The following is a 41848-nucleotide window of genomic DNA, read 5'->3' as shown; positions in this document are numbered from 1 at the left end:
TGACGGCAACGGCAGTGGCAGTCGGATTGGCGCGGTCGAGCGTCGTCACGAGGCCGCTGTGAAGGATCAGGTCGGGCGTCATCGAAGTATCTCCGGTCTGTTGGGCGCCGGCGGTGCGGGCCGACGGAAAGAGAGCGGGCAGCGCCAGCGACGAGGCGGCACCGAGGAACGAGCGTCTTGTCGGCATGATCAGACACTCTCGCGATCGTTAACTTTGCGAGCCGCTGTCTGTCCGCCCGGGAGGTGGCCGAACATGTGCGGCTTGACCTGGTTGATCCACGAGATTGCCGCCGTCTCGTTGCTCCACAGGGTCTTGGCAAAGGGGACGATCTGTTCGCCGAGCAGAATCCCAAGAAGGCCGACAAGGGCAATGACCGGGGGCGCTGGCGAACGGACATTGAGGAGGCTGTAGACGATTCCGACCAGAAGTCCGGCGCCGAGTGACATGAGGTAAAGTTTCATGCGGGTGATCCTCACCTGTTGAGGCTGCCGCCCTTACCGGTTCGACCCGGTCAGAGCGGCTGCCTACTGCATCACTTGACCGGGTTCGGGCCGATCCGCTTGCCGTGGGTGACGCGTTCGCCGGCCTTGTGGACCATGGTGTAGGCATAGTCGATGCCCATGCCATAGGCACCGGAGTGCTCCTTCACCAGCGAAGTGACGGCGTCGTAGGTTTCCTTGCGAGCCCAATCGCGCTGCCATTCGAGCAGGACCTGCTGCCAGGTGACCGGAATGACGCCAACCTGGACCATGCGGTCCATCGCATATTTGTGGGCGTCGGCCGAGGTGCCGCCCGACGCGTCGGCGACCATGTAGATTTCGTAGTCCGGAACATCATGGAGGGCTGAAAGCGCGAAGGTGGTGTTGCAGACCTCGGTCCAGAGCCCCGAGACGATGATCTTCTTGCGACCGTTGGCGGCGTTCTTCGCCAGGGCATCACGGACGTTCTGGTCATCCCAGGAGTTCATCGAAGTGCGCTCAAGGATGTCGTTTTCCGGGAACACGGCGAGCAGTTCAGGATAGGTGTGGCCGGAGAAGGACTCGGTTTCGACAGTGGTGATCGTCGTCGGGATGTTGAAGATCTTGGCAGCCCTTCCGAGGCCGACGACGTTGTTCTTCAGAGCCTGGCGATCGATCGACTGCACGCCGAAAGCCATCTGCGGCTGCTGGTCGATAAAGATAAGCTGGCTGTTTTGCGGGGTCAGAACTTCGAGCTTGGACATCTGGAATACTCCGTTTGGTGTCGCCGGCGTGCGACGGTTGAAATGAGAAGGGTTTCGGAGACGAGCCGGCTGGCGCGAGTAGCCGGCTCAAGGTTGTCGGTTGGTTAAGTCGTGCGTATCAGATTCGGCGGGTTCTAAGCGGCAAGCGGAACCAGCCCGGCCTCGATCTTGTTGCGGAAAGGCTCGTAACGGTTCGGAAGCTTCAACGCCTCGCCGAGATGGGCGGTGTCCTCGTCACGGTCGAAGCCGGGCTCGTTGGTTGCAATCTCGAACAAGATACCACCGGGTGTCCGGAAATAGATCGCCCAGAAATAGTCCCGGTCGATGACGGGGGTTACCTGGTAGCCGGTATCCATCAGGGCCTTGCGCACTTCGAGTTGCTTTTCCCGATTTTCGACCGCAAAAGCGATATGGTGGACCGAACCCGCCCCCTGACGGGCGAATGGCGTCTTCGGCAAGGCCGCCAGTTCAATGGTGTCTGCACCGTTGCCACCAGGAAGGATCAATCGCGTGACGTCTCCTTCCACTCCGGCAATCTCATAGCCCATAAAGCGCAGCAATTCCTCGGTCGCAGCAGTGTCGTGCAGATTGAAACGGGCGCCGGTAAAGCCGCGAATGGCGTTGTCCTCCGAGATACCCTCACCAAGCCATGGCGCCCGCCCGTCGATAGCCGTTTCGACCAAAGCGAGGCCATCGCCATCAGGGCCTGTGAAGCGCAAGCGCTCTGCGCCGAAGACCGTTTCAGCCTGCATGCCACCGACACCTTGAGCAACCAGGCGCTCCTTCCAGAAACTAAGCGTTCCTTTCGGGATAGAGAACTGGGTTTCGCCGACTTCGCCGACACCGGGCCGTCCGGTCATTATATGGGGAAAGGGAAAGTAGGTCATGACCGTTCCGGGCGTGCCCAACTCATCACCGTAATAGAGGTGGTAGACACTGGGCTCGTCGAAGTTGACCGTCTTCTTCACCCGGCGCAGGCCGAGCGTGTTGGTGAAAAACCTGTTGTTCTTTTGCGCGTCCGACGCCATCGAAGTGACGTGATGCAGTCCCTTGATATCCTTGATCATGGCCAGTGCCCTTTCCGTTGACGTTGTCCGTCGATAGACAAGGTTATAGCCGGGTTGATTGGCGCAAAGAATTGCAATATTTATCTCGAATGAATTGCAAAAATTGAAACAATGCGATGAACGACTACAAAGCCCTGAAGACCTTCCTTATGGCGGCTGAGAAGCGCAACTTCGCGCAGGTTGCACGCGAGCTTGATATGACGCCGGCCGCAGTTACGCGGGCGATCGCCGCGCTCGAAGACGATCTCGGCGTGCAGCTGTTTGTGCGGACAACGCGCCAGGTTTCGCTGACGACGGACGGCGCCGTCTTTGCCGCGCAAATCCAGCCGTCCCTAGAGGCGCTGGAAAGCGCCAGACGCGACGTAAGAAACGCTCATAAGGCGGACCAGGGTCGCTTGCGAATAAGCGCTCCGACTTGGCTCGGTAAAACCGTTCTACCGTCGATCCTGTCCGGCTTTCGAGAACTCTATCCAAAAATGTCGTTTGAAATCTCGCTCTCGGACGGCTTGGTCAACATCGTCGATGATGACTACGATCTCGCGATCCGCATCTCATCCCAGCCATCGGACAAGTTTACGATATGGCGCAAGATCCGGGCCGTGCCGAGAATTTTGGTGGCGGCGCCGGGCACCCGGTTCACCGAGATGGACCACCCGAGCGAGTTGACGCCGGACGACTGCCTTGCATACAGCGGCGAAAGCAGGCGGGAGACCTGGCACCTTTCTGATGGCGGATCGAGCACGACCATCACGGCCGGGAGGGCGTTCAGCGCCAACAGCGGCGAGGTGCTTGCCGACATGGCCGCCGATGGAGCGGGCGTTGCCATGCTTCCGGGATTTCATATCGCGGAGCGAGTCCGCAGCGGTCGCCTCGTCCATGTCCTTCAAGGCTGGTCGCCCCCGGAACTTTGGCTGACCCTATACTATCCGCCTTATCAAGCGCTGCCGCCCCGCATAGCGACCTTCTCGAAATTCTTCGAAGAACAGTTGCCGGCTCACATGATCATGCTTGATTGACGAGCGAAATGGATCCGGAGCTACAACCCGATGCGGCTGTTAGCGCCTGGCGTTCAGTCATTCTGACGCAGGGTTCGCGCGCGTCAGCACCGGCGCTTCGCCCGCAGGATGGCGTCGAACAGCAGCGCCTCGCCGATGCTGTCACTGAAGCGCTAGCACACGCCTCGGCCCGTCGGCGCCGCCGCAATGGCTGAACCGCCCCGTCACGGCAAAGCCGCCACCCTCTCGGGTGACGGCTTTGGTCACTGGAGTTTTCAGAGACTACTTCGCAGCCTCTTCGATCACGTCTGCGACGGCTTGGGGCTGCGACACCATCACAACGTGGGATGCACCCTCGATTACGACAGTGTGCTTGGAGCCCGCCCGTTCGGCCATGAAGCCGAGTGCCTTCGCTGGGATGTTCTTGTCGCCGTCCCCATAGATGAAATAGGAGGGCAGCGTCTTCCAGGCGGGCGAACCTGACTTTTCCGTCAAGGCAGCTTCGGTGATCGGGCGCTGCCCGGCGGCCATCAGTGCCGCATCCTCGATTGAAACATCGTGGGCGAACTGGTCGTGAAACTTCGCCTGGTCGATGGAAAGATCGACGCCGCCACCTATCAGCTTTACCGGGGCGGCGAGCGCTTGGCCAAGCGTGCCCCCGGGGAACTTACCGGCGAGATCGGCAGCTGCTTCTCCAGCTTCCGGAGCGAAGGCTGCAACGTAGACCAGCGACTTGACGTTGTCCTTGCCGTTTGCCGCGGTCGAGATCACCTGGCCTCCGTAGGAATGCCCAACGAGGACGACGGATCCTTTGATGCTCGAGATGATGTCTGAAACATAGGCCGCATCGCCTGCGACACTGCGCAGTGGATTGGCAGCGGCAACGACCGTGAACCCGTTTTTCTGAAGGATCTTCGTCACACCATTCCAGCTCGACGCATCGGCGAAAGCGCCATGAACGAGAACGACTGTGGGCTTTGCGGGCTGGGCAACAGCCCCGCCGGACAGGAGAGCGGCGATTAAGGCAACGGTCGCAGCGAGTTTAAACATGACGATATCCTTTGTGGCTTCGGTCCAATACAGGCTACGAGGGAATTTTTATCGCGCCCGATTAGTTTGTGCACAATCTATATTGCCTCAAAAGAAACATGTCAACCGCGCTAATAGATCGCGCGCGACTAATTTTTTTGCGCAACGAAGCCAGAGCGCTATTTTGCGTCGCAGATCGCCACTGCGAGGGTCCAGCCGCGCATTCTCATCCTTCAGCTGCTTCAGCTTTTCCAATCTCCGGCGGCAATATACCGGCGTATTTTTCTTCCAGCTGTAATGGGTCAACTGACTGCCTCCGGCACGCGATGGAGCATCTGCGGTAGCTTCAGTTTTTTATACGAATACGAATGAGGCGCGGATCGTGGCGCCTATCGAAATCACTACAAGTCTCATCCGGACTGATCCAACCGCGCCCACTTCTCGTAATCCAGGCTGACGAAAAACAACGGGAGCGAACGAACGAGCCATGTTCCGAACCGCAATAGCGATCGCAGCTGTGTGCGCAGCCGTACCGTCGGAGGCCGCTGCGGAGCAATACAGAGCAAACGAGATCAAGGGAGAGATCGTCGGCAGGCGCATCTTCCTTGAAGCTCCATTGGGTGGGGAATTCCCGCTAAACTATCGAAGAAGTGGCAGTGTCGACGGTGACGGCGAAGCTTTGGGCCTCGGCCGGTTCGTCAAACCCAAAGACACCGGCACTTGGTGGATACAGTCTGACCGTCTCTGCCAGCAGTTTCGCACCTGGTACGACGGTCGCCCGATGTGTTTCGAGCTCTACCGGGTCGAAGAGAAAAAGCTGAAGTGGATCCGGAACGACGGAAAGACCGGTATCGCCCGAATAGGTCCCGAGCTTTGATGTGGCAGCGAAAGGAGGCCGCGAATTGAAGCTTATGCCGCGCAATCGATTTGACGGAGGAAATGCATGCGCATCTTCAGCGTTTTTCTTACGGTCCTCGCCATGAACCTTGCATTGGTTGCGCCAGCGGCCGCCGGGTCCTTTTCGCTTGAAAGCTTCTTTACAGGCAGGTCGAGCGCCGAGGGAAGCTTTCAAAGCATCACCGGGGTTAAAAGGACATTCGAAGTCCAGTTGGTCGGAAAATGGGACGGCCGCACCCTGACGCTCAGGGAAGATTTCAGGTTCGATGACGGCAGTCGAGATCGCAAGACGTGGCGGTTCATAAAGGATGGACCCGGCAGATACAGGGGTACGCGCGAGGACGTGATTGGAGAGACGCAGGTGCGGATTAAAGATAATGTCGCGCGCTTCAGCTATCTGGTCTTCCTCGACTCAAAAAACCGCAAGAACAAAGTTCGCTTTCACGACACCATGACATTGAACAATGACGGTCGTGTCCTCAATACCGCCTATGTGACGAAATTCGGATTGCCGGTTGCCTGGACGCGTGTCGAATTCAGGAGACAGTGACTGATGTGGAAAGTGTCTAGCAGACGAGCATCCAGGTCACACCCTTCGACACTCATCCTCTATGCGCTTCCAGCGTTCCCATTGGCGGCGCTTGCGCTGCCGCTTTTCGTCATCGTTCCGACGTTTTACTCCGAAGTCATGGGACTACCGGTCGCGGCCGTCGGCGGTGCACTTTTTGCCATTCGTCTTCTTGATGCAGCGAGTGATCCGATATTCGGCTGGCTTGCCGACCGGTGGAATGGCGTTGGCGGTCGCCGGCGTGGCTTTTTTCTTGCGTCAATTCCGCTAACCGCGGTCGCCGCGTTCATGCTTTTTTGGCCGCCTGAAACAATCGGGCTCGGCTATCTGCTTATATGGGGTGGGCTTTTGTCACTTGGCTTTACCTGGTCCTCTCTGCCCTACACTGCCTGGGGGGCAGAACTTTCAACCGACTATGCCGAGCGAACACGCGTTGCAGCTTTCCGCGAAGGCGCGACGCTTATCGGGACTTTATCGGCCATCAGCCTCCCCTTCGCTGTTGGGACGGCTGGGGCAAATAACGCCGATGGGCTAAAGGCGGTAGCCGTTCTTGTCGCGGTCTTGCTTCCGCTCACAGGGCTTATGGCTTTCGTTTTCGTCCCCGAACCCGTCAATCGGTCGACGCGGGAGTTTGGCCTGATGCAAAGCCTGGTTTTCATGTCGAAGAACCGGCCGTTCCTGCGTCTCATCGCCGCTTTTCTTTTGAATGGATTTGCAAACGCAATCCCAGCGACTTTGTTTCTTTACTTTGTCTCAGGGCGGCTGGGAGCTGCGGAATGGCGCGGCCCGTTTCTCCTACTCTATTTCGCATGCGCAGTTCTTGGCGTACCGCTCGCAGTAAAGGCCGCAAGGCGCTGGAGCAAGCACAAGGCCTGGAGCGGCGCTATGCTGGTGACGTGCTCGATCTTTGCGGTATCAGGATTTCTCGGCGACGGAGACCTGGTCGCCTTTGGTGCCATATGCGTATGCACCGGTCTTCTGCTCGCCTTCGACCTTGTTTTGCCTCCATCCATGCAGGCAGACGTAATCGACAACGACACAGCAGTCTCAGGCTCTCAGCGTTCCGGCATGTATTTCGCGGCGTGGGCACTTGCCACGAAGCTCTCTCTGGCGACAGCAGTCGGGGTGACGTTTCCCTTGCTCAGTCTGATTGGCTTCGACCCGGCTCAAGATCGTTCGTCGCCCGACGCTCTCAAGGGTCTTTCGTTGCTTTACGCCTGGGCACCAATCGTCCCGAAGCTCGCAGCAATCGGGCTCATGTGGGGCTTTCCGATCGATCGTGTGGCCCAACGAGAGCTTATTGGCCGGACTTGACGGTATTGCGCTCGTCTACGGCTGCCAGGTTGATGACACGTTTTCCCCATCGCCCACTGAGGTAGGTTTCCATGACTATCGGTCGCGATTTAATCAACAATCACGCCTTCCACGAGACGGATCGTCGAAAGGTGGCGTGGGTTACCGGCGCAAGCTCCGGCATCGGGAAATCGCTTGCACTCCGTTTGGCACTTGACGGCTGGACCGTCGCCGTAAGCGCGCGCAACTCGGTGGAGCTCGATACTCTCGCACGATCGCTGGAGAAAAAGATCCATTCTTTTCCCCTCGATGTGACCGACCGCGAAGCAGCAGAAAACACCGTACGCGACATTGAAATGCGCCTGGGTCCGATTTCCCTTGCGGTCTTCGGCGCAGGAACGTACCGGCGCGATAGCCTGTCGACCTTCGACGCCGCGGCGATCGGAGAGATGGTCGGGCTCAACATCATGGGAACCGTGAACTGTTTGCAGGCGATCATGCCAGCGATGACGACGCGCCGGTCGGGACGGATTGCCGTCATGGCATCTGTGGCAGGCTACACCGGTCTTCCTGGTGCCGCGGGCTACGGCGCGACCAAAGCCGCCTTGATCAACATGTGCGAAGCCCTTTATCCCGAACTTGAACGGCAAGGCGTTCAGATGACAATTATCAATCCAGGATTTGTCGATACGCCCTTGACGCGTCAGAATGACTTTCCAATGCCTTTCCTGATCTCTTCGGAAAGTGCGGCGGAATACATCATGCGCGGGCTTGAGCGGGGGAAGTTCGAGATCGCATTCCCGTGGAGGATGAAAGTGGTCTTGAAGCTATTGAAGGCGCTTCCTCCAAGCCTGAGGTTCGCCTTGACGCGCCGCATGTTGCGTGAGGAGCAGACCTGACCTCCGTCACGTTGGTTCGAGCCGGAACTGGTAGACATCGATGGTCCCGTTGCGAAAGCCGGCGGCGCAGTAGTGAAGGTAGTAGCGCCACAAGCGCTTGAACCGTTCGTCGAATGCAGCGGATTCAATCTTGTGCCAACTTTTGAGGAAAGCACCTTCCCACAAGAGCAGGGTTTTCTCGTAGTCACGGCCGAAAGAAAATGCATCCCGCACCCGTAGGCCGGAAGTGACAGCCTCCTGCCTGAAGACTGCCGCAGAAGGCAGCATGCCACCGGGAAACACATAGGTTTGAATGAAATCGGCGTTTTGCCGATACCGCTCATACCGCCTCTCGTCGATCGTGATGACCTGGATCAGCGCTTGTCCGTCAGGAGCGAGGTTCGTGCGCAGCTTCTCAAAGTAAACCGGCCAATTCTCCTCTCCCACGGCTTCGAACATCTCTATTGAGACGATCTTGGTGAAACGTCCTTCACAATCCCTATAGTCTTGCAGCCGCACCTCGGCCAACGGAGACAATCCCTTGTTTGCCAGCCGAGCTCTCGCAAAGTCGGCCTGCTCCTTCGACAAAGTCAGCCCGGTAATGCTACACCCCGTGCGCGAGGCCGCGTACTCCATAAACCCGCCCCAGCCGCAACCGATCTCAAGAACATGATCTTGCGGACCGATTCGAAGCTCACTCAGGATCCTGTCGTACTTGGCTTGTTGGGCTTCACCGAGTGACTGCCCTTGCCGCTCAAAGATGGCGGCAGAGTACGTCATCGTCTCATCGAGCCATGCGCGGTAGAAATCGTTCCCGAGGTCGTAATGGAACGCGATATTTCGGCGGCTCCCGGCACGGGAGTTTCGTCTGAACAGATGCCGGAGGTAAGCGAGGCGGCTTATTAGCGGGCGAGAGGCGAGCGCTGGCTTGAGGGTCTCTTCGTTGGCAAGCGCCAAATCCATAAGCGTTCCCAGGTCTGGCGTCTCCCAGTCGCCATCAAGATAGGATCGAGCAAACCCGAGGCTGCCGCTCGTGAGCATACGCCAGACCGCTCTTGAGTTCGTAAAGACGATCGCTGCAGTCGGACCGGGGACGTCGCCTTTGACCAAATGGACTGCCCCACAGGGGAACTCCGCGCGCAACTGCCCGCGTTTGATACGGGCAAGCCAACCGCATACTATTCTTTGCCACAGCGGGCGGCCCGACGATATTGAAAATGCCGCACCCTGATCAAGCTCGCTCATGCCAAGGTGTCTTTCTGTTCGAAACGGGAGACAATCGTTGTGGCGACCCGCAGGTCCGCCGGTCGATGACGATGCACGGGCATGCCCTTTAGCCAGATCTTGAGCGCCTCCCAATGGATCGCACCCATTACTTTTACTGTCATCATGGGGTGTTTCAGGAAGGTTAGAAAAAGCCTCTTATCCGAGATCTCTTCCCTTTCTCCGGAAAATACAGCCGTGAGAAGTCGCCCGTCACAATCGTTTTCGGTTATGCCGACGAACACGGTTTCCCCCGGCGGCCTGAGTTTGAACTCATAGCGGCAATCCATGGGTACAAACGGAGAAACGTAAAGTTCTTTGACGCACGACTGCCGGATCGCTCCGCCCTCGTCGTCGCTCACCGGAATGACATAGGTATGGCGTTCGTGGAATGTGTTGCAGACCTCATAGAGAACGGCCCGGACTTGGCCATCGCTTGCCTCACAGTAAAAGACCGTCAAAGGGTTGAAAACGTAGCCGAGTATGCGGGGATAACATAGCACACGGATACGCATCTGCTTCACGTCCACCCCGGCCTCGGAAAGCTGGCGTTCGACCCAACTGCGTAGCGCGCCTACTTCACCATTCCCGTGATCGCTGTCGCGAAAACTGAACAGAGCAAAGCGATTATGGCCGAACAGGCGCAACTTGCTGTCCAGCGAAGCCAACTCGTCCAGATCGAGGAGCAGCGAAAAGACCCTGTAGGAAAGCCTATGCCGGCGGGGTCTAAACCGAACGTGGCACACCTGGCCGCTGTAAAGAGCCGACCTCGACATCATTGAGCCGCCGCGTAACCGATCTCGCAGGGGAGCCTGCCAGAATCGTCGCGGACCGTCCATGGACGCCGCTCGCCGGAGATGGCCTCGGCAACCGCAAGCCCGGACTGCAGTCCGTCTTCGTGAAATCCGCTGCCGAAGTAGGCCCCGCAAAACCAGACACCGCCGCGTCCTTGGAGATCCCAAAGCTCCTTTTGAGACGCCAACGCTCGCTGATCAAACAGAGGATGGTCATAATCGAATGTCGCGATCATCCGCTCACTGGCTATCTTTTGATGCGGGTTCAGCGTCACAAAAAGCGGCGTCGCCGGATCGATCCCTTGCAATCGGTTCATCCAGTAGGTCACACAAAGCTGGCGCTCACCACAATCATCCGACGCGCCAATGTAGTTCCAGCTCGACCACACGTTTCGCCGCCTGGGCATCAATGAGGTATCTGAGTGCAGAACCGCCTTATTGCTTGTGTAGCTGATCGCGGAAAACAGCTCTCTTTCACGTGCGTCAGGCTCGGCAAGCATCGCCAGCGCTAGATCGGCGTGAGTCGCGATGACCACATCCGTGAAAGTGTCACGATTGCCATCACGATCTGTTACGACCACCGTCCCCACCTCGCGGCGGATTTCCCGGACTGCCCTGCTTGTCCGAAGCTCGCCGCAATAGTCCGACATCAGCCTGCTGACATATTCTCGGCTTCCGCCGGTTACGGTTCGCCAACGAGGTCTGTCCGTCAATGCAAGCAAACCATGACTGTCGCAGAATCGAATGAAGGCATGCAGCGGATAATCACGCATGCGTTTGGTCGTTGTGGACCAGATCGCAGCGCCCATGGGAAGGAGATGATCGGTAACAAAGGCATTGCTGTAGCCATTCTCGTCGAGATACTCCCCCAGCGTCTTGCTAGCGAGATTTAGCCGATTAAGAGCTTTGGGAGCTTCTCGATAGAAGCGCAAAATGTCTGACAATATTCTCCAGAAGCGCGGACGAAGTGCGTTTAACGGTTGACCGAACAAGCCTGTCAATCCAGAGCCCGAGTATTCGAATGCCCCGCCATCCAAAGAAGCGGAGAACGACATATTGGAAGCTTGGGTCGGGACGTCAAGGTGGTCAAACAGCGCTACAAGGTTGGGATAGTTGCGATCGTTGTACACGATGAACCCGGTATCGACCGGAACCGGTCCAACAGCCGTCGGCGCGAGGACGGTGTTGGCATGACCGCCAGGTTTGTCGCCGGCTTCGTAAAGAACGACCTCTAAGCTTTTACCGAGTAGCCAAGCCGCGGACATTCCCGAGATACCGGCGCCAATCACAGCGACACGCCGTTGCCCGAATTCACCCCTCATACCCCGATCAAACCGCATGTTATCCCCTCAATCTGACGAACAATTACGAACGCACTACGAAAAAATCTCCCGATCGGATTGATCACCTTGAAAAATTTTGGACAACAATGATCCAAGAAGCAGAAGGCATCGTAATCGGTGCCATGGAGACAATTCTTGCGATTTCCGCTACCGCTGTTCCAGATATCCCATTTGTTCGATCTGGGCATGAGCCGCTGATCGACCTTGGGAGGCAGAAGAAGCGTGGACGCATGGTAGAGCCGGGCGGGGAACTGACTAAAGATGAAGCCTGCTCTCTGCTCGAGGCAGTCGGTCGCAAGCGAGATATTGAATCTTTCGAGGCGCTGTTTCGCTATTACGCTCCGCGCGTAAAGGCCTATATGGCGCGCCTTACGCGTGATCCAAACATCGCCGAGGAATTGATGCAGGAAGTGATGATCACCGTTTGGAACAAGGCAGGCCAGTTCGAAGCGACACGCGGTAACGCAGGTACGTGGATCTTCACGATTGCCCGCAACCTTCGTATTGACGCCTACCGCAAGAACCGGAGGCCGGATTTCGACGTCAATGACCCCGCATTTGTGGCAGACGATGCCAAAAGCGCGGAGAACGAGCTGGCGGAACGCCAGGATGCGACCCGGTTAAAGGACGCCATGAAGGACTTGCCTCAGGAACAGATCCAATTGCTGACGCTGTCGTTCTTCGACGATTGCTCTCACAGTGCGATTGCCACCAAGCTGAACCTGCCGCTCGGAACGGTGAAGTCGAGAATCCGACTTGCCTTTGCGAGGCTTCGGGCTGCGCTGGAGGACGGAAAATGAATATCCGTCATCATGTGAGCGACGAATTGCTGGTGGGATATGCATCCGGCACGCTTGAAGAGGGTTGGCGGCTTGCTGTTGCAACGCATCTTGCGTTGTGCCCCAACTGCCGGACAAGACTGACTTTGATGGAGAATACGGCCGGAGAGTTGCTCGAGAGCATGGAGCCAGTGCCAATAGAAATCTCGTCTTTCGATCGGTTGAAAGAGCGCCTACGAACCGCGGAATCTCACCCAAGCGTCTCGCCGAAGCAACCTGCGAGAGTAATGCAAGTCGTTTCGCCGCCAACCATCCCGGAACCGTTGCGATCCTATCTTGGAGGAGATCTGGCGGAGCTGAAATGGAAGTCTCTGGGACGTGGCGCCTATCACATTCCGATCAAGCTGGCCGATCGGTCGACAACGGCCCGTCTGCTTCGCATACCGGCCGGAAAACCCGTGCCGGAACACAGCCATGGAGGGCGCGAATTGACGCTCGTGCTCAGCGGAAGCTTCAATGACGGAGAACTCTTGTTCGCCCGCGGAGATATAGAGGAGGCAGACCCGAGCGTTGAACACCAGCCCCTGGCAACGCCTGAGCAAGATTGTATCTGTCTGGCGGTAACCGACGCGCCGCTCAGGTTCCGGAGCTGGTTTATGCGTTTGCTTCAACCTGTCCTTCGGATCTGATCGGAGGCGACGGATGACCTACGCGATATCCTACGTGGCGACAGCGATCGTCTTTCTCGGCTTGGACTTTTTGTGGCTGACCGGGTCGTCGAAATTCTATCGCAGCCGAATTGGAGAGCTTCTGCTCGAGCATCCAAATCTCATTGCCGCCGCTGCATTTTACGTCATTTATGTAACCGGTGTTTCATATTTTGCCGTCATACCTGCGCTCAGCTCCGGACGTTGGACGACAGCACTGGTATCGGGAGCTCTGCTCGGCCTTGTCGCTTTCGGCACCTACGACATGACAAATCTGGCAACGATCAAGGGGTGGTCGTTGGAGGTAAGCTTGGTGGACATGGTGTGGGGTGTCTTCATCACCACGGCGTCCGCTCTCGCCGGGTATTTTTCCGTTTCGGCCGTACAAAAGCTGATTTGACCCCAACTCGGAGATTGAAGCGGCCAGGGGCCGCTCAATTCGTGTGCCGCGAAGAAAGAAAGCTTTGAAGACGTTCGGAACTCGGATTGCTCAGAACGTCGCGTGGATCGCCCTGTTCCTCGATCACACCCTGGCTGAGAAAAATGACATGATTGCCAACGTCGCGGGCAAATGCCATTTCGTGGGTGACGACGATCATGGTCCTTCCCTCCTCGGCCAATCCCCGCATGACCCGAAGCACTTCGCCGACAAGCTCCGGATCAAGCGCCGAGGTCGGCTCGTCGAAAAGCATGATCTCCGGTTCCATCGCGAGCGCCCGGGCGATCGCAACTCGCTGCTGTTCTCCGCCCGAGAGAAATGCCGGAAAGGCATCGCGGCGGTGCGACACGCCAACCTTTGCCAAGTATGCGTCGGCTCGTTCAGCTGCCTCAGCGCGGCTTATCCCCTGTACGCGCATCGGCCCCAGCATCACGTTCTCCCTCGCCGTCATGTGGCTCCACAGGTTAAATTGCTGAAAGACCATTGATAACCGCGAGCGCATCGAAGCGAGCTTGTTGGGGTCATGTACCGTCAGGTCTCCGCTCGACGCCTTTCTCAGGTCAAGTTTTTCTCCCTGAAACCGATAGCTGCCCTCACACGGGTGCTCCAGGAAATTGAGGCATCGCAAGAACGTGCTTTTTCCCGAGCCGGACGCGCCGATCATGGAAATCACATCTCCGCGCCTCGCGCTGAGCGAGATGCCTTTTAGCACCTCAACGGAGCCGAACCTCTTTCGGATGTTGGTCACTTCGAGCATCGCTGTCATAGTCTGTCTCCGCGCCTTGGCGCTCAGGGGCTTAAAAGTGGACCGTTGCGGAACACATCGTTGCCGGCGATCTTGCCAAGGCGTTTACCGCGCTCGGCGATGCGGCTGTCAGCGCGTGCGTAGAACACGCCTGATGTCTGCGCCTTCACGGCCGTCACCGTTCCTGAAAGCGGGTCGATGATCTCAACTATCACATCACCAGCCCTTACATGATGGCCAAGGTCGAGTGCGTAGCTCACGACCCCCGCAGACGGTGAAATGACAGCTTCTGAACCTGCGAGCGGGGTGGGCTCGCACAGCTTCGCCGGCGCCTGCGCGGCCGAACCCTTGACGACCCCCAGATCGCGTAGGAACTCGACGATCGCCTCGGCGTCGCTCCGGGCGCGTCGCCGATCCACATCGCTACGACCGCGCAACTCAACGGTGGTCGAAGCGCAGCCAAGCGGGATGTTCGCGTCGGGCAGCGATCTTGCCAGGTCCAACCATGGGCGCACGAGGGCCTCGTCGAACGGATTGAGTCCTGAGATCTCAGCAAGCAGCACCGCTCGGGCGTGAAGACGCGTCGCAAGCGACGAGAATATCCGTGCGAAATGCGGTTGCGTGTAGAGATGAACCTCAGCCTCTCCATCACAATGGAGATCCAGCACATAATCGGCATCAATCGCAAGTTTCATGAGGCATTTTCGAACGTTGTCCGAGGGGGTGACGACGTGCCATTCCTCAACCAGGGCCATCAACTCGGCGCGGATGACGGCCGCGTTAGCGCTGGCGTCTGTGCCCAAGCGGTTGGAAAGCCGGGCGGACAGCTTGGGTCCGAAATCCGGATAATGCCGGTTGAAGTTCCGTCCGTCATAAAGATCGAAACGGCCTTCCTGCTGACCAAGGGAAAACTGAGACAGCCCGACCGGATTGGCAACCGGAACGACCCGAACGCAGCCGAAGATCGCGTCGGCCGCCTCAAGCTCCGCCAACGTCTCGCAAAGCGCATGCGCGACAATGATGCCGGGAGCCTCGTCGGCATGGAGACCACCTTGGATATAGACGAGTGGCGTGTCTGCGTGCCGCCCGAATTCGACACATTTCAAGCTATGCCGCGTGCCGGGTCCCTGACCTTCGATATCAAAGATTGTCTCTTTCATCATGCAACTTTCGGGTTGAGATGCTCGGCTGGCTTCTCTCTGGCGTTCGGAGCGTCCGAGCGGGAGAGATGCCGCAAAAAGTGCGTCTCGAGCCAGCGGAAAAAAGTGGTGAGACCGATGGTCAGACACAGATAAATTGCGGCGGCGACGCCGAAGGATTCCGCCAGCACGAGATAATTGGTGTAGACGTCGCGCGCGACCCGCATCACCTCGACAATCGTCACCGTGCTCGCAAGGGCGGTGGCATGCATCATCATTACCACCTCGTTGCCGTATTGCGGCAGTGCGCGACGCCAGGCCGATGGCCAGATCACGTACCTGAGAACCGCCGCGCGGCTCAGGCCGATCGAACGTGCCGCTTCGATTTCGCCTGGCGCCGTGGTTCGGATCGCGCCGGCGAATATCTCGGTCGTATAGGCGACAGTGTTGATCGTCAGCGCAAGCCACGCGCAAAACCACGGAGAGCGGAATAGCGGCCATATCGCGCTGCTGCGCACGAACTCGAACTGAGCCATTCCGTAGTAAATGACAAACAGCTGAACAAGAAGCGGCGTGCCGCGGATGACGTAGGTGAACAGCCATACCGCGCGAGAAAAATAGGGCGACCGCATTGAGCGCACGAGCGCCAGTGGCACCGAGACCGCAAAACCGCTGACGACGACGGTTGCCAACAGGATCAAAGTGTTTACCAGACCGCCCGCAAATGCCGGCAGGTTATCGGCAACGATTTCCCAGTCGATCATGCAGCACCTCCGCTGCGAACGCCGCGTGAAGAAAGCTTCTCAAGCGCTCCGAAGAGGAGAACCGAAAATGTGGTGACCGCGAGATAGATGAGGCCGATAAGCGCGTAGAAGGTAAATGGCTCCCGCGTCGCCGCAGACGCAAGCCCGGCCCGGTGGACCATATCGTCGAGCCCGATGATCGAAACCAGCGCTGTCGCTTTCAACATGACCAGCCACGTATTCGTCAGGCCGGGCACGGCATGCCGTATCATCTGCGGCAGCAGAATGTAGAAGGCCACCTGCCAGCGGGAAAGACCGTATGCAAAGCCAGCCTCGATTTGCCCCGCCGGCACGCTCAGGATCGCTCCCCTGAACGTCTCGGTCAGGTAAGCTCCGAATACAAAGCCGATTGTGCTAACGCCGGCTATGTAGGGATCGACATCGAGATAACCCCACCCATAGGTTTCGGAGATGGAATTGAGCAGGATCTGGCCGCCGTAAAAGACGACGAGCATAACAAGCAAATCCGGCAAAGCGCGCACCGTCGTCGTGTACGCGGCAGCCGACAATCTTGCCGCTTTCCCGCCGTAGACCTTTGCGGACGCGCCAATCAGGCCGATAACACAGGCGATCGCCAGTGAGACCGACGCCACGCTGAGGGTCACACGGAGCCCCCCCAGAATCATCGGTAGATAACCTTGGAACATGGAACAGCACCCCTTGCGACCGGCGCCGCCCAGGCGCCGATCGCGGGAAAAGAACTACTTCTTTGCCGATTGCGGCGTGACGTCGAAGTCGAAGTATTTGCCCGACATTTGCTTGTAAGTACCGTCGCTCATGATGGAAGACAGAGCGGCATTTACTTCCTCGCGCAGAGCGCCATCTGACTTACGCACAGCGATGCCGACGCCGCCGTCGGCGTCCTCGCCCAAGAAGAGGGTGTCGCCGACTTGCTCAAAGTCCTTTCCTTCGGGCTTCTTCAGGAAAGATTCGGCCGAAACCACCGACGATCCGAAGGCGATGTCGCCGCGACCCGCCGCCAGCTCCAGGTAGACGGCCGGCTCCTTGTCCACCGCCAAAACGGTGCTGTCAGGGTAGTTCTTGGCAACATACTCGGCACGCGGAGAGTTGCGCAGGACGATGATCGTCTTGCCCTTTAGCTCTTCCGGCGACCAGCTCTTGTAGTCACCCTTGCGCGCCACCCATCGCGACGGGACGTCATAGTAAGGGTTGGAAAAGTCGACGACCTTCTTGCGCTTTTCGTTGATCGTCATCGAAGCCACGATGATATCGAACTTCTTGGCATTAAGCGCCGGGATCATCCCGTCCCATTCTTGCTGCACCATCACGCAGTTCTTCTTCATCTTCGCACAGATCGCATTTGCGATGTCGATATCGAAGCCCGAGAGCGTTCCATCGGGCGCAACTACTGAGAAGGGCGGATAGTTTCCTTCCACGCCTATGCGAAGATCCTCCGCAAACGCAGTACCGGCGAGCATCGTTGTGGCAACGATTGACGCGAGAAATTTCATTCGCATGCGATTTCCTCCCAAAATCAGCTAAGCTGACTTCTCAATGGCAGGATATTTTCATAGAGTCAACAAATGAAAGAAAATTTTCAGACATCCCTCACCTGGAACGCAGAAGCCGATCGACGCTTCGCCACCTCTGCTTTAGGTCTCGAACTCAGCAGACTGCTGCGGGACGGATCGGCTTCGCAGCGGGCACTGTCCGGTTTTGTGCTCCGGGACCCGATGTTCGTGGCAACGCACGGCATCGAGGAACTCGCTTCCGCAACGGGAACTTCGGCTTCAAGCGTCAGCCGTTTTGTTCGAGACCTCGGATTGGCGGGCTTTTCGGAGTTTCGATCGTCCATCGCCGCTATGGTGAGCGAATTGATAGCGCCTGTCGCCAAGCTCGATGCCTCGATAAGAGACCTCGATAAGCGTAGCCAGGGTGTTGAACTCAGCATCGAGGTGACGGGCTCCAACATTGACGCGCTCAAGAGCCCGCAGACCGCCGAATACATACGCGTTGCTTGCGGTGACATAAGAGCGGCTCGAAGGGTATTCGTGATAGGCTTTGGCCTTTCTGCGCACCTCGCGGCAATGCTGGTCCTTTCGCTGCAACCTTATCGGGACGAAGTTATAAATGTCGCTCAATACGGAGGAACGGAGTCCGCTGCCGCGCGGGCGATGTCGATTGGAGAAGGCGACGTACTGGTTGCAATATCTTTTCCCAGGTATTCCAGGGATGTTGTCGAGATCGTCAGATTTGCGCGTGACAAAAAGGCGAAAATTGTCGCCATAACGGATTCTCCAGCCGCTCCGCTGGCTCAGTTCGCCGACCGATTGCTTCTCGCGCCATCCAGACACCCGGTTCTTTCGGCCACAAACGTCCCGGCCATGGCAATCATCGAAGCCCTGGCGTCCGACTTCATGCTGGCGGATCCTGACAATGTCAGGCGAGCAGAGCAGCTTGCAAAGGCTATTTCATCATACCTGACCGAAGGCGATTGACGAGCCCACCATCCCTTAAGGCCACGAAGGATCGAAGGGTAACCATCGGTGCTCTCGCTCATAGGTCAACGTGCCGAGGATCCACTCACGCGTCGTTGTCCTATCAAATACGCCCTCTCTCCCGTCGCGTCCGCTGGACAGGGCATATCCGTCGCCTGAGGAAACTTTTGGCGCTGCCAAGCGTGAGTCCTCTATAGGGGCCGAACTCTCTCTGCAGCGCCGAAAAACCTCCCCGGCCACGCTATGCGATAATCCAACGAGCCGTTCCCCTCGTAAACGCTCTTGGGTTTTCAAACGGTGTTCCCCCATGAAATGCTGTCGCAGACTGATCTTTATTTTTGGCGACCAAGAGCTTTCGGCAAACCGAAGACTTCAACACCCCTACGCCACCTGACGGCGCATGACGCAGGACCGGAGAAATGAGTATCGGCAAAGCGCCAGCGCTTTCCTGCAACGTCTGGACGAGGGTCTTGGTGTTTAGAGGAGGATTGAAAGATGCCGCTTACGTCACTTGCTAAAGGATACCGCGCCGTTGTTTTGGGAGCCAGCGGCGGCATCGGATCCGCAATCGCCGGCGAACTCCGGTCCGATCCCAATTGCCTGCAGCTTGTAGCGCTCTCGCGTAGGGACAATTCCTTCGATATCACAGACGAAGAGAGTGTCGCAGCAGTAGCAGCGGAGACTGTAGATGGGCTGCATCTTGTTTTTTGTGCGACCGGCGGACTTGTTGTCGACGGCGTGGGTCCTGAAAAATCACTCAAGCAAGTCGACCCAGATGTGATGATGCGGCAATTCGCGCTGAACGCGATTGGACCGGCACTCGTTCTCAAACACTTCGCGCCGAAGCTCGTCCGCAGCGACCGCGGCATAGTCGCCTTCCTGTCTGCCCGGGTCGGGTCGATCGGAGACAATCGCCTGGGGGGCTGGATTTCCTACCGAGCGTCGAAGGCTGCGCTCAACCAGATCGTCCGCACAGCTTCCGTAGAACTGACCCGCACCCATCCGCGCGCGGTGGTCGTCGCACTCCACCCAGGAACGGTCGCGACAAAAATGACGGCAGACTACTCCACTCCCCACCGCCGGTTGGATCCCAGTGAGAGCGCATGTGCAATGCTCCGGGTTATTGATCGGTTGACGCCGGAAAACTCCGGAGGCTTCTTCGCCTATGATGGCTTGCCCGTTGAGTGGTGAGCATTGTTAGGGGGCACAGCACTTAGATCTTTAGTCCACGGCGAAAACGTCCGGTATTTCAAGCATTGCCATCGTTTGACGGTGAACGGCGCAGGGACCGATGTTGCCAGTTTGCCGCCGACCTAGCCGGCGGCAAACGCATGTGGTCAACCACGATATATTTTACTACGCTTTCGGAAGCAGCACTTTGTCGATCACATGAATGACACCGTTTGACTGCTTGACGTCGGCGATCGTTACAGTGGCAATGCCACCCGTTTCGTCAGTGAGTGTGATCTTGTCGCCATCCATCTTTGCCGAAAGCGTGCAACCGCCCACGGTCTTGACTGAATGGTTCCCTCCGTCATCGGCAATCATCTTGCCGACTGCATCGGAAAGCGCATTGGCAGCCACGACATGACAAGTCAGCACTTTGGCGAGCTTTTCTTTGTTCTCGGGTTTCAGGAGTGTGTCGACAGTGCCGGCAGGCAAGGCATCGAAAGCTGCGTTCGTCGGCGCAAACACGGTGAACGGGCCATCACCGGACAGCGTATCCACGAGACCGGCGGCTTTCACTGCTGCAACGAGTGTCGTGTGGTCCTTCGAATTTGCTGCGTTTTCCACGATGTTTTTGCTTTCGGACATGGCCGCTCCACCGACCATGGGGTTGTCGGCATTAGCAGCGAAGGCTACGAGAGCGAAAATAGACGCGATCGCGGCGGTACGTCTTAGGGACCGTTTCATTCGTGCATTCCTCCTTGCTGGCCCGCACCATGCGGGCGTTCCCAACCGATGTTCGCCAGACGTTGTCCAGCACCATCAATACGCCGTCTTTACCAAACTGGATCACCGTCGCGTCCGATATGACCGACGCTGCGGAAAACCGACCCAATGTTGGACCGCTGCTTCAGTGAATGCGTGAGAACGGGATTGGGCTCGCCGGGCCGCGTAAGATCCCAACTTCAATTCGCTGATCCAATCAGCAAGGTCATACGTAAAGGAAGAAAAGTCAGCCGTCGGCTCGCGCTTCGAGGCAACCGCTCGCCAGCGCCGCCAGCGGATCTGGCAGTCCTCACCGAATGAGACAGGTCTGGTCAGCGTTGGCCACCGCATTAGGGGGTAGAAGAATGTTGCAACGAACTTCCACTGACAAAAGAAGATGGGTCCGTGCGCTGGCACTTGCGATTGTACCGGTCGCCGCGACATCCATGCTAGGACAATTGGCGACCTATCCAAACCTCGAACGCTGGTATTCAGCGCTAGAGAAGCCGAGTTTTAATCCTGCGAACTGGGTGTTTGCTCCGGTCTGGACAACGCTTTACATCCTCATGGCTTACGCTGCCTGGCGGCTCTTGATCCTCCCTGCCAGGACGCCGGGCAGGCTGACGGCACTGGCGCTATTTTACGTTCAGCTCGCCCTCAATGCGTTGTGGTCCTGGATGTTCTTCGCCATGCAAAGTCCGGTCGCCGGTCTGGTGAACATCATCGTGCAAATCGGGTTTATCCTCGCAACGATCGCGCAGGCCTGGCGCCTCGACAAGAAAGCGGCACTTTGCCTCTTGCCGCTGGCAGCGTGGGTCTCCTTTGCGGCCGTACTGAATTTCGCAATCTGGTTCCTCAATTGATGGCGTTGGCGCGAAGGCAATAGGTGTTCTCGCTTTGACGCATGCAACGCTCTGAACAGCTCAAATGTGCTCGGCCGCTAGCTCCATGAAGACATCTTTGGCTAAGATCGGGCGAGCCCGCGTCGCCCTTGCGTTGCCTCGTCATCGTGAACAGCTAGGCGCTCTGGACGGCGAGCAATTCGATCTTCTTTTCGAGACCTACGCGCTTGCCGCGATGAGGGTCGACGAACTTTTGAGGAAACAGTCTCCTGAGCAAGACCTTAGACGGTATCGCGAAATATGCCTGGACATCCAGGAAGACATCACCTTGCTGCTTGGACGTCTGCAAAGGCAATCCGAATGAATTTGGGGTGCCTTAGCCGTTATTCTTGCCGGTTCCCTGTAGCCAGCCGGCAAGCTCCCGGCGCACGACGTGTTCGAGCACGGCCATGCCTTCGGCGCTGTCGTTCAGACAGGGGATGTGGGTGAACTTCTCGCCGCCATTGTGATGGAAGCTTTCGGCCGCCTGCTCGGCAATCTCTTCCAACGTTTCCAGACAGTCGGAGACGAAGCCCGGGTTGAGGACGGCAATGCGCTTGACACCGTCCTGCGCAAGTTTTTCGACCGTCTTGTCGGTATCGGGCTGCAGCCATTCCTCAGGCCCGAAGCGCGACTGGAAGGTGACCTGCAGCTTCTCCTTCGACCAGCCGAGCTTTTCGCGCAAAAGCCGCGCGGTCTTCTGGCACTGGCAGTGGTAGGGATCGCCCTTGTCGAAATAGCTCTTCGGAATGCCGTGGAAGGAGGTCAGAACCACCTCCGGCTCCCAGTCGAGCGTCGCCAGGTGACGCTCGATCGAGGTTGCCAGAGCGTCGATGTAGACGGGATCGTCGTGGTAGGGCGGAACGGTGCGCAGTGCCGGCTGCCAGCGCATCTTCAGAAGCGCCTCGAAGGCCTTGTCATTAACGGTGGCGGTGGTGGCGGCGGCATATTGCGGATAGAGCGGGAAGACGAGAATGCGTTCACAGCCGGCCTTGTGCAGTGCGTCCATGCGCGAGGCGATCGACGGCTGGCCGTAGCGCATGCCCCAGTCGACGATGACGTTAGGCTGGTCGGCGAAGGACTTCGCCATCAGTTCGGACTGGTTGCGGGTGTAGGTCCGGAGGTAGCTTTCGTTCAAGTCCTTGTTCCAGATCGTCTCATAGGCCTTGCCGACCTTGCCGGGGCGGGTGTTGAGCACGATGCCGAACAGGATCGGGTACCAGAACAGTCGCGACCACTCGATCACCCGGCGGTCGGTCAGAAACTCCTTCAGGTAGCGGCGCATCGAGGTGTAGTCGGTGCCATCGGGCGTGCCGAGATTGACCAGCAGCACTCCAATGCCGCCGTGTTTAATATTGGGGTGACTGGCAGGTTTTTTGAGCATCACATCCTTCTTCATTTATCAACCCAATGAAATACGCATGGAATGCGGGATGGATCAGCGGCGACTGAAAATTCTGAAGCGACCAGGGAAAGCGTTCTTGATTGAAAGCTCCGATACTGGAAGCGGAACACAGCGACCGTTCATCTTTCGACATTCGCCTGCGGCTCCCCGCGAAACCTTGACGAACATAACGTGAACATCTAAAGTCGCGTCATGACACCTATGGCACTTGGAAAGAAGCTGGCGATCCTATCGGACGCAGCCAAGTACGACGCCTCATGCGCCTCGAGCGGTGGCGAGAAGCGAGATTCACGCAAAGGAGGAATAGGATCTTCCGGTGGGAGCGGTATTTGCCATGCCTACACGCCAGATGGGCGATGCATATCGCTATTAAAGATCCTGATGACGAACTTCTGCATCTTCGACTGTGCCTATTGCATCAATCGCGTCAGTTCCAATGTCGAGCGCGCGCGGTTTAGCGTCGAAGAAGTGGTATCATTGACGCTCGAGTTTTACCGACGCAACTACATTGAAGGCTTGTTTCTCTCCTCCGGTATCATCCGCTCGCCCTGACCAGACCATGGCCGACATGGTCCGCATTGCCCGAACGCTGAGAGAAGTCCACGAATTTAAAGGCTACATTCACCTCAAGACCATCCCCGACGCACAGGCTGAGCTCATTCGTGAGGCCGGCCTTTGGGCCGACCGGTTGTCAATAAATGTCGAACTTCCAAGGGATTCGAGCGTAAGGAAGTTCGCGCCGGAGAAGCGGCCGGAAACCATTCGTGCCGCCATGGCACAGGTTCGGCTGGAAGGTGAAGCCGCGCAAGACAAGACCCACACCGGCCGCAAGCCGCAACGCTTTGCCCCTGCCGGCCAGAGCACGCAGATGATTGTCGGCGCTGATGGCGCCGACGATACCGCCATCCTGTCCTGCGCAACCCGGCTTTATAGCGGTTACAAGCTGCGGCGCGTTTACTATTCGGCGTTCTCACCGATCCCGGACGCTTCCTCTGCGCTTCCCCTGGTTCAGCCACCGCTTGTTCGCGAGCACCGGCTCTATCAGGCCGACTGGCTTCTGCGATTTTATGGCTTTACGACCGACGAGATCGCGACCGGCACGCAAGGAGGCTTTCTGGATCTGGAGCTCGCCGAAGACGGCATGGGCGCTGCAGAACCGGCAATTCTTTCCGGTCGACGTCAACCTCGCCTCCCGCGATACGCTTCTGCGCGTGCCGGGATTTGGGACGCGCGTGGTCGACCGCATCATCACCGCGCGACGCAACCGCCGCCTCCGTGTCGAGGATCTCGCTCGAATGGGAGCGCTGACACGAAAGGCCCGCCCCTTCGTTGCCCTGCCCGGCTGGAGCCCCGGCGGTTTGACGGACAGCGGCGATCTGCGCGCGCGCCTGGCGCCCCCGCCAAAGCAACTTCAGCTTCTATGACTTACGGGGTCTCACTTCCGGACAAGGGAACTTTTGATGCCTGGCGAAATGCCGCCAGGCGCGCTATCAGCCACCGGATCGCCCCCGACCAAATTGACTGGAATAGCGCGGGCGGCCTATTCGACAGGGCCTTTCTCCCGGAGACTACAGGCGAGCACGCAGCACGCGTTCCTCAAGCCTTCATGACTTTGGCGCAGTCCGTGATCTGGCATTCAGCACCAGAACGCTTGGCGCTCCTTTATCGCGCGCTTTGGCGCCTCGACAGGCGCGAGGGCGAGCCGCTCTCGCCCGCCGATCCGCTCGGTCGCAAACTGTCGCTTATGCGGAAATCCGTCGCACGGGACATTCACAAGATGCATGCATTCGTTCGCTTCCGCGAAATCTCAGCAGAGGGTCCGCGTCGACGCTTTGCCGCCTGGTTTGAGCCGACGCACAATACGCTGGAGCCGGGAAGCGCTTTCTTTGCCCGCCGGTTCGGCGACATGGATTGGATGATTGCGACGCCGCGCTTGACCGCCCTTTTTGTTGACGGCGCGTTGACCTTTGATCAGGGTGGCACGAAACCAGACCTGCCGGAGGATGCGGCCGAGAAACTTTGGGCAGCCTATTTCGTCAACATCTTCAATCCGGCCCGCATCAAGCTCGACGCCATGCAGTCGGAGATGCCGAAGAAATACTGGCACAACCTGCCGGAAACGCGCCTGATCCCCGAGATGCTCGCCGCAGCGGAAGCACGGGTGCAAAAGATGCACGAGGCGGGCATCTCCGCGCCGCGAACGGGCGCAGCCCCGGTGTCCGAGCGCTATCGGGCCTCAATGCCGCAGCCGCCCGAGCAAATTGACACCCTGGAGGAGGCATCGAAGGCCGCGGCACAATGTCGGCGTTGCGACCTTTGCGAATCCGCGACGCAGACCGTCTGGGGTGAAGGTGCCGCTGACGCGCAGCTCATGATCGTCGGCGAACAGCCTGGCGACCGGGAAGATATCGAGGGCCGCCCGTTTACGGGGCCGGCCGGGCAGTTGCTTCGGGCATTGCTTTCAGACGCCGGTATAGACGCAAGGACGCTGTGGCTGACGAACGCCGTCAAGCATTTCAAGTTCAGCCCACGTGGCAAGCGGCGTCTGCACCGCAATCCGGACCGCGGCGAAATTGCTCATTGTCGCTGGTGGCTGGGACTGGAACTGACCCTTGTCAAACCGAAGTTGACGGTGGCGCTTGGCGCCTCCGCGGCCTTCGCCCTCACAGGCGACAACCGTCCAATGGCGGAGCGGCGGGGGGAGATTGAAACCGGTCTTCACGGCGGCCCCGTCCTCGTGACATGGCATCCTTCCTATATTCTGCGTGCAGGCGACCCAGCAGCCGCCACGATCGCCCGAGATGATTTGGCGCGTGACCTGGCCAAGGCCATGGCAGTTATCTATGAAAGAGGAGTGGAGCAACTCAACCAGAGATCGTGCTGAGTTACCGAATATGCACCCTCCGGCCGTACGAGGGGATGGCGAGAGTGAAAGAGAGGCACGTACTGCTTGGTCGCTTGCCAGCCTACCCTACTCTTGAGGATCTATCGGCCGGAGCTTCCATGATGCCCAGGTGCTTGGTGACCAGGACTGAAAGGCGTCCGATCGAGGGGTGGAGTTTCTTGCATTGGATTAGAAGCCTTCTAATATGTACTCAGCTTTTAGGGACTGGGGCATGGCGAGAAGTCTGACGGTTACGGTGTCCAGAGCCGCGACGTTTGTCATTGCGGCAATGTTTGCGGCGCTTGTCGTGCTACTGAGCCTGTGGTTATACGAGAGCTACCATGCCGCGATACGGCGGACCGAAGAGCGCGCAATTGCCGCCTCGAAAATCGTATCCACGAACGCCTCATGGATAAACGCGCTCTCGGCACAAACACTTCAACGAATTGATGACGCTCTTGGACCGACGCTGGGCATTGCCACGGATGACGTCAAGAACATCAACGAGGCGGTTTCTAATCTTCCGGGTCAAGTTCAGGCCTACGTCGTCGACCGGAATGGCCGGACACTTCTGTCCACCGATCCCGATATAAAGCCCATCGACATAAGGGACCGCGAATACTTCGCCGCCGTCGAAAAGGGAGCGAAAACTTTCGTTTCCGGTCTCCTGGTCAGCAGACTCAACAATCAGCAGATATTCGTGTTTAGCCGGCGCCTGGAACGGAACGGCGTGTTCGTCGGCGCTGCAATGGTGTCGTTCCAAGGGAGCGACCTGCTGAAGGATGTTTGGGAGGCCGTCTCTCTCGGCACGAATTCGACTATCAGCATGATCCGCAAGGACGGAGAACTCGTCGCACGCTACCCCGCCCCCGGCGGTCCGTTGAACATGAGCAAGTACGTATTGTTTACAGACTATCTTCCCTCCTCGCCCAACGGGACTTACGAGGCAATATCTCCAGCGGACGGCGAGCACCGTATGGTCGCCTATCGGGTTGTTGAGGGAACGGACATCGTTGCGCTCGCGTCGGCTGACTACCGTGTCGGGCTGGTCCCCTTCCGCAATGACGTCTTCATCGCGATCGCCGTTATGGCACTTGCTGCCGCTTCATCGCTTGCCGCAGGAGGATGGGTCAGGCACCTCGTTAAGCGCGATGTGAAGAAATCCGCCCAACTTGAGGCCGCACTTGAGGACAATCGCCTTCTGCTGCGCGAAATCCATCATCGGGTCAAAAACAACTTTCAGGCTGTGCAGGGCGTCATCCGCATGCAGCTACTGCCGCCCGAGGCACAGAAGTCGCTCTTTGACCGGATCGGCGCCATGATCGCGGTCCATGAGCAAATATATGATCGCGACCAGTTCAACGCCCTGTCCGCCCGTGATCTTATCCCGTCGATCGTGGACAAACTCGTCAGCGCCTATTCTGACAACGTATCCGTACGGTACGATATCGGTGAGTTTGACCTGACACCCGAACAGGCCACGGCCGTCGCGCTCCTGGTGAACGAGGTCGTGACAAACAGTCTTAAATACGCGTTTCCGGACGGCCGCCCAGGGAAGCTCGAAATAGCGTTCCACAAAGTGTCTTCGCGCCGCTCCCTGCTTACCATCTGCGACAACGGCGTGGGCTTCGACACATCGACTGTGCGCAAAGGCATGGGCAGCCGTATCATTCGCGGGGTCGTAAGTCAGTTGCGCGGTTCATTCGAATACAAGTCAACAGAAGGCACGCACTTTATCGCGCAAGTCGAGCTCGGTCTAACAGACTGAGGAGCAACCTCGTTAAGACTGTTTGCGTGACCTCATAAGATGCCGTGTGCGCCCCCATTTCGGAAAACCTTGAAAACACAAAACGCGCGGATAGATACCTATCATCTGCAATCCGTTGTTTGGGTGGCCCGCAACAGCCGACCTGGATGAGCAAAATGGCCGACGAAAACCACCTTCGTGACGCCCGTGATGCGGGCGACCGCCTCTTAGCTTCACACCCATCTGAAGATCCATTCGCGGCTGCGTTCAAGGCCACACGCATGCCGATGCTAATTACCGATCCAAGGCAGGACGATAATCCCATCATCTTCGCGAACCGAGCCTTCACCGAGTTGACGGGCTACAGTCAGAATGAGTTGGTCGGCCGGAACTGTCGCATTCTCCAAGGGCCGGACACGGACAAAGCGGCGATCGCTAAGATCAGGGATGCCATTTCAGAAGCGCGCGATGTCTCGGTCGACATCCTCAATTACCGTAAGGACGGCGGCAGCTTCTGGAACGCGCTGTTTGTCAGCCCCGTCCGCGATCAGGGCGGCGCAGTGATCTACTTCTTCGCGTCGCAACTCGACTTCACGAGCACCAAAAGCAAAGAAGCCGAGCTGGCCAAGGCGCGCCAGCTTGCGGAAGAGGAAGTCTCAAGTCGCACTGCGGAGCTCATGGAAGCGCTGCGCGTGAAAACTGCCCTTGTCCACGAGGTCGATCACAGGGTTAAAAACAACCTTCTGACAATCGCCTCGATCATCAGATTGCAAATGCGGATGACCAGCAACGCTACGGTCGCACAGACACTTAAATCAATACTCGACCGCGTCGAGGCTCTGAGTGCCGCGCAAAGGAAGCTTCTCAATGATAACCGCGTTGGTCAGTTCGATGTGGCCGATTTCGGTCGAGACCTGATTACCGAAATCGTGGGTTCTCTGAAAAGGCCAGACATCATCTTAACTACGGACCTTCATTCTGTGACAGTCTCGGCGTCGAAAGCTTCGGCCCTCGCCCTTATCGTTAACGAACTCGTTGGTGATGCAGTCCGACGCGGCCTCAGTGATGGCGGGGGCGAAATACACCTCGAAATCCGAAGGCTCAACGGACACTTGCTCATACGAGTCCTGGACACGGTCACACCCGTCGAGGTCGACAAAGAACAAGAGTCCTTCAGCCGCGCCATGCTTGACGCCTCGATCAGGCAGCTAAGGGCAACGAGCGAGCGAGAGGTTTCCGGTCACCGCACGGAAGTTCGTGTAACGCTGCCGGTAGGAGATTAGGAAGGGCCGATATTTGCGAACCCTTATTGTCGAAGACGAAATGCTCCTGGCCCTGGAACTTGAACATGAGGTCGAGTCCAGCGGTTACAGGGTTATCGGCCTGGCAAGCGACGCGAGCGAAGCGATTGCGCTCGTCGAGCGAGAACAACCAGAGTTCGCTTTCGTCGATATCCACCTGCGCGATGGTCCGACTGGTATTGATATCGGTCGATACTTGGCCTCGAGGGGCATCCCCTTCGTTTTTGTCTCAGGCAACCTTAAACGAATTCCGGCGGACTTCGCGGGTGCACTCGGCGCTATCGAGAAACCTTACTCGGCCAACGGCCTACAAAACGCTCTGTCGTATCTGCGGGCGGTGTTATCTGGAGAGGATCTGCCACCACCTCCCTCAAGCCTCACAATCTTTCAATAAAGCATCTCCGGAGTAGCACCGGCGCCGTCGATTATCTCACACCACTTGCTCTGATCGCATGCCTGTGCCCATCTCAAGTGCCAAGCAGCTGATGTGTTTCGGCGACAGCGCCGCTCGCCCGCTCAGACCCTTACTGCACCGCCGGAACGTTCTGCCGGCCGAACTGGCTCTTATGCAGTCTTATCCGAGCCGCGGAACGGGGGCCCGCGCTTCGCTTGGACGCAGTCTGGTACGAGCCGCGAACGTCAGGCCAGCTTGAACGCGCCACTCGCCTTGCAGATGCTTACGGGGCGAGACATTCCTCGCATATGCCACAACCGTCGACGTCCATACGTGAGGCTGGGAACTGCTTTTGACAACACTGACACGTCAAAGTGCTCCGCGCGTCCCGCTTTACGGGCGCAGGCGGGATGATTTCGATCACGCGATCGGTAGGGAGTTTTCGTGCCATCTGGTCCATCTCGAGGCTCCATGTCGAGGGTGGAATCTGAGATAGGAAGTGCTGAGGCTTGTACAAGATAATCCTCTCAAAGAGTCTTCGCTGACGCTTTCATCGGTCGTCCCTCGCTGAAAGGCCGATGGCTTCGACAACAAATCGCTTGTCTACCACCCGGCCGCTTCCGTTGCTCGGTCCGTCGAACCATCCATCGCGGCAGATTCAGCATGGTTCATTTCATCAAATGTCACGCGGTCAGATCAATTGAGAGAGTACATTTTGGACGGCCACACAGCTGGTCACGGAAGCGAGCCCGGGAGGTATACAGATCCGCTCTGGGGCGTGACGTCTTGTTCCCCATCGCAAGCACCACGTCCGGATGATTACCGTATTGCAGTTCAGCAACGAGGACCTTCTGATGTGCCCACAACTCCCGCATCTCGCGGACGTCGGTCGACGTTCCGAGCCACTCGACGATCCAGCCAGTTTCATTTCGAACCGGCGCGGCTCGGGAACCAGCGGTACTCGTCGAACCGTGCACGACAGATGGGTGGCTCAAACTCAAGAGGTCCCTTGCTTGGGACTGACCTATCGATCAAGCAGAGCCGTCAATCGATGTGAGACGGGTGCAGCCACCACTCTCGCCGGCCCTCTCTGCTCGAACGATCTGTCGCTTGCTGAGGGCTGGAACCAGTTATTCCCCAACGCGGTTTGACAAGCGGCGACGGATACAGCTCTGCTCTGCAACCGAAGTCGCCCCGTCCAGCTGCTGTAGGGGCGAGGTAAGGGATCGTGCAGAGGTGCCCACAAGCCACTGCGCTCGTACGAGGGTTCTGACTGGTTTCGGAGGTTGATTTCTCGTCTCCTACCCGGTCGCGCCGGCGACCGGGTCGATGACCCTCGTCTCTCACATGCCACTCCTGCGGCTAAAGCAATCTGGCGCACGAGCGGCCTCGATAAGTGGGGAGTCGGGCGCTTCGGGTTGCCCGGATTATCACATTCTAAATTGGGGAATGGTGGCCACCAGCATCGGGTTTGGCGCCGAACGGCCGCTCGGCATCTGCCGACATTCCAGCGTCTCGGCAGGCCTCCACGAACGCTTCGCGGGCGATGGCAACCGGCGTCATTCGGTTAAGCGCCCGACGACATGTTTGAACCGCCCTATTGTGCTTGCGGCCTCTATAGATAGTCCATTCGCCCTCCAGGAAATCGAGAACGTCGTTGACAGACGCAAATACCTGCCGCGTGCCGTCCTTCATCTGAACCGAGATGGGTGCCATGAGCAGTAGTTCGGGATTAAGCATGGTGATCTCCCTTCGCCTTGATGCCATACAAAGACTTTTCAACGGCCGTGCCAGGCACGGTGCCGATCTCAAAAGCCGGCGGCGCAGATGGGATGCTCGCATCCATCGCTGGCGCTAGAAGATGGTGCCTTTCGGCGAAGGCGACGAAAAGGCCGCGCACAGTCTCTGCTTCAACCTCTCCCCGTAATGCAGCCAGACAGGCCTTGATCGCCACCGAATGCACCGCATCCCCCGACGGGGCTGGCCAATCGACGAGGAGACGATAAGCGTCCATCACGGAGCGGATTTCACCGGGGAAACCAAGGCCAACAAGGATGCTAACAGGCCGCTCGAACATATCGGGTTTCATCGTGCTCTCCTTTCCAACCCGGAATGCCGATGGGCGCCTTGAAACCGGCGCCCAATTTACGTCAGCTACGCGGCATTCGATGCTTCGATTTGCATCTGAGCTTTTGACTGCTCAACCGCCGCAGCTGTTTCGATCGCGATTTTGCGTGGCTTCATCTCCTCCGGGATTTCCCGCACGAGATCGATCTCTAGAAGACCGTTGTTCAGATCCGCGCCCATCACTCGGACGTGGTCGGCAAGCTCGAACCGATGCTCGAACGGTCGGCCGGCGATCCCGCGATGCAGATAGGCTTCGGAAGAGGTCTCCGGCTTCTTGCCGACGACCGTCAAAAGATTGGTTTGAAACGTGATATCGAGATCGTCGCGAGCAAAGCCGGCCACCGCAATCGAGATCCGGTAGCTATCGTCACCGGTCTTGGCAATGTCGTAGGGAGGCCAATCACTGATCGAACGAGCGCGCTGCGCGTTTTCGAGCAAATTGAAGAGCCGGTCGAACCCGACAGTCGAACGGAACAGTGGTGCGTAGTCGTAAGTTGTTGCCATAACCATATCCTCCTTGAGCAACATGGGTACGGAAGCGCCGAAAGACGACGCTTCCAGCAAGGCCAGCCCTACACGAGCGGCTGGCGGAAAGCGATTTGGTTAGGATGGACCGCAGTTTCAAGGGCCCATAATAAAAAAAATCGCGTGCGCTTTTCGACGTTTTTGAACGACTCAAAACCCCAACAGAGGGCTCAGTTCAGTCGGAACTCGCCATCCACGCGTCGCCATTCATTCGGGCCGATCAGATGGTGATGCGTATAGCGAACGGAATGCAGCGGACCGTCAAGATTGGCTTGCCAGAAATCGAGGAATTTCTGCATCTCAGGAAACTCGGGAGCAAGATCATAATCCTGCCAGATATAGGTCTGCAGAACGGATTCGAAATCGGGAATGCGGTAAAGGATATGCGCGGTGGTCAGTCCGTAGCCGTTTATTTGACGCTCGAAATCCGATGAATATCGCATGTTTCATCTCCGTTGCCTCAACAAGCGCCAAGGTGGCGCAATTGTTCGCGGTCATCAACGAAATTCTAAACGGCAAGGAGGCTTTGTTGTTCCTTTACAGCATGTTAGCAGCCGCACGATGCGAGTGCTGATTTTTTTGATTTCACCCCTTGAATTCGAAAAATTGTGAAACCAGATGATTTGCGCAAGACGCTCATTCGAGGTTTTGCACCCGTCCGGACTGTCCGGTCCGGTGATGGGGGAACAACGTCAATAGTGTTTGTCCATTGGAGGAAAACATGTCTTTCCGACCGCTGCATGATCGCATTCTCGTCCGCCGGGTTGACTCAGAAGAGAAAACCAGGGGCGGCATCATCATTCCTGATACGGCAAAGGAGAAACCCCAGGAGGGAGAAGTCGTTTCCGTCGGACCTGGCGCACGCAATGAAGCGGGCCAAGTCCAGGCGCTCGACGTCAAGGCAGGCGACCGTATTCTGTTCGGCAAGTGGTCAGGAACCGAGATCAAGATCAATGGGGAAGACCTGCTGATCATGAAAGAAAGCGACGTCCTGGGTGTCCTCGAGGCCCAAGTCGAGCGCAAGCAGGCAGCTTGAGCCAACCACACCATAAATCCATCAGTCAAATAGCTGCCTATTGAGGAGTTAAGGAAATGGCTGCGAAAGAAGTCAAGTTTCATACCGATGCCCGTGAACGCATGCTGCGTGGGGTCGATGTTCTTGCCAATGCCGTCAAGGTGACGCTCGGCCCAAAGGGGCGCAATGTCGTTATCGACAAGTCTTTTGGCGCCCCTCGCATCACCAAGGACGGTGTCTCGGTCGCCAAGGAAATCGAGCTGGAAGACAAGTTCGAGAATATGGGCGCGCAGATGCTGCGCGAAGTCGCCTCCAAAACCAACGATCTCGCCGGTGACGGGACGACTACGGCCACTGTGCTTGCGCAAGCGATCGTCAAGGAAGGCGCGAAGGCCGTTGCTTCGGGCATGAATCCTATGGATCTGAAGCGGGGCATCGACCTTGCGGTTGACGCGATCGTGAGGGAACTCAAGACAAACGCCCGCAAGATCTCCAATAATTCGGAGATCGCCCAGGTCGGCACCATCTCGGCCAACGGCGACGAGGAGATCGGCCGCTACCTGGCTGAGGCGATGCAGAAGGTGGGCAATGAAGGTGTCATCACCGTCGAGGAGGCCAAGACTGCAGAGACTGAACTCGAAGTCGTTGAGGGCATGCAGTTCGACCGCGGCTATCTCAGCCCGTATTTCGTAACCAATGCGGACAAGATGCGGACCGAGTTTGACGATCCCTACATCCTGATCCACGAAAAGAAGCTTTCCAACCTTCAGGCCATGCTGCCCGTTCTCGAAGCGGTGGTGCAATCCAGCAAGCCGCTGCTCATCATCGCTGAAGATGTGGAGGGCGAAGCGCTAGCGACGCTGGTCGTCAACAAGTTGCGCGGCGGCTTGAAGATTGCAGCGGTCAAAGCTCCGGGCTTCGGCGATCGCCGCAAAGCCATGCTTGAAGATATCGCCGTTCTCACCGGCGGCACGGTTGTCTCCGACGACGTCGGTATCAAGCTCGAGAACGTCACCCTCGACATGCTCGGTCGGGCAAAGAAAGTTGCGATCGAGAAGGAGAACACAACGATCATCGACGGCGTTGGCGCCAAAGCTGATATCGACGGCCGTGTCGCACAGATCCGCGCCCAGATCGAAGAAACCACGTCCGACTACGATCGCGAGAAGCTCCAGGAGCGTCTGGCCAAACTCGCCGGCGGTGTTGCTGTCATTCGAGTGGGCGGGTCGACTGAGGTAGAGGTGAAGGAAAAGAAAGACCGCGTGGACGATGCGCTGCATGCCACCCGAGCGGCCGTTGAGGAAGGTATTCTTCCGGGCGGCGGTGTCGCGTTGCTGAGGGCCGTCAAGGCGCTCGACGATCTGCCTTCGGCCAATCGAGACCAAAAGGTTGGGATCGAGATCGTTCGGCGTGCGGTCGAGGCCCCGGTTCGCCAGATCGCTGAGAATGCTGGCGCAGAAGGCTCAATCATCGTCGGCAAGCTGCGCGAGGAGACCGACTTCTCCTACGGCTGGAACGCCCAGACCGGTGAATACGGTGATCTTTACACCCAGGGCGTGATCGACCCGGCCAAGGTCGTGCGCACAGCGCTCCAGGATGCTGCCTCGGTCGCTGGCCTCCTGGTAACTACCGAGGCGATGATTGCAGAAAAGCCGAAGAAGGACGCCGCGCCAGCACTACCGGCCGGCCCTGGCATGGACTTCTAAAGCGATGGTTCAGGCCCGTTCTCACGGGAGCGGGCCTGACGACTCCACCGATCGGCCCCGCCGGCTGGTCCACAGGTTGGTGGTGCCGCAGCTATTAAGTGAGGTAGAAATGCAAATGAAGATGTTTGACCGGCCACTTTACCTGCGTGAAAGGAAGGATCTAATCCTCGAAATCACAAACCTGGACGATGCGATCGATTTCCTTGAGGAGTGGTCCAAAGGAGACCGTGACATCATTCACGACGCAACCCTGAAGACGTGCTACCTCGCCCACGACGGACATAAGCCCCTTCAGGTGGCGCGAGACGCACTGCGCGCCTTCGCGAAGAAGAAGGGTATACTCGTGAAAACTCCCGCGGTTGCGCCGTGGATGATCAAAGCAAAGTCCGGCGGCGGGCGACTCTCGCCGTAAACCAACCTTCCCGCGAGAGGCTGCGATTGCAGCCTCTCCCCCCAGATCCTTACGCTCGCCCGTATCGGCGAAGTATGCGGGCGAGCAAGCAGTGGCAGCCGGCAATTCCACTGCTTAGGGAACGAGCGCGGGATGCACTCCAGGCGCATTGTCCCCCGCTTCAAAGGGACGGCGTGCTTGCCCCGACGACGTTACGACTTATCCTTTCTCAGCGCGAGCATCGTTATCACTTCCGCCTGCAAATCCAGGCAGATCTGACGATACTCATGTGTCAAGTGCTCACTCCTCGTCATCTCTCGCTCGAGCTTTTCAAGTGTCGTCGATGCCAATGCGTAGGCCTCGAAAAGCTCACAGACGCGTTCGTTCATCGCGCCCCGCAACTGCTCGCGATGGCGTGGCAGTACCATGGCCAGCCGAGCCCGCCCCAGTTCTAACAAGCTCATGCGCCTTCCAATCTCGCCCGGCCCGCATTTGCCAACGGCGCGAGGGTCGGGACCGCAAGGGATTGCTCCCCACAAGCCTTCATATCTCGCGCTGTTCGCGACGTCCGGCAAACATCATTGCTTGTTACGCGCGGAAGAGAAAGTACGTAACAGTTAACACTTGCGATGGCAGCCATAACCCGGCCGTCGACGAACAAAGCGTGGCTGTTGCTTCGATCTTGGCGCGAAAGGGAGGCATCGGATCGTGAAGACTGGCGCTGGCGCCGTGGATGAAGACGATCGGCGGGAGATCGGCCTTGCTACCGGGCTTCACGTGTACTGTTCAGCCTGACGCCTCAGACATGGATGCGAACCGCCCGCTCTCCGGGCCATTGATCGCGCCGGGCCTGAAATGGACGCTGATCGGCCCGAAATTCATGGCTATCGAGCGGACGCTGATCGTTCACCGGAATATAGTGGATTTACGCATCAGATACGTCGGCGACAAGCAGCCGGCTCCGTTCTTGAAACGAGATCGAAGGTTTTTTAGTCGCCGCACGCCCTGATTGGCGAGACGCCCCCTCCGGGGGCTAGCCCAAAGCGGCAAACCACCGTCGTTCCCGGTGAGTAAGTCGCCGTGCCTTTCAAATCGACGCTTGTCTCACCGCCGGAAAAAGTGATTTCAGGTGCACCGAAGCTATAGAACCCACCTTCGACGAGTTCCACCGAATGAACGATCCGGGACAGGCCGCGTTCATTTGGCACCAGTTTCCGTTCCGCCACGACGCGTGACGAAAACTTGGTTGACAACTGCGACACGGTAGCTCCCCTCGCCCAGGCGTTCCTCTTTCCAGGGCCCGCCTTCCACGACCGCCACGACGCCGGGGCTGACCAGCACCTCCTGGGCAACGGCCTCATTTGCTGTGAAGAGTGCAAGACACCCGCAAAGAATGCGGAGCTTGCGGTTTCGTTTTAGCTTGCGCTCGTGCATTCCCTTCTGGCCACCAAGACTTAAAGCCTGCCCAGCGAATTTCAAGAATCTGTCGTCGCAGCGATGCTTCCCTTGATGAAAGAGAGAAATGTGCTTTTTCAATTCCGTGTTTGTGAAGCGCCTATGAAACACCGGAAAAAGCCGCAGGCGATGGTCGGGGTTAGACATCTCGGGCGCCCGCGGGCAAATAGAAGATCGTCGACGCCATGCTGATCGAATATGCGCAACCTGCTCGGCCGGTGACGGGCCGACTATGCGGCCGCCATCCAGGCGCTGCTCGATGAAAAGTTCGCGTTCCGATGATTGCGATAGCCGATCGCGGTGTGGATGGTGTCATACTGGCGCTCAGGCCTTCACAGTCGCGAATGCTGCGCTAGTGGACGGTCGTGGGCCATGGGACGTCCACGTACCGACCAATGGACCGAAGGTAGGCGACGATCTCCTTGGCTCTTTCCTGCGATAAGGTGTCTCGCGATCTCTGCGGCTGCGCAATCGCGCGACAGGCCGCGCTGCCGCAATATCCCCTGGAAGATCTAGTTCATTTCCTGGGGAGGAAGGTTGGGCGACATCTCTGTGATCTCTGCAGCTGGAGAGCCGAGCGCCTTCCGTGGCCGGGCCATACCAGCTAGGTCGAATTATTGCTTGGGTGCGACGGAAGATCAGATTTCGGGGTGGGGCGGTCAAAAAGATGGCCCCGAAAGGTCATGACGGGGCCGAGGACAGAGTGTACGGAGGCCCTCGTTTAGAAGGGATAACTCGGGCCTCAGGCTCTGAACGGTCATAGGCGGCGACTGTTTCCGCGCTTTCATGAAGATCCTACGAATTGCGCGGCTTGGGGAAGCCTCATTTATGCGGGTATTACCACGAAGCTATCAGACTTGAATGTGCCGTCTTGTGTACTCTCCGACCTCTTAGGACGTGGAAATGAAACGGCCATAAGGAATGGCCCCGTCGGGAAGCGACGAGGCCATGGGCACTTATCGGGCTTCACTTCCGGAGGGATTGTGAAGGTGTCACCCTGATCGGCGAAAGGGCTCCACAAAGCCAGAACCGCCGATACTCCAAATGGGTTCCCGGTCCTCCCCGAAAAAAGATGGCCCCAAAAAGGCGCAGTGTGCTTTGTCTTGGGCCAGGAGGATGGAAACACGCTGGGCGCGGGTTGTTAGCTGGGACACCAGAGGTTCCTTCGGCGAAAGCCCGCCCCAGGGTCTCCCAAGGGCGGTAATGAAGCGAGAGTTGCCGGCTAGAAGTCAAAATAGACTGTCACGCCTTGCCGCCGCTGATAGTAGTCTCGATGGCCGTATCGGTAATGGTCACGATAGCCGTAATACCGGGAATAGCGGGGGTAGCACCTGTCGTAGTAGCCGCAGTGACGATGGGCGTACTTCCGTTTCCAGTGGCGATCCGCATGCTCATGACGATGTTTCCGGTGCTTTACCTGTTCGACATCGCCGGTCTGCACTTGTTCCGGTTTCGGCAGGTAAATAGGCGCGGCGTTTAGCGGTAGCGCGAAAGATGCCGTCAGGACGACGGCGCCAAGGGTGGATATTATCAGTTTCATTCGACGCATCCTTTCTAGCCTTAGCTTGGCTCCTCAAGCCTGAACGTCAGCTGAACCGTCCTGGCTCGACGCTTGCGGAGCTGCGCTCGGTGAGATCTTTGGCGGCAGGGGGCTTCTGATACCGCTTGTGCTTAACCGGCAATTGGCGGAGCGATTAGGATTCGGCAATGCAACCCGGACCTTTGCGCGACCACGTCGGACCTAAGTCCGAGGCGTAGCCGATCAAAGAAAACGGCCCCCGTGCTCGGGGAGAGCGGGGCCCGGAGGAAGGGCATAATGCCACTCGGCTGGAATCCGGGGACTATTGATCGTAGGCGGCCAGTAGACGCACAGGGCTGGCGGAGGGTCCTCTGCCTTCCATTATTGTAGATACTTGTAATTGCGCGTCGCGAGCAGACCTGCTCAATATCAGAGTATGGGCAGGAAACTTTCAGACTTGGCATTGAGAAATCCAAAGCTTCTCGCTGAACTCGAGCGGCGAGGGTACGAGTCCGTAGACGACATGAAGCACGTTCCCACGACAGACGCGTTGCGGATGAAGGGAATGGGCGCAAAATCGTGGCAGAAGATCTGTGACGCATTGGGCAGAGACCCAGCCCAGCCGTGAGGTTCGAGAGCCATTTTCCGTGATCATTGGTGCAACTTTTTTCATGGTAGTCCCCTAAGGAAGAGTCGCGATCTGGGGTCACCAAAAGGCCTCGCCGTATGCGCGCAACGACGCCAGCTGGCTTCACTAAACCCGGGCGCGCTTTCAATCCCCGGGATACAGCACTGTTGATGGGCGTCAACGTCGGCGTGCCGCGTCGACTCGGGCAAGCCTATGTCTCGGCCCATCGGCCAGAGCCGAGCCGGGTGTCCAAAACTGGTTAACCCCGAGTGAGACTGCCCGCCTACTGCTGATGCGGCGTTCCAAAGTCGTTCGCCGATCGCTACGAACCGTCAAGCTGCAGAGTGCTCGGCTTCATCATTCCTGATCTCGGTCACGTCCTAAAGATGGAAACTACTTTCCGAGCCCAGCAAGTCCGGGAGCTGGGCCGGAGATGCTACAGGGCCATATGACGGGTGAGAATAAGCCCGCTTCGGCAACTCTATAGAGGAGATGATGGACTGCGGGCGCCCAGTCGCGGAGGTCTTCGCAGTTACACTTAATTTGAGATTCTCAGCCCACGGAATCTCGAATTAAATGCCAACCAAGGAAACAGCCACATTCTTACGTTAGTGCCAAACGATAAGCAGCATCAGCTTGGAGCAAGGATGCAGGCAGGAAATGCTCAGGTCGCATGATGGCGCGTTCTTGGAGAGTCTCTCAGCCGCTTTGCCGAAAGAAGCGCGTAGTTCGACGAGTGATCGTTTCTCATTAACCACCTCGCTTTCGCCACTCTTAACCGACCCGTGATATCTACTCGTCGTTCTATAGCAGGTTCAAGCATGTCCAGGCATTCACAGTGGTTGTTTAAATGGCTGATCCCGGCGGGCATATCGGCTTTAATAGGTCTAGTGTTGGTGAGTACGCTGCACTGGGCGGCATCCAAGACCGATGAAGTTGCGAGGGAACGGCAGCAGGATCTGATCTCCTTGATAGTGTCTCAGTTGCAAGCGAAGATCGCACACGATCAAGAGAGCGCAACTGTTTGGGACGACGCTGTAGTCAAGGTCGCCGAAGGTGATGTTTCCTGGCTTCAGGCCAATCTCGGCGAATGGATGAACACCTACTTCGGCCATGACGCCGCAATCGTGCTTACGTCAAACGATGAACCGGTTTACGAGTTTATCGTCCCGTCCAAATCCACGTCGTTGCACGCTGATCTGCGCACCAGCTACATGCCACTCGTCGAGCGGCTTCGAGCGCGGCTTCGCGCGGGCGATCGCGAAGGTATTTCTGGCCGCGTTCTTTCCATTGGCGAGAGCGATTTAAAAATCGTTGGCTCGCGGCCGGCGGTGGTCAGCGTAAAGCCGATTGTCTCCGATACCGGTGAGATCACCCAGCCGGCGGGCAAGGAAAGCCTGCACGTTGCTGTACGGTTTTTGGACACGGACTTTCAGCGATCAATCGCGGCGGAATACCAATTTGCAAACATCCGGTTCACGCCCGAGGATCATGTCGAAGCAGGTCAATCGCACATCGTCTTGAAGTCCGACACGGGGGAGGTCGTCGGATACCTCAGGTGGAATCAGTTTACGCCGGGCCTTAATGTTCTGAACGCGACGCTCCCGACGATTGGATTGGCGGTGGTGGCAATCTTCCTCACCACATGCGCAGCTGGACATTTGCTTTGCCGGCGCTCTGTGCGGCTTGCGTCAAGTCGGGCGCAGCTTCAGCATCTCGCGATGCACGACACACTGACCGGATTGGCCAACAGAGGCTACTTCGAACGCGAAGTTGCAGCACGTCTAAGGGGTGCTTTTTCCAGTAAAGATTGTGGCGTGCTGTTTCTCGACCTCGACCGGTTCAAGGCGGTCAACGACACCTATGGCCACCCGACCGGCGACAAGCTCATCCGCATCGCAGCCGAGCGTATGAGGAACCTCTTGCCGGACGCGCTCGTCGGACGGATAGGTGGCGACGAATTCACTGTACTTCTGGAAGGTCGCGACCGGAACGCGATTGAATCGATCGCAAAGGAGCTGGTCGGTTGTATGCGTGAACCATTCGACATCGAGGGTCTCAATATATCGATCGGCGCGAGTGTTGGTGCGGCAGTTGGAAATGCGCAAATGGACGCAATTGAGCTGACGCGGCAAGCGGATATCGCGCTCTATCACGCGAAATCTGCGGGGCGGAACACTTATGCTGTGTTTGGCGCTCATATGGACGAACTTCTTAGAACCCGGAGAAAGCTAGAGGTAGATCTACGCGCGGCAGTCGAAACTCCGATACAGATTGAAACCGTCTATCAACCTGTTTTCAGCGCCGATGGAGGTACCGTGCGTTCCATAGAGGCTTTGTCTCGCTGGCGCCATCCGCAAATGGGTCTGGTCGCACCCGACGTCTTCATTCCGCTCGCGGAAGAAATCGGGGTGATACATCAAATTGGGGCGATCGTACTTGAGAACGCTTGTCGTCTGGGCGCCAGTTGCAAAGCGGTCGGCGTGGCCATAAACGCCTCAGCGGTTGAGTTGGATTCGTCCGGCTACTGCTTAAGAGTATTGACAATGCTTTCGAAGTGGGGCGTCGCGCCTGCTCGCCTCGAAATCGAGATTACAGAAACCGCAGCAATCAAAGGCGAAGAGCAGACGGATCGAAACATTGCGATGCTCAGGGCTGCAGGGGTTCGTTTCGCGATCGATGATTTCGGGACCGGGCACTCGTCGTTCGCGCGCATTCAAAAGATGGCGGTCGATAGGATTAAGATCGACAAGTCCTTCGTGCAAGCCATTCATCATGACCGAAGCCGCGCGCTGGTGGAGGCGATGATCGCCATGGCTCGGGCTCAAGGTCTCAGCACTACGGCCGAGGGGGTCGAAACCGTAGATCAACTCAACGCTCTCAAGGTTCTTGGCTGCGACAACGTCCAGGGCTTCCTCATGTCGAAACCGATACCTCCAGACGAGTTGATCTCCCTGCTTGAGAGCGGCAGCGTTGAGGAAAGCGCTAGGTTTCGCACGTGACGATCCGTGCCGGATTGCATGGATGCTTCAAAAGCGGCCAGGAAAGCTTTCGGATTGCCGTCCACAATTGAATGGGGAAATATAGCGATCCGGCGGAGGTTGCTATAGTGGTCGAGGCATTCCTGCCGCAATTCTCGAACCACATGCAGGCTTGAACATCCTGCACGATGGCGATTTCAGCCGAGCGTATTGAGAATGATACCAACGTCTTGTGGCCGCGCGCACGCCAGTCAACGTCGGCGAAGCTGCCCGACGACCCGATCGCCCAATCGGTTTCTGTCGCCCTCAAACAAGCACGGCCAGGTGAGAGGTGCAGCTTTCATGTGACAGCACCGTTATCAAGATGATAAGCGTCAATTCGCTTTCAATTGGGAATGCGGAAGAGATGATGCTCACTGGTCGGGCCGGCTTCATGCGCACCATTTCGGATTGCGTGCTCCACAGAAATTCGTCACCCGTCAAAGCGTACGGATTTGCCGCCACCGCGGTCTTGATTGCCTTTGTCCTTCGCTATT

42 protein-coding genes and 2 pseudogenes are annotated in these 41848 nt (G+C 57.7%); 22 read left to right on the top strand and 22 right to left on the bottom strand.

What is annotated here, in order from left to right; genetic code table 11:
* From IB262_RS34350 to IB262_RS34335, 4 genes are all read right to left on the bottom strand, one after another.
* Positions 1-187 (bottom strand): hypothetical protein (locus tag IB262_RS34350; protein WP_143556300.1); only part of this gene is annotated, 187 nt, incomplete at its 3' end.
* A 2-nt stretch (positions 188-189) separates the two neighbouring features.
* Entirely contained in the window at positions 190-462 is a 273-nt protein-coding gene (locus tag IB262_RS34345; protein ID WP_060520944.1) for a XapX domain-containing protein, read from the bottom strand.
* A 71-nt stretch (positions 463-533) separates the two neighbouring features.
* The gene (locus IB262_RS34340; RefSeq protein ID WP_060520945.1) at positions 534-1223 is read right to left on the bottom strand and encodes a hydrolase; all 690 of its coding nucleotides are present in this window, start codon (positions 1221-1223) and stop codon (positions 534-536) included.
* 134 nt (positions 1224-1357) lie between these two features.
* Positions 1358-2290 carry a VOC family protein gene (locus IB262_RS34335; RefSeq protein WP_034802231.1) on the bottom strand — a complete coding sequence of 311 codons (933 nt, stop codon included), beginning with the start codon at positions 2288-2290 and terminating at the stop codon, positions 1358-1360.
* A gap of 116 nt (positions 2291-2406) precedes the next feature.
* Between IB262_RS34335 and IB262_RS34330 the strand changes: the two genes are divergently transcribed.
* A complete protein-coding gene (locus IB262_RS34330) occupies positions 2407-3306 on the top strand; it encodes a LysR family transcriptional regulator (RefSeq protein ID WP_034802228.1) in 900 nt (299 codons plus the stop codon).
* Positions 3307-3567: 261 nt separating this feature from the next.
* Here the strand turns inward: IB262_RS34330 and IB262_RS34325 are convergent, their stop codons facing one another.
* Positions 3568-4335: an alpha/beta hydrolase gene (locus IB262_RS34325; protein WP_090429265.1), complete on the bottom strand. Its 768-nt coding sequence runs from the start codon at positions 4333-4335 to the stop codon at positions 3568-3570.
* Between the two features lie 466 nt (positions 4336-4801).
* Here IB262_RS34325 and IB262_RS34320 point away from each other — a divergent pair, with 466 nt between their 5' ends.
* The 4 genes from IB262_RS34320 (at position 4802) to IB262_RS34305 (ending at position 7971) form a co-directional block, all read left to right on the top strand.
* Complete coding sequence (locus IB262_RS34320; RefSeq protein ID WP_060520946.1) at positions 4802-5191, top strand: hypothetical protein; 390 nt, start codon at positions 4802-4804, stop codon at positions 5189-5191.
* A 66-nt stretch (positions 5192-5257) separates the two neighbouring features.
* Positions 5258-5761 (top strand): DUF3833 family protein, encoded by a 504-nt coding sequence (locus tag IB262_RS34315; RefSeq protein WP_034802220.1) that lies wholly within the window; start codon positions 5258-5260, stop codon positions 5759-5761.
* Positions 5762-5764: 3 nt separating this feature from the next.
* Complete coding sequence (locus IB262_RS34310; protein WP_192494503.1) at positions 5765-7093, top strand: MFS transporter; 1329 nt, start codon at positions 5765-5767, stop codon at positions 7091-7093.
* Positions 7094-7164: 71 nt separating this feature from the next.
* Positions 7165-7971, top strand: coding sequence for an SDR family NAD(P)-dependent oxidoreductase (locus IB262_RS34305; protein WP_192494502.1), 807 nt, complete (start codon positions 7165-7167; stop codon positions 7969-7971).
* A gap of 6 nt (positions 7972-7977) precedes the next feature.
* On the opposite strand, the gene IB262_RS34300 is transcribed toward IB262_RS34305, so the two are convergent.
* From IB262_RS34300 to IB262_RS34290, 3 genes are read right to left on the bottom strand one after another with little or no spacing between them, the layout of a single operon-like run.
* On the bottom strand, positions 7978-9195 hold the full coding sequence (locus tag IB262_RS34300) for a cyclopropane-fatty-acyl-phospholipid synthase family protein (RefSeq protein ID WP_192494501.1): 1218 nt from the start codon (positions 9193-9195) through the stop codon (positions 7978-7980).
* A complete protein-coding gene (locus IB262_RS34295; protein WP_348646953.1) occupies positions 9192-9989 on the bottom strand; it encodes a DUF1365 family protein in 798 nt (265 codons plus the stop codon). Before IB262_RS34295 ends, IB262_RS34300 begins: the two co-directional genes overlap by 4 nt.
* Positions 9989-11347 (bottom strand): FAD-dependent oxidoreductase, encoded by a 1359-nt coding sequence (locus IB262_RS34290; RefSeq protein WP_192494499.1) that lies wholly within the window; start codon positions 11345-11347, stop codon positions 9989-9991. Before IB262_RS34290 ends, IB262_RS34295 begins: the two co-directional genes overlap by 1 nt.
* Before the next feature lie 89 nt (positions 11348-11436).
* Between IB262_RS34290 and IB262_RS34285 the strand changes: the two genes are divergently transcribed.
* Genes IB262_RS34285 through IB262_RS34275 form a run of 3 tightly spaced genes read left to right on the top strand, consistent with a single transcriptional unit; the run spans position 11437 to position 13236 of the window.
* Entirely contained in the window at positions 11437-12150 is a 714-nt protein-coding gene (locus IB262_RS34285) for a sigma-70 family RNA polymerase sigma factor (protein ID WP_309139286.1), read from the top strand.
* Positions 12147-12818 (top strand): ChrR family anti-sigma-E factor, encoded by a 672-nt coding sequence (locus IB262_RS34280; protein WP_034802209.1) that lies wholly within the window; start codon positions 12147-12149, stop codon positions 12816-12818. The genes IB262_RS34285 and IB262_RS34280 overlap by 4 nt, the downstream gene beginning before the upstream one ends.
* Before the next feature lie 13 nt (positions 12819-12831).
* Positions 12832-13236, top strand: a complete 405-nt coding sequence (locus IB262_RS34275; RefSeq protein WP_034802206.1) for a DUF2177 family protein — start codon at positions 12832-12834, stop codon at positions 13234-13236.
* A gap of 34 nt (positions 13237-13270) precedes the next feature.
* On the opposite strand, the gene IB262_RS34270 is transcribed toward IB262_RS34275, so the two are convergent.
* The 5 genes from IB262_RS34270 to IB262_RS34250 form a co-directional block, all read right to left on the bottom strand.
* Positions 13271-14032: an ATP-binding cassette domain-containing protein gene (locus IB262_RS34270; protein ID WP_162728949.1), complete on the bottom strand. Its 762-nt coding sequence runs from the start codon at positions 14030-14032 to the stop codon at positions 13271-13273.
* A gap of 32 nt (positions 14033-14064) precedes the next feature.
* A complete protein-coding gene (locus IB262_RS34265) occupies positions 14065-15183 on the bottom strand; it encodes a M14 family metallopeptidase (RefSeq protein WP_192439590.1) in 1119 nt (372 codons plus the stop codon).
* Positions 15180-15923 carry an ABC transporter permease gene (locus IB262_RS34260; protein ID WP_192494498.1) on the bottom strand — a complete coding sequence of 248 codons (744 nt, stop codon included), beginning with the start codon at positions 15921-15923 and terminating at the stop codon, positions 15180-15182. Before IB262_RS34260 ends, IB262_RS34265 begins: the two co-directional genes overlap by 4 nt.
* Complete coding sequence (locus IB262_RS34255) at positions 15920-16588, bottom strand: ABC transporter permease subunit (protein WP_246802826.1); 669 nt, start codon at positions 16586-16588, stop codon at positions 15920-15922. The genes IB262_RS34260 and IB262_RS34255 overlap by 4 nt, the downstream gene beginning before the upstream one ends.
* Before the next feature lie 75 nt (positions 16589-16663).
* Entirely contained in the window at positions 16664-17440 is a 777-nt protein-coding gene (locus IB262_RS34250; protein ID WP_112984517.1) for a transporter substrate-binding domain-containing protein, read from the bottom strand.
* A gap of 66 nt (positions 17441-17506) precedes the next feature.
* On the opposite strand from IB262_RS34250, the gene IB262_RS34245 reads away from it, so the two are divergent.
* On the top strand, positions 17507-18421 hold the full coding sequence (locus IB262_RS34245) for a MurR/RpiR family transcriptional regulator (RefSeq protein ID WP_060520958.1): 915 nt from the start codon (positions 17507-17509) through the stop codon (positions 18419-18421).
* A 495-nt stretch (positions 18422-18916) separates the two neighbouring features.
* Positions 18917-19612, top strand: a complete 696-nt coding sequence (locus IB262_RS34240; RefSeq protein ID WP_192494497.1) for an SDR family oxidoreductase — start codon at positions 18917-18919, stop codon at positions 19610-19612.
* A gap of 165 nt (positions 19613-19777) precedes the next feature.
* Here IB262_RS34240 and IB262_RS34235 read toward each other — a convergent pair whose 3' ends face one another.
* Complete coding sequence (locus IB262_RS34235; RefSeq protein WP_034802194.1) at positions 19778-20335, bottom strand: fasciclin domain-containing protein; 558 nt, start codon at positions 20333-20335, stop codon at positions 19778-19780.
* Between the two features lie 383 nt (positions 20336-20718).
* Between IB262_RS34235 and IB262_RS34230 the strand changes: the two genes are divergently transcribed.
* Together IB262_RS34230 and IB262_RS34225 are read left to right on the top strand one after the other, a co-directional pair.
* Complete coding sequence (locus IB262_RS34230) at positions 20719-21216, top strand: TspO/MBR family protein (RefSeq protein WP_192445837.1); 498 nt, start codon at positions 20719-20721, stop codon at positions 21214-21216.
* A gap of 85 nt (positions 21217-21301) precedes the next feature.
* Entirely contained in the window at positions 21302-21559 is a 258-nt protein-coding gene (locus IB262_RS34225) for a hypothetical protein (RefSeq protein WP_192494496.1), read from the top strand.
* Between the two features lie 12 nt (positions 21560-21571).
* On the opposite strand, the gene hemH is transcribed toward IB262_RS34225, so the two are convergent.
* Positions 21572-22618, bottom strand: coding sequence for a ferrochelatase (gene hemH, locus IB262_RS34220; RefSeq protein WP_192494495.1), 1047 nt, complete (start codon positions 22616-22618; stop codon positions 21572-21574).
* A 222-nt stretch (positions 22619-22840) separates the two neighbouring features.
* Between hemH and IB262_RS34215 the strand changes: the two are divergent.
* From IB262_RS34215 to IB262_RS34195, 5 genes and pseudogenes are all read left to right on the top strand, one after another.
* A pseudogene (locus IB262_RS34215) lies at positions 22841-24063 on the top strand (putative DNA modification/repair radical SAM protein).
* On the top strand, positions 24060-25523 hold the full coding sequence (locus IB262_RS34210; RefSeq protein ID WP_192494494.1) for a UdgX family uracil-DNA binding protein: 1464 nt from the start codon (positions 24060-24062) through the stop codon (positions 25521-25523). The pseudogene IB262_RS34215 and the gene IB262_RS34210 overlap by 4 nt, the downstream one beginning before the upstream one ends.
* A 232-nt stretch (positions 25524-25755) precedes the next feature.
* Positions 25756-27291, top strand: coding sequence for a cache domain-containing protein (locus IB262_RS34205; RefSeq protein WP_162727192.1), 1536 nt, complete (start codon positions 25756-25758; stop codon positions 27289-27291).
* 155 nt (positions 27292-27446) lie between these two features.
* Entirely contained in the window at positions 27447-28553 is a 1107-nt protein-coding gene (locus IB262_RS34200) for a PAS domain-containing protein (protein WP_113293077.1), read from the top strand.
* 13 nt (positions 28554-28566) lie between these two features.
* Positions 28567-28965, top strand: a complete 399-nt coding sequence (locus IB262_RS34195; protein WP_060583902.1) for a response regulator — start codon at positions 28567-28569, stop codon at positions 28963-28965.
* A 1437-nt stretch (positions 28966-30402) separates the two neighbouring features.
* Here the strand turns inward: IB262_RS34195 and IB262_RS34190 are convergent.
* The 4 genes and pseudogenes from IB262_RS34190 to IB262_RS34175 all read right to left on the bottom strand — a co-directional run bounded on the left by IB262_RS34190 (position 30403) and on the right by IB262_RS34175 (position 32060).
* Complete coding sequence (locus IB262_RS34190) at positions 30403-30705, bottom strand: DUF982 domain-containing protein (protein ID WP_060609042.1); 303 nt, start codon at positions 30703-30705, stop codon at positions 30403-30405.
* 109 nt (positions 30706-30814) lie between these two features.
* A pseudogene (locus tag IB262_RS34185) lies at positions 30815-31054 on the bottom strand (DUF982 domain-containing protein); the annotation flags it as partial.
* A 65-nt stretch (positions 31055-31119) separates the two neighbouring features.
* Positions 31120-31596 carry an Hsp20 family protein gene (locus IB262_RS34180; protein WP_192494504.1) on the bottom strand — a complete coding sequence of 159 codons (477 nt, stop codon included), beginning with the start codon at positions 31594-31596 and terminating at the stop codon, positions 31120-31122.
* A 191-nt stretch (positions 31597-31787) separates the two neighbouring features.
* Positions 31788-32060, bottom strand: a complete 273-nt coding sequence (locus tag IB262_RS34175) for an usg protein (RefSeq protein ID WP_034799997.1) — start codon at positions 32058-32060, stop codon at positions 31788-31790.
* 278 nt (positions 32061-32338) lie between these two features.
* Between IB262_RS34175 and IB262_RS34170 the strand changes: the two genes are divergently transcribed.
* The 3 genes from IB262_RS34170 to IB262_RS34160 all read left to right on the top strand — a co-directional run bounded on the left by IB262_RS34170 (position 32339) and on the right by IB262_RS34160 (position 34750).
* A complete protein-coding gene (locus IB262_RS34170) occupies positions 32339-32653 on the top strand; it encodes a co-chaperone GroES (protein WP_034799999.1) in 315 nt (104 codons plus the stop codon).
* A 56-nt stretch (positions 32654-32709) separates the two neighbouring features.
* On the top strand, positions 32710-34338 hold the full coding sequence (gene groL / locus IB262_RS34165) for a chaperonin GroEL (RefSeq protein ID WP_192494493.1): 1629 nt from the start codon (positions 32710-32712) through the stop codon (positions 34336-34338).
* Positions 34339-34447: 109 nt separating this feature from the next.
* Entirely contained in the window at positions 34448-34750 is a 303-nt protein-coding gene (locus IB262_RS34160; RefSeq protein WP_034800001.1) for a DUF982 domain-containing protein, read from the top strand.
* 191 nt (positions 34751-34941) lie between these two features.
* On the opposite strand, the gene IB262_RS34155 is transcribed toward IB262_RS34160, so the two are convergent.
* Positions 34942-35193, bottom strand: coding sequence for a hypothetical protein (locus IB262_RS34155; RefSeq protein ID WP_110819905.1), 252 nt, complete (start codon positions 35191-35193; stop codon positions 34942-34944).
* A gap of 269 nt (positions 35194-35462) precedes the next feature.
* On the opposite strand from IB262_RS34155, the gene IB262_RS34150 reads away from it, so the two are divergent.
* A complete protein-coding gene (locus IB262_RS34150; protein ID WP_146243060.1) occupies positions 35463-35738 on the top strand; it encodes a hypothetical protein in 276 nt (91 codons plus the stop codon).
* Positions 35739-35926: 188 nt separating this feature from the next.
* Here IB262_RS34150 and IB262_RS34145 read toward each other — a convergent pair whose 3' ends face one another.
* The gene (locus IB262_RS34145) at positions 35927-36331 is read right to left on the bottom strand and encodes a hypothetical protein (RefSeq protein ID WP_192494492.1); all 405 of its coding nucleotides are present in this window, start codon (positions 36329-36331) and stop codon (positions 35927-35929) included.
* Between the two features lie 1075 nt (positions 36332-37406).
* On the bottom strand, positions 37407-37724 hold the full coding sequence (locus tag IB262_RS34140; RefSeq protein WP_089046285.1) for a hypothetical protein: 318 nt from the start codon (positions 37722-37724) through the stop codon (positions 37407-37409).
* 1428 nt (positions 37725-39152) lie between these two features.
* Between IB262_RS34140 and IB262_RS34135 the strand changes: the two genes are divergently transcribed.
* Complete coding sequence (locus IB262_RS34135; protein ID WP_110819901.1) at positions 39153-41333, top strand: EAL domain-containing protein; 2181 nt, start codon at positions 39153-39155, stop codon at positions 41331-41333.
* Positions 41334-41848 lie beyond the last annotated feature (515 nt).

This window comes from Ensifer sp. ENS02 (genome assembly GCF_014851885.1).
In the GTDB taxonomy this organism is placed as follows: domain Bacteria; phylum Pseudomonadota; class Alphaproteobacteria; order Rhizobiales; family Rhizobiaceae; genus Ensifer; species Ensifer adhaerens.
Note: the sequence above shows the minus strand (reverse complement) of the source record. Positions and strands in the feature narration are given on the sequence as shown.

Coding starts and splice junctions, on each gene's coding strand:
- IB262_RS34345 (WP_060520944.1), bottom strand. CDS start 462: ATGAAACTTTACCTCATGTCACTCGGCGCCGGACTTCTGGTCGGAATC.
- IB262_RS34340 (WP_060520945.1), bottom strand. CDS start 1,223: ATGTCCAAGCTCGAAGTTCTGACCCCGCAAAACAGCCAGCTTATCTTT.
- IB262_RS34335 (WP_034802231.1), bottom strand. CDS start 2,290: ATGATCAAGGATATCAAGGGACTGCATCACGTCACTTCGATGGCGTCG.
- IB262_RS34330 (WP_034802228.1), top strand. CDS start 2,407: ATGAACGACTACAAAGCCCTGAAGACCTTCCTTATGGCGGCTGAGAAG.
- IB262_RS34325 (WP_090429265.1), bottom strand. CDS start 4,335: ATGTTTAAACTCGCTGCGACCGTTGCCTTAATCGCCGCTCTCCTGTCC.
- IB262_RS34320 (WP_060520946.1), top strand. CDS start 4,802: ATGTTCCGAACCGCAATAGCGATCGCAGCTGTGTGCGCAGCCGTACCG.
- IB262_RS34315 (WP_034802220.1), top strand. CDS start 5,258: ATGCGCATCTTCAGCGTTTTTCTTACGGTCCTCGCCATGAACCTTGCA.
- IB262_RS34310 (WP_192494503.1), top strand. CDS start 5,765: ATGTGGAAAGTGTCTAGCAGACGAGCATCCAGGTCACACCCTTCGACA.
- IB262_RS34305 (WP_192494502.1), top strand. CDS start 7,165: ATGACTATCGGTCGCGATTTAATCAACAATCACGCCTTCCACGAGACG.
- IB262_RS34300 (WP_192494501.1), bottom strand. CDS start 9,195: ATGAGCGAGCTTGATCAGGGTGCGGCATTTTCAATATCGTCGGGCCGC.
- IB262_RS34295 (WP_348646953.1), bottom strand. CDS start 9,989: ATGTCGAGGTCGGCTCTTTACAGCGGCCAGGTGTGCCACGTTCGGTTT.
- IB262_RS34290 (WP_192494499.1), bottom strand. CDS start 11,347: ATGCGGTTTGATCGGGGTATGAGGGGTGAATTCGGGCAACGGCGTGTC.
- IB262_RS34285 (WP_309139286.1), top strand. CDS start 11,437: ATGATCCAAGAAGCAGAAGGCATCGTAATCGGTGCCATGGAGACAATT.
- IB262_RS34280 (WP_034802209.1), top strand. CDS start 12,147: ATGAATATCCGTCATCATGTGAGCGACGAATTGCTGGTGGGATATGCA.
- IB262_RS34275 (WP_034802206.1), top strand. CDS start 12,832: ATGACCTACGCGATATCCTACGTGGCGACAGCGATCGTCTTTCTCGGC.
- IB262_RS34270 (WP_162728949.1), bottom strand. CDS start 14,032: ATGCTCGAAGTGACCAACATCCGAAAGAGGTTCGGCTCCGTTGAGGTG.
- IB262_RS34265 (WP_192439590.1), bottom strand. CDS start 15,183: ATGATGAAAGAGACAATCTTTGATATCGAAGGTCAGGGACCCGGCACG.
- IB262_RS34260 (WP_192494498.1), bottom strand. CDS start 15,923: ATGATCGACTGGGAAATCGTTGCCGATAACCTGCCGGCATTTGCGGGC.
- IB262_RS34255 (WP_246802826.1), bottom strand. CDS start 16,588: ATGATTCTGGGGGGGCTCCGTGTGACCCTCAGCGTGGCGTCGGTCTCA.
- IB262_RS34250 (WP_112984517.1), bottom strand. CDS start 17,440: ATGCGAATGAAATTTCTCGCGTCAATCGTTGCCACAACGATGCTCGCC.
- IB262_RS34245 (WP_060520958.1), top strand. CDS start 17,507: ATGAAAGAAAATTTTCAGACATCCCTCACCTGGAACGCAGAAGCCGAT.
- IB262_RS34240 (WP_192494497.1), top strand. CDS start 18,917: ATGCCGCTTACGTCACTTGCTAAAGGATACCGCGCCGTTGTTTTGGGA.
- IB262_RS34235 (WP_034802194.1), bottom strand. CDS start 20,335: ATGAAACGGTCCCTAAGACGTACCGCCGCGATCGCGTCTATTTTCGCT.
- IB262_RS34230 (WP_192445837.1), top strand. CDS start 20,719: ATGTTGCAACGAACTTCCACTGACAAAAGAAGATGGGTCCGTGCGCTG.
- IB262_RS34225 (WP_192494496.1), top strand. CDS start 21,302: ATGAAGACATCTTTGGCTAAGATCGGGCGAGCCCGCGTCGCCCTTGCG.
- hemH (WP_192494495.1), bottom strand. CDS start 22,618: ATGCTCAAAAAACCTGCCAGTCACCCCAATATTAAACACGGCGGCATT.
- IB262_RS34210 (WP_192494494.1), top strand. CDS start 24,060: ATGACTTACGGGGTCTCACTTCCGGACAAGGGAACTTTTGATGCCTGG.
- IB262_RS34205 (WP_162727192.1), top strand. CDS start 25,756: ATGGCGAGAAGTCTGACGGTTACGGTGTCCAGAGCCGCGACGTTTGTC.
- IB262_RS34200 (WP_113293077.1), top strand. CDS start 27,447: ATGGCCGACGAAAACCACCTTCGTGACGCCCGTGATGCGGGCGACCGC.
- IB262_RS34190 (WP_060609042.1), bottom strand. CDS start 30,705: ATGCTTAATCCCGAACTACTGCTCATGGCACCCATCTCGGTTCAGATG.
- IB262_RS34180 (WP_192494504.1), bottom strand. CDS start 31,596: ATGGCAACAACTTACGACTACGCACCACTGTTCCGTTCGACTGTCGGG.
- IB262_RS34175 (WP_034799997.1), bottom strand. CDS start 32,060: ATGCGATATTCATCGGATTTCGAGCGTCAAATAAACGGCTACGGACTG.
- IB262_RS34170 (WP_034799999.1), top strand. CDS start 32,339: ATGTCTTTCCGACCGCTGCATGATCGCATTCTCGTCCGCCGGGTTGAC.
- groL (WP_192494493.1), top strand. CDS start 32,710: ATGGCTGCGAAAGAAGTCAAGTTTCATACCGATGCCCGTGAACGCATG.
- IB262_RS34160 (WP_034800001.1), top strand. CDS start 34,448: ATGCAAATGAAGATGTTTGACCGGCCACTTTACCTGCGTGAAAGGAAG.
- IB262_RS34155 (WP_110819905.1), bottom strand. CDS start 35,193: ATGAGCTTGTTAGAACTGGGGCGGGCTCGGCTGGCCATGGTACTGCCA.
- IB262_RS34150 (WP_146243060.1), top strand. CDS start 35,463: ATGAAGACGATCGGCGGGAGATCGGCCTTGCTACCGGGCTTCACGTGT.
- IB262_RS34145 (WP_192494492.1), bottom strand. CDS start 36,331: ATGTCTAACCCCGACCATCGCCTGCGGCTTTTTCCGGTGTTTCATAGG.
- IB262_RS34140 (WP_089046285.1), bottom strand. CDS start 37,724: ATGAAACTGATAATATCCACCCTTGGCGCCGTCGTCCTGACGGCATCT.
- IB262_RS34135 (WP_110819901.1), top strand. CDS start 39,153: ATGTCCAGGCATTCACAGTGGTTGTTTAAATGGCTGATCCCGGCGGGC.